We start from the raw sequence: 54703 nt of genomic DNA on the forward strand, positions 1-54703 counted from the left end.
CCGACGCCGCTGAACGTCACACCGCAGGGCGCGACCTATCAGGCCGGCGCGCCGTTGCTGCTCTACGAAACGCCGCGTGCGCAGCATATCGGCGACGTGCTGACGATCCGCTTGTCGGAGTCGTACAGCGGCAACAATAGCGCGACCGCCGCCGCGAACCGATCGAGCAGCATTACTGCGACCGCCGCCGATCAGTCGACCAACGCCGCCGCGCGGCTCGCGAGGCTGTTCAACATTGGCTCGGCCAGTACTGACTACAAAGGGCAGGGCAGTCTCACCGATATCAGCGGCATGACCGGCACACTGGCCGTGACCGTGATCGGCACAATGTCGACCGGCAATCTGGTGGTGTCGGGCGAGAAGGTGATCGCGATGAGCGGCAACCGCGACCGCTTGCGCCTGTCGGGCATCGTCAATCCGAAGGATATCGAAGCAGGCAACTATGTGGCGTCGAGCAAGGTCGCGAATGCGCGCATCGAGCAGGCGGGCGTGGGCATGGTGTCCGACTCCACCACGATGGGCTGGCTGCAGAGAATGTTTCTGAGCGTGCTGACGTTCTAACGTCGCTGCGGGATAGTCGCGGGGTGCACGCGAGGTGCGCATGAAGGTGCGCGACCTGCCGCGTACGTTCGCTGAAGCGCTACGCGAGCGCCGGCGCGTTGCGTTCCGCTGCGCCGATTTCGCCGTCTGGCACGAACACATAGCCGCGTCCCCAGACGGTTTGCACATAGCGAGGCTCGGACGGATCCACTTCGATCAGCCGCCGCAAGCGCCAGATCGATACGTCGAGGCTGCGATTGCGATGCGCCTCGCTATTGCCGTGCAGTTTCTCCAGCAACTGCGCGCGCGTGAGTACGGTCATCGCGTGCGTGACGAACACCTTGAGCATCGCGAATTCGCTCGAACGCAGCGGGATGCGCTCGCCATCGCGGCACAATTCGCGCGCAGGAAAACTCACCTCGAAACGGCCGAAGCGATAGGGCGCGCGTTGCTCGGGTGCGCTCGGCGCAATCGTGCCGCGACGGCGCAGGACCGTGCGAATCCGCGCGACCAGCTCGCTTGGTTCGAATGGCTTGCCGAGATAGTCGTCGGCGCCGAGTTCGAGGCCGATCACTCGGTCGATCGGATCGGCGCGCGCGGTCAGCAGGATCACGGGAATATCGTCGCCGGCGACGCGCAATGCGCGCAGCGCGCTGATGCCGTCGAGCTCCGGCATCATGATGTCGAGCACGATCAGCGCGGGACGCTCGTCCTGCATTGCGCGCTGTAGCGCCATGCCGTGTTCGAGTGTGGACACCTTGAAGCCTCGTCCCAGCAGATATTCGCTGACGAGCTCGCGTACGACGGGGTCGTCGTCGACGACCAGAATGGATGGGTTCATTCGGGCCATCTTAGTGATCCGCGCGAGCGGCGCAAAGCGCGTAACGCTTTCGAATCCTTTCTCGTGTAAGAGACAGCAAGCAGGCTATGCGCCTAGTTTGCCAGCGACGTCTGGATGGTCTGCATCGGCTGCCGGGCCAGGTCGGTCTGATCGATCACCATCTTGTCGATCAGACCGTTCAGCTTGGTCGATGCGGTAGAGAAGCGGTCGGTGTTGAGGCCGCCGGTCTGATAACGCGCGGTGACGAGAATGCGCCCGTGCTGGATCAGCGTCAGATCGATGATCGACAGATACTGGATCGTTTCGTCGCTGAACGAGCGGCGGCCGTAATCGATCGCGGCGTTGTAGACGAGGCTTGCCTCGCAGCCGCCGGGCGAGGTGCCGGGATTGTAGACATCCGAACGAATGCCGCGCCGGTCGAGCGCCATTTGCAGCGCCGGCACGAAGTCGCCGGCCGACACCGCCTGATTCACTTCGATGCAGACGTTATGCACGTTCGCCGGCCGGCCATTGACGAAGGTCGGCGATGAGTAGTTCGCCGCGATCGCGTAGCCCGCCTGAATCACGGAGCCGGTGGCGTCGGCCGCCGAGATCAGCGTCCACGCGCAGCCGTTCAGACCGAATGCGAGAGTGGCCGAGGCGGCGAGCCGAGCAACAGGCCGCCGCAACATGACCCACGCGGCCCAAGGGGCCCGCGTGAAAGCGTAAGCGCGCAAGCTTGGCGTAGAGGTCATGATGCGGTGCCTGGTGGCGGTGAAGGGTCTTGGCGAATAAAAGGCAGGGCGCTAGCGAATAGCGGCTGATAGCGGCGGCGGAGGGTGGCAAAAAAGACCCACGCTCAGCGCGTGACGCGCAGGCGTAATTCGTTTTGCCCTTGCACGCTTGCCGTGACGTTCACGCGCCGGTCATCGGTGGTGACGATGAAATGCTGACGCGTCGGCGTGTTGACGTCATGCACGACGTTCGGAAAGCAGGCAGCGATATCGGCGCCGAGTTCTTCAAGCGGATCGTTGACGACGCCGTCGGCTTGCCAGTGCGCGCGCCAGTGGCAGTCATAGGCGTGCGTGTTGGCGCGGCAGTCGTCCGCGGGAGACATACCCGGCACTTGTGCGGCGGGTTGCGCGCGCAGCTGCTTGAAGTCGGGTGCGTCGACGATGTGTTTGAGCGCGGGGCAAACGTCCGCCGGCTCATTGGGCTGGGTGGGTTGCGCGGCGTACGCGGCGCTCGTGAGCAGCAGGGCTGCGCCAAGAGCAAGCGCGATGCGCTGGGTCAAAGGATGGGAGCGGTGATCGAATGACATGTGCGGAGAGTCCCGTAGCAGTGAGTGGCGTGGCGGGCCGCGCGTGGTACGGCCAGCACGACTATCGTCGCTGCTACGAGGGTTTTTCAAAGCGTGGAACAGCTTGCCCGCTTCGTAAATGCTTTCGAACTCTTCTCGCGTGTTTCTGGATGTTGCGGTGAGTTGCCTGGCGGCACGGTGGGTTGTCAGAATGTGCGGCGTGTCGGCTGGCGGCGAGTTGCGCTGACGAGTGGCGCGTTGCCTAGCCGAGCGTGAGGCCGCCATCGATATGGATCACCTGCCCGGTGATGTGACGCGCTTCATCGGAGAGCAGGAACGCGATCAGCGCGGCGATATCCGCGGGCTCGGCGACATGACCGAGCGGCGTCGCTTCGGCGGCGCGAGTCCACACCGATGCATTATCGGCACTTGGGCCGCGATCTTTACGGGTGTAGCCGGGCGCCACGCAATTGACCGTCACGCCATGCGGAGCAAGTTCGGCGGCTGCGGTTTTAGCCAGCGATTCGAGTGCCGCTTTTGCCGCTGCCGTAGCGGCGAACGGTGCATCCGCGCGATAGCGATGCGCGACGAACGAACTGAGCGCGACCACGCGGCCCCGCTTGGAGGTTTCCAATGCGGGCGTCGCACGCTTGACGAGCGCGGCGAACGCGGCCGGCATGGCGGCGAAGGCAGCGCTGAATGTATCCGCGTCCAGCGCGTTGAGCGTTTGCCGTTGCGCGTGGCCGGCGTTTGCGACCAGTTGATCGAGCGCACCGAGGCTCGCGAGCGTTTGATGAATCACGTGTTCGGCGGCGCCGCGTTCGGCCAGATCGCCGAACACCGTCGCACAGCGCGCGCCGTTCGCGGTGCAATCGGCGGCGACTTGCGCAAGACGCTGGCGCGCTTCGTCGTCGGCGCCGCGTGCGTGCAGCATCAACGCGGTGCGTGGCGCGGCAATACGCCGGGCCAGTGCCGCGCCGATGCCGGAGCCCGCGCCGGTGATCAGGACGACGCGATCGAGTTCGGCGCCGCTCATACCCGTCGTACTGCTCGCGTCACGTGTACTGCTCATAGCGCTCACGCCACTCATGCGGCGACCGGCTCGGCCGAGCGCTCGACATCAAGCGTGTCGCCATGGAACGCCGCCAGCGATTCGCGATGCGCGACACTGACAATCGCCGCCTTCGGCAGACGCTCGGTGAACACGTGATAGAGACGTGCTTCGTTTTCCGCATCGAGCGCGCTGGTCGCTTCGTCGAGGAACAGATAGTCCGGCTTGTGCAGCAGCACGCGTGCGCCGGCGAGACGCTGTTGTTCGCCCGGCGAGAGAATGCGCGTCCAGTGCCCCGATTCCTTCAGGCGGTCGGCGTATTCCGACAGGTGGCAGGTGACGAGCGCTTCGCGGCATTCGTCGTCGGTGTAGGTGTCCGCGGAAGACGGATAGGTGAGCGCGGCTTTCAGCGTGCCGATCGGCATGTAGCTGACCTGCGGAATGAACATCATGCGCGCGTTGACCGGTGCGTCGATCGAGCCGTCGCCGAACGGCCACAAGCCGGCGAGTGCGCGCATCAGCGTGCTCTTGCCCGAGCCGGACGGGCCACGTACCAGCCAGCGTGAGCCCGGCGTGATCGCGATATCGCGGATGCGCGACAGCGGATTGCCGTTCGGCAGCGAAAGCTGAAGGCCGTCGGTGGTGAGCTTGTCTTCGTCGACAAGATGCAGATTGATGCCGCCATGCGCGGTAGCGGGCGAGACCGATTCCTTCAGCCGTGGCGCGTGCACGACGCGTTTGAATTCACGCAACCGGTTCACCGTCGCGCGCCATTCAACGAGGCTGCCGTAACTATTGATGAACCACGAAAACGAATCGCTGACGGTGCCGAAGGCGCTTGAGATCTGCATCAGAACGCCGAACGTGAAAGCGCCCGCAAAGTATCGGGGCGCGGCGACCACGATCGGAAAGATGATCGCGATCTGACCATAGAAGCTCAGCACGAAGGTGAGCCGCTTGGTGTACTTCATCACTTGCCACCAGTTGTCGCGAATGCGGCCGAACAGCGAATGCGCGTTCGTCTTCTCCGTTTCCATGCCGTTGTAGAAGGCAATCTGCTCGGCGTTTTCACGCAGACGGATCAGGCCAAAACGGAAATCCGCCTCGACTTTCTGCGCCTGGTAGTTGATCGGCACGAGCGGATGGCCGACCTTCTGGATGATCAGCGAGCCGACCACCGCGTAGAGCGCCGCGGCCCACACCATGTAGCCCGGAATCTGCACCGGCATGCCGCCGAGCGTGATGCTCAATGCGCCGGCCAGCGACCACAGGATCGTGATGAACGACACCAGCGTGACGACGGTGGACAACAGGTCGAGCGTGAGCGAGAGCGTGGTGGTGGCGAATGATTGCAGGTCGTCGCTGATCCGCTGGTCGGGGTTGTCGGCGAGCCGGTCGCGTTCGATCCGGTAGAAGGCGCTGTCGTCCAGCCATTCGTTGAGGTAGCGCGTGGTCAGCCATTGGCGCCAGCGGAAGCCGAGCATCTGGCGCAGATAGCGGCCGTACACCGCGAGGATGATGAAGCCGAACGCGAGCCCCGAGAACACCATCAGCAGGTGCGGGAAATCATGGACGTTCTTGGATTGCAGCGCGTTGTAGAAGTCGGCGCTCCAGCGATTCAGGCGCACGTTGATCCACACGACGAGCAGATTCATCACGATGATCGCGATGAGCAGTCCCCACGCCGTTTTTCGTTCTTCGGAAACCCAGTAAGGTTTGATCAGACTCCAGGCGGAGACTTTGTCGTCCGGCGGCAGCGCGGGGCGGGAAGCGGTATTCGTTGTCATGAGCATCCTGATGAAGTGCTGGCCCATCCGGGCTGACCCATGTCGGGCTGGCCCCAGGCGGGCCGGCCCCACGGTAGGTTTACGGTGCGTGCCCCGGGCGTCGTGCCCGACGAACGCCCGCCCGGGTGAGCGACCGATTCTGGCGCGAAGCCCTTAAGTGAAAATTAATTTCCGCTCAGAGGCCTCGTCTCGATGCCGCGGTCGTGCGGGCGGCTAAGCATACCGCCCGCACGACCGCGGCATCCGGTCTTGGCATTGTGCCAGAGCGCCGCATTCGGCCATATTGATGAATTGAATGATGGTGCCGGATCAACTGCGCGCGATTGCATGGGCCGCTGGTTTGCGGGCGTCGCGCCTTTTATGGTCTAATGACCTTCGACGAAACAGGGGTGCTTTGCCCACAGGTTGCGTGATTTTCATGCAGCGGCGGCGAGGCTGAGAGAGACCCTTTGCACCCGATCCGGGTAATACCGGCGCGGGAAGTTTCCGGAAGCAGCCAGTCTTCCATTCCCCGCCGGGCGGCGTCCGTCATTGGACGCGCATGTTGCCCGGCCGGCCTCACCCGCCGGTTTCGTCCTGGGTACGTGCATTTTTTGGCCGTACGGAAAGGACTCGATGACCGCCTATTCTTCAGACATGTGTTTTGCTCTTCGCCACGCTTTCGCCGGTTATGCCGGCGCGCCGTGCTGCTTTAGCCTTGCTTGCCGTTGTGACACGGAGTGGGCGCGATGAATCGTTCTGGTCAACCCGATTTCGCAGTACTTGGCGGCGGGCTGTGCGGGCGCCTCGTCGCGTGGCGCCTCGCCGGTGAAGGGCATCGCGTGGCGCTCTACGAGCGTGGCGATGCCGCGGGCACGCAAGCCGCGGCCTGGGTCGCCGCCGCCATGCTGGCGCCGCTGGCCGAAGCCGCCAGTGCTGAACTGCTGATCGCACGTCTCGGCGCGAGTTCGCTCGACACCTGGCCACAAGTGCTGGCCGAATTGCCCGAACCGGTGTTCTTCCAGCGTAATGGCACGCTGGTCGTATGGCATCACGCCGACCGTACCGAAGCACCGCTGTTCGAACGCCGTGTGCGCTCGAACGCGCCTGCTGAATTGCTCGACGGCGGCTTCGTCAAGCTGGCCGGTGCCCAGCTCGGCGCCGCCGAGCCCGCGTTGGCAGGCCGCTTCAACCAGGGCTGGCTGCTGCCGCGCGAGGGCCAACTGGATAACCGCCAGGTGCTGGCCGCGCTTGCTGCGGGCCTCGCCCAGCGCGGTGTCGAAACACACTGGAACACGCCGGTCGACGATCATGCGCTGCCGCCCGCGCACATCACGATCGACTGCCGGGGTCTGGGCGCGAAGCCGGTGCTGCCCACGCTGCGCGGCATCCGCGGCGAAGTCGCCCGCGTGCATGCGCCGGGTATCAAGCTGACGCGGCCGGTACGCCTGCTGCATCCGCGCTACCCGCTTTATATCGCGCCGAAGCCGAACGATCTCTACGTGATCGGCGCGACAGAGGTGGAAGGCGAGGACATGTCGCCGGTCAGTGTGCGCTCGGCGCTCGAGCTGCTGAGCGCGGCGTTTTCCGTGCATCCCGGCTTCGGCGAGGCACGCATCCTCGAACTGAATTCGCAGTGCCGCCCGACTTTGCCGGACCACCGTCCGGCCTTGCTGTGGGATGGCGCGCAAACGCTGCGCGTGAACGGCCTGTACCGGCACGGCTACATGATCGTGCCCGAAGTCGCCGACGAAGCCGTGCGCTTCGCCGCGGCGCTGCTCGACGGCCGCATCGGCGACGCCGATGCCTTCGCTGACTGGCAAAGTGCCGCGCGTTGGAGCGAGCTGTTTCAACTGGATTCCACGCGGGAGCCGGCATGAGCGTTGCGCGCGTGCTGGTGAGTTAACCGCAGGCAAACAAGCGCGCGTCGAGCCGCTCCCGCCATCGATTGAACCGTATTCGAACACCATGGACATTCATATCAATCAGAAGCCGTTGTCGCTGCCCGAAGGCGCGACTGTTGCCGATGCGCTCGCCGCGTTCGGCGCGCGTCCGCCGTTCGCGGTCGCGTTGAACGGCGATTTCGTCGCACGTACCCAGCATGCGGCGCGCGCGCTGCAGCCGGGCGACAAGCTCGATGTCGTGCAACCCGTGGCCGGCGGCTAAGCCCCGCACCACGCATTGCCGGAGACCAGGACTATGCAAATGACTGCCCCCCAAACCGCCGACGCGCTCACGCTCTACGGCGAAACCTTCGCGAGCCGCGTGCTGCTCGGCACCTCGCGCTATCCGTCGCTGCAATCGCTGTCCGATTCGATCGACGCGGCGCGGCCCGGCATGGTGACCGTCGCGCTGCGCCGGCAGATGAACGAAGGCGGCGCCGAAGCCGGTTTCTTCGATCTGCTCAAGCGCCACGGCGTGCCGCTGTTACCCAATACAGCCGGCTGCCTGACCGTCGGCGAGGCGGTGACGACCGCGCATATGGCGCGTGAAATCTTCGAAACCGATTGGATCAAGCTCGAACTGATCGGCGACGACTACACGTTGCAGCCCGATCCGGTCGGTCTGATCGAAGCAGCTGCACAGCTGATCAAAGACGGCTTCAAAGTGTTGCCGTATTGCACCGAAGATCTGGTGATCGGCCGCCGTCTGCTCGACGCGGGCTGCGAGGCGCTGATGCCGTGGGGCGCGCCGATTGGCACCGGCAAGGGCGTGATCAATCCGTACGGCCTGCGGGTCTTGCGCGAGCGCTTGCCGGATGTGCCGCTGATCGTCGATGCCGGCCTCGGCGTGCCGTCGCACGCGGCGCAAGTGATGGAGTGGGGCTTCGACGGCGTACTGCTGAACACCGCTGTTTCGCAGGCGACGCACCCCGATGCGATGGCGCGCGCCTTCGCGCTGGGCGTCGAAGCGGGCCGCCAGGCTTTTCTGGCGGGGCCGATGGCCGAGCGCGAAAGCGCGCACGCGAGCACGCCGGTGGTCGGCATGCCGTTCTGGCATCAAGACGGGAGCGCCGCATGACGCAAACTTTGCCTTTGACGGGCCGCGACCTCTTCTGGCCGCCCGCCGATGAACTCACCGAAGCCGCCGAGCGGATCCGCGCCCGCCTGGGCGAGTGGCCACCGACTCATGCGCCGTGGCGCATCTGCCTGACCGCGCCGGACGAACCAAATGGCGGGGATCTGATCATCGTCGCCGACGCGCAGCAGCATGGCGAGCAGGTGGCGCGCTGGCAGGTGCAGGGCGCCGGTGTGATCGTCGCCGCCGAGAACATGGCGACGCTCCATCTGGGCGGCGAGAAATACGGTCTGGAAGGTCACCTGGCGGACGACTGGATCCCCGCGCTGGCGGCGTTTCTGGACTGCGGCTTCGATCCGCATGACGCGCTGGTGCTGGCTCTGGCCTGGCGCGACGGCGACGAAACCCGTGCGGACGACGCATTTCCGACCGATATCGCGCACTTCCCGCGCCTCGCCGGCCTGCCGGCCGCGCCGGCGCAAGCATTCGCGCGTTGTCCCGACCGGCTAGGCCTCTATCCGGTGCTGCCGACCGCGGAGTGGGTCGAGCGGGTGGTGGGCTTTGGCGTAAAAACGGTCCAGTTGCGCCGCAAATCGGCCGAACCCGCCGACGAACTGAAGCGCGAAATCGCCCGCTGCGTCGCAGCGGGCCGTGCGCACGATGCCCAGGTTTTCATCAACGATCACTGGCAAGCCGCGCTGGAAGCGGGCGCTTACGGCGTCCACCTTGGCCAGGAGGACGTGCATACCGCCGATCTGTCGGCGCTTGCCACCGCCGGCATCCGGCTCGGTTTGTCGACGCACGGTTTCTACGAGATTCTGAAGGCACTGCACTTCCGGCCAAGCTACATTGCGTTGGGCGCGGTGTTCCCGACGACCACCAAGGTCATGCCGACCGCGCCGCAGGGCCTCAAGCGTCTGGCGCGGTATGTGCGCCTGCTCGACGGCGTGGTGCCGCTGGTGGCGATCGGCGGAATCGATCTGCAGGTGCTGCCGGACGTGCTGGCGACCGGCGTGGGCTGCGCGGCCGTGGTGCGCGCCGTGACCGAGGCCGCCGATCCGGCTGCCGCGGTTTCTGCGTTGCAACATGCGTTTACGCAATAATCGTCAAGTTCAGTAAAGGGACAGGGCACCTCACGGCATCATTTCCATGATGGCCCTATAATTCGGCCTTCCGTGTAAAAGGACTGTCAGTTTCGTGTCTTCCTCCCCCGAGACCTTACTCGAGCTGCGTGACGTCGACTTCGGCTATGGCGACCGGCTCGTCCTGTCGGACCTGAATCTGCGCTTCAAGCGCGGCCAGGTCGTCGCGGTCATGGGCGGCTCGGGTTGCGGCAAAACCACAGTGCTGCGTCTGATCGGCGGCCTGGTGCGCGCGCAGCGCGGCCAGATCCTGTTTCATGGCCAGGATGTCGGCGCGCAAACGCGCGACGGCCTGTACGCGCTGCGCCGCAAGATGGGCATGCTGTTCCAGTTCGGCGCGCTGTTCACCGATATGTCGGTGTTCGAAAACGTCGCCTTCGCGCTGCGCGAGCACACCGACCTCCCCGAAGAACTGATTCGCGACCTCGTGTTGATGAAGCTCAACGCGGTCGGGTTGCGCGGCGCGCGAGATCTCGCGCCGTCGGAGATTTCGGGCGGTATGGCGCGGCGTGTGGCGCTGGCCCGGGCGATTGCGCTCGACCCCGAGCTGATGATGTACGACGAGCCGTTCGCCGGCCTCGATCCGATCTCGCTCGGCATCACCGCGAACCTGATTCGCGCGCTGAATCAGGCACTTGGCGCGACGTCGATCCTCGTCACGCACGACGTGCCGGAATCGTTCGCGATTGCCGATTACGTCTATTTCCTCGCCAACGGTGGGGTGCATGCCGAAGGTACGCCGGCTGAGCTGCGCGCGTCGACCGATCCTACCGTGCGGCAGTTCATCGACGGTGCGCCGGACGGTCCGTTCAAATTCCACTATCCCAGCCAGACGCCGCTCGCGGCGGACTTCGGCATTGGCGGAGGTCAGTCATGATCAGTGCGCTTGGTCGCTCGGTGATCGACGGGCTGGGCACGGCCGGCTACGCCACACGTTTCTTTTTCCGGCTGCTGCTCGAATTTTTCCCGCTCCTGCGCCGACCGCGCCTTGTCACGAAGCAGATCCACTTCGTAGGTAATTATTCGCTGGTCATCATCGCCGTGTCGGGGCTGTTCGTTGGCTTCGTGCTCGGCTTGCAGGGCTATTACACGCTCAACCGTTACGGTTCCGAACAGGCGTTGGGGTTGCTGGTCGCGCTTTCGCTGGTGCGTGAACTCGGGCCGGTAGTCACGGCGCTCCTGTTCGCGGGCCGCGCCGGCACGTCGCTCACGGCCGAAATCGGCTTGATGAAGGCGGGCGAGCAATTGACCGCGATGGAAATGATGGCGGTGGACCCGGTCAAGGTTGTTGTCGCGCCGCGCTTGTGGGCGGGCATTATTTCCATGCCGATTCTGGCCGCGATTTTCAGCGCGGTCGGCGTGTTCGGTGGTTATGTGGTGGGTGTGCTGCTGATCGGCGTCGACGCCGGCGCATTCTGGTCGCAGATGCAAGGCGGCGTCGATGTCTGGCGCGATGTCGGCGCCGGGGTCATCAAGAGCGTGGTGTTCGGCCTCGCGGTGACTTTTGTTGCGCTGTTTCAGGGCTACGAAGCCAAGCCGACGCCGGAAGGCGTGTCGCGCGCCACGACCAAGACGGTCGTGTACGCGTCGCTTGCGGTGCTCGGCCTCGATTTTCTGTTGACCGCACTGATGTTCAGCTAAAACTGCGCTGCACGTTTCCACTCGGCTGGCGCGCCTCGGTTTGCGCGTGACGGGAGCGGGAGCAGCGTGGCGGATTCACTTTGGGATGACGATGAAAAAGACTGTTCTCGACTTCTGGGTCGGCCTGTTCGTGGTGTTGGGTTTCGTGGCGTTGCTGTTTCTCGCGCTGAAGGCCGGCAACATGAGCTCGTTGTCGTTTCAGGCAACGTACCCGATCAAGCTCAAGTTCGACAATATCGGCGGACTGAAGGCCCGCGCACCGGTGAAGAGCGCGGGCGTGACGGTCGGCCGGGTTGCCTCGATCGGCTTTGACAGCAATGCGTATCAGGCTGTCGTCACCATCGATATCGACAAGCAATACCCGTTTCCGAAAGACACGTCGGCCAAGATCCTGACCTCGGGTCTGTTGGGCGAGCAATACATCGGGCTCGAACCCGGTGGCGATAGCGAGATGCTTAAAGCGGGTGACACGATCTCAATGACACAATCGGCGATCGTGCTGGAAAACCTGATCGGACAATTCCTGTATAGCAAGGCCGCGGACTCGGGCGCATCCAAGTCGGGCGCGGGTTCGGCCACACCTGGGACCGCCCCTGCCACGGCGCCCGCGTCGGCGGCGCCGACTCCGCCCGTCTCTGGCGCGGCCGGTCAATAAGGAGAATAAAAATGCAGACCCTACGCAAACGAGGCGTGCGCACCGTCCAGATGGCGACGTTCGCGCTCGCGACCGCTACGCTCGTCGGCTGCACGACCGTGCAGACGCCGACCAAGGGCGATCCGCTCGAGGGCTTGAACCGCACGATCTTCACCGTCAACGACAAGCTCGACCAGTACGCGCTGAAGCCGGTCGCGAAAGGCTATGTCTGGGCGACGCCGCAACCGGTCCGCGACAGCGTCACTAACTTCTTCTCGAACATCGGCGACGTCTACATCGCGGCGAACAACTTGCTGCAGTTGAAGATCACCGATGGCGTCGAAGACATCATGCGGATCGTGATCAACACGACGTTCGGTGTCGGCGGTCTGTTCGACGTGGCCACGCTCGCCAAGCTGCCCAAGCACGACAATGACCTCGGCCTTACGCTCGGTCACTACGGCGTGCCGGCGGGTCCGTACCTCGTACTGCCGCTGTTCGGGCCGAGCACGGTGCGCGACGCGGTTGGCTCGATCGGCAATTACTATGTGAATCCGCTCAGCTACATTCATCCGGATGGTCTGAGCTGGGCGCTGTACGGCCTGAACGTGATCAATACGCGCGCGAATCTGTTGGGCGCGAGCGACGTGCTGGAAGGCGCCGCGCTGGATAAGTACTCGTTCGTGCGGAACGCGTATCTGCAACGCCGCCAGTATTTGCTGTCGGATGGCAAGCAGGCGCAGTCATTGCCGAACTACGGCGAAGAAGCACCGCTGCCGAAGTACGAAGACGTCGAAGGCGGCGCGGCTGCTGTGCCGGCAGGCGCGGCAGGCACGCAGGGTGCTACCGGCAAGGCAGCGTCCGGTACGGCCGCCGCAACGCCGCCGCAAGCTGCTTCGGCCGCGGGCGCCACCGCGGGTGCAACCGCGGGTGCAACCGGCACGGCGGAGGCCCCTGAGGCCGCCTCCGGCAGCTCCGTTTCGCCGCCGCTCGACCTGAACGGTGGCCCGGAAACCACGCAGATTCCGGCCGGCCAACTGGTCCCGCCGACGCGTTTCAACTTCCCGTCATTCAAATTGCGTTGATCGTGCAGCCGTAACAGATCGATACGACTCTCGCAGTTTGCGCATGGATTGCCGCTGAACTCGCGTGTTAATGTCGGCTCAAACGGTTGCACTATTTTTAAGGCAAGGCTCGATATGAAAAAATTCTTCCTGATTCCGTTGTTTGCTGCGTTGTTCTCTTTCGCCAGTGCCGGTGTATCGGCACAAACGGTCGACTCCAGTTCACCGGACGGCCTGGTCAAGACCGTCACCCAGCAGGTGATCGATGCGATCCGCGCCGACAAGTCGATCCAGCAAGGCGACATCACCCACATCACCCAGCTCGTCAACGAAAAGATCCTGCCGTACACCGATTTCCGCCGCACCACGCAACTGGCGATGGGCCGCAACTGGCGTACCGCTACGCCTGAGCAACAAAACGCCGTGGTCGAGCAGTTCAAGATGCTGCTGATCCGCACGTACTCGGGTGCGCTCGCGCAAGTGCGCGATCAGCAGATCCAGTACAAGCCGTTCCGCATGAGCCCGGACGACACCGACACGGTGGTGCGCTCCGTGGTGATGAACAACGGCTCGCCGATCGAACTCGACTACCGTCTGTACAAGACGCCGAACGGCTGGCGCGTATATGACATCAACGTGCTCGGCGCGTGGCTGATCCAGGCGTATCAGCAACAGTTCAACGAGCAGATCCAGCAGAAGGGCGTGGACGGACTGATCCAGTTCCTCACGCAGCGCAATCAGCAACTGGCTGCGGGCAAGCAGTCGTGAGCGAAGTGCTGAACGCCGTCGCAAGCCGCTTCGAAAGCGGCGCGACGCTGACCCACGAAAGCGCGAAAGCCGCGTTCGAGGCGGGTTTGCAGCGCATCGCCGCGGGCGCGACCGGCGTGGATTGCGCGCCGCTCGTGCATTTCGATTCGACCGCGCTTGCCGTCCTGCTCGCATGGGAGCGTGCCGCCCAGGCACGCGGCGTCGTGTTCGAGATCGTGAACCTGCCGGCTGGTCTTGCCAGCCTCGCACAAGCCTACGGCGTCGACACCCTCTTATCGACGCGACATTGACGCTCCCATAGCGTCACTTCCAATCGCCCCGGCTGAGCCGGGGCTGCCGATTTTTGCCCTATAATCAAACGTTTTTCGGGGCTCATAACCGGCCCCAATTTCGTCCCTTCCAGCATTTTTGCGCCCCCTCAGGGCTCCTTTAGGCGCCGCGACGCACGCGGCCCATAGTCATGTCAGCCATAGAAATTCGTAACGTCAAGAAGCGCTACAAGGACTTGCAGGCGCTCAAGGGCGTCAGCCTCACGGTGGAAGAAGGCGAGTTCTTCGGACTGCTCGGTCCGAACGGCGCGGGCAAGACGACGCTCATCAGCATCCTTGCCGGTCTCGCGCGCGCCGATGAAGGCAGCATCGCGGTGCGCGGGCATGACGTAGTCAGCGATTTCCGCGACGCGCGCCGCGCGCTCGGCGTCGTGCCGCAGGAACTCGTGTTCGATCCGTTCTTCACTGTGCGCGAAACGTTGCGGATCCAGTCCGGCTACTACGGTCTGCGCAACAACGACGCGTGGATCGACGAGATCATGGCCAATCTCGACCTTACCGATAAAGCCGATGCCAACATGCGCGCGCTGTCGGGCGGCATGAAGCGCCGCGTGCTGGTGGCGCAGGCGCTGGTGCACCGGCCGCCGGTGATCGTGCTGGACGAGCCGACCGCGGGCGTCGACGTCGAGCTGCGTCAAACCTTGTGGAAATTCATCTCGCGCCTGAATCGCGAGGGTCACACGATCGTGTTGACCACGCACTATCTGGAAGAAGCCGAATCGCTGTGCGACCGCATCGCGATGTTGCGGCGCGGTGAGGTTGTCGCGCTCGAGCGCACCAGCACGCTGCTGCAGCGCTTTGCCGGCATGCAGTTGTTCCTCCGCTTTACAGAAGGCGTGTTGCCGGCCGAGTTGCGTCCCCTCGAAGTGGAAAGCGGCACGGGTAGCGGCAATGGCCGTCAGCATCTGCTGCGTCTGGCGAGCTATGACGATGTCGAGCGGATTCTCGCGCAGTGCCGCGCAGCGGGCTGTACATTCGAAGAAATCGAGGTCCGCAAAGCTGACCTCGAAGATGTGTTCGTTCAGGTGATGAACGGTCCGGAAGTGATCGAGGGGCTTGCATGAGCGGCTTTCGCACGCTGTTTTACAAGGAAATCCTGCGTTTCTGGAAGGTCGCGTTCCAGACCGTGCTGGCGCCGGTTATCACTGCGCTGCTGTATCTGACGATTTTCGGCCACGCGTTGCGCGGTCACGTTCAGGTCTATCCGGGCGTCGAGTACACGAGCTTCCTGATCCCAGGCCTCGTGATGATGAGCGTGTTGCAGAACGCATTTGCGAATAGCTCGTCCTCGCTGATCCAGTCAAAGATCACCGGCAACCTGGTGTTCGTGCTGCTGCCGCCGCTCTCGCACTACGAGATGTTCGGCGCGTATGTGCTCGCCGCCGTGGCCCGGGGGCTGGCCGTCGGCTTCGGCGTGTTTATCGTGACGATCTGGTTCGTGCCGGTCAGCTTCAGCGCGCCGTTTTACATCATCGCGTTCGCGATTTTCGGCGCGGCGATCCTCGGTACGCTCGGTTTGATCGCCGGCATCTGGGCCGAAAAGTTCGACCAACTTGCCGCATTTCAAAACTTTCTGATTATGCCGCTCACGTTCCTCTCGGGCGTGTTCTACTCGACGCATACGCTGCCACCGGTGTGGCGCGAAGTGTCGCGGCTCAATCCCTTTTTCTACATGATCGACGGCTTTCGCTACGGTTTCTTCGGGATGTCGGATATCAATCCGCTCGTGAGCCTGGCGATCGTTGCCGGTTTCTTTGTGGTGCTGGCCGTGGTGGCGATGCGCATGCTCGCCTCCGGCTACAAACTGCGCCACTGATCAGGAGCTTCTCTCATGTTGCCGACTCCCGAACAGGTCAAGCAATACATCGCGGCTGGACTCGCTTGCCAGCATCTCGAAGTCGAGGGCGACGGTCAGCATTTCTTCGCGACCATCGTTTCGCCGAGCTTCGAAGGCAAGCGTCTGATTCAGCGCCATCAACTCGTGTACGCGGCGCTCGGCGACCGCATGCGCGAAGAAATCCACGCGCTCAGCATGAAGACGCTGACGCCCGCCGAATGGCAGAACGCGTAATCTGGAACTTTAGTGCGAATTACTCAAGAAGGGCGCGACGCGGGTAGCGGCGCGTCGAACACAGTCAAAGCGGGCCCGGCTGAAGTCCGGGTCAATCAGGAAGTGACAGGCATGGATAAACTCGTCATTGAAGGTGGCTACCCGCTGTCGGGTGAAGTCGTCGTCTCAGGTGCGAAGAACGCGGCGCTGCCGATCCTGTGCGCGGGTCTGCTCAGCGCGGAGTCGGTGCATCTGGACAACGTGCCCGACTTGCAGGACGTGCGCACGATGCTGAAGCTGCTCGGCCAGATGGGCGTGCGCATCGAGAGCGGTGAGGGGCGCGTGTCGCTGGATGCGTCGAAGGTCGATAACCTCGTCGCACCGTACGAAATGGTGAAAACCATGCGTGCGTCGATCCTCGTGCTCGGCCCGCTGGTCGCGCGCTTCGGTCACGCCAAGGTGTCGCTGCCGGGTGGCTGCGCCATCGGCGCGCGTCCGGTGGATCAGCACATCAAAGGTCTGCAGGCCATGGGCGCCGAGATCACGATCGAGCACGGCTTCATCGAAGCGCGTGCGAAGCGTCTGAAGGGCGCGCGGATCGTGACCGACATGATCACCGTGACTGGCACTGAAAACCTGCTGATGGCGGCGGTGCTGGCTGAGGGCGAGACGGTCATCGAGAATGCCGCGCGTGAGCCGGAAGTCGGCGACCTCGCGCATCTGCTGGTCTCGATGGGCGCAAAGATCGAAGGCATCGGCACGGATCGCCTGGTGATCCAGGGCGTCGACTCGCTGCATGGCGCAAAGCACACGGTGATTCCGGATCGTATCGAAGCCGGTACGTTTCTGTGCGCGGTCGCTGCTGCCGGCGGCGATGTCACATTGCGCCGCGTGCGTCCGCTGATCCTTGAAGCCGTCACCGAAAAGCTGCGTGAAGCCGGCGTCACGATCGAAGAAGGCGACGACTGGATGCGCGTGCGCATGGACAAGCGTCCGAGCGCGGTGAGCTTCCGCACGTCCGAATACCCGGCGTTCCCGACCGACATGCAGGCGCAGTTCATGGCGCTCAACACGATCGCGGACGGCACCTCGCAAGCTGTCGAGACGATCTTCGAGAACCGCTTCATGCACGTGCAGGAATTGAACCGCCTCGGCGCGAGCATCACGATCGACGGCAACACCGCGCTCGTGACCGGCGTCGAGAAGCTGTCCGGCGCGAAGGTGATGGCAACCGACCTGCGTGCTTCGGCGAGCCTCGTGATCGCCGCGCTGCGTGCCGAAGGCGAAACGCTGATCGACCGTATCTATCACCTGGATCGGGGTTACGACCGGATGGAAACCAAGCTCAACGCCATCGGCGCCAAGGTGCGCCGTATCTCGGGGAGCCAGGCATGAGTTCGATGCCGCAAACGTCGTCTTCGCCGGCCGCGGGCGCGCCGCTTACGCTGGCTTTGTCGAAAGGGCGTATCTTCGAAGAGACGCTGCCGCTGCTCGCCGCAGCCGGCATTGAAGTCGCCGAAGATCCGGAAACCTCGCGCAAGCTGATCCTGCCCACTACGGATGCGAACTTGCGCGTGATCATCGTGCGCGCCACCGACGTGCCGACCTACGTCGAATACGGCGCAGCCGACTTCGGCGTGGCCGGCAAAGACGTCTTGCTCGAACACGGTGGCAGCGGGCTGTATCAGCCGGTCGATCTGGACATTGCGCGCTGCCGCATGTCGGTCGCGGTGGCCGCCGGCTTCGACTACGCGAATGCGGTGCGTCAAGGGGCACGTCTGCGCGTGGCGACCAAGTATGTGGAAACGGCACGTGAGCATTTTGCCGCCAAGGGTGTGCACGTCGACCTGATCAAGCTGTACGGTTCGATGGAACTGGCGCCGCTGGTCGGCCTTGCTGACGCGATCGTCGACCTGGTCAGCTCGGGCAATACCTTGCGCGCCAACAATCTTGTCGAGGTGGAAGAGATCATGCAGATTTCGTCGCGCCTCGTTGTGAACCAGGCGGCGCTGAAACTCAAGCGCGCTGCGCTGCGGCCGATCCTCGACGCGTTTGAACGCGCGTCGAAGGCCGGTGCTGCGGCCTGAAAAGTTTGACCACGCTCGTTTGACCACGCTTTAGCGCGCCTTACCGAAACGGATACCCGTATGTCTATCAAGATTCGCAAACTCGATTCCAGTGCTCCCGACTTCCAGAAGTCGCTGCACGCGGTGCTCGCGTTCGAGGCGAGCGAAGACGAAGCAATCGAGCGCTCGGTCGCGCAGATTCTGAACGACGTGAAGGCACGCGGCGACGCTGCGGTGCTCGAGTACACGAACCGCTTCGACCGTGTCGAGGCGAAAAGCGTTGAGGCGCTCGAGTTGCCGATGTCCGAACTCGAAGCGGCGCTCGAAGGCCTCGAGCCTAAGCGCCGCGCGGCGCTCGAAGCGGCGGCGGCGCGCGTGCGCGGCTACCACGAGAAGCAGAAGATCGAGTGCGGCAGCCATAGCTGGCAGTACACGGAAGCGGACGGCACCGTCCTCGGCCAGAAGGTCACGCCGCTGGATCGCGCGGGTATCTATGTGCCGGGTGGCAAGGCGGCGTATCCGTCGTCGGTACTGATGAACGCGATTCCGGCCCGCGTGGCCGGCGTGCGCGAAATCGTCATGGTTGTGCCGACGCCGGATGGCGTGAAGAATCCGCTGGTGCTGGCGGCTGCCTTGCTGGGCGGCGTGGATCGGGTGTTCACGATCGGCGGTGCGCAAGCGGTGGGCGCCTTGGCGTACGGCACGGAAACGGTGCCCGCAGTCGACAAGATCTGCGGTCCGGGCAATGCGTATGTCGCGTCGGCCAAGCGCCGCGTGTTCGGCACGGTCGGGATCGACATGATCGCCGGGCCGTCGGAAATTCTCGTGTTGTGCGACGGCACGACGGACCCGCGCTGGATCGCGATGGACCTATTCTCGCAAGCCGAGCACGACGAGCTCGCACAATCCATCCTGCTGTGCCCGGACGATGCATTCATCGCCCGCGTGCGCGACGCGATCAACGAACTGCTGCCTACCATGCCGCGTCAGGACGTGATCCGCGCGTCGCTCGAAGGCCGTGGTGCGTTGATCAAGGTGCGCGATATGGCTGAAGCCTGCGCGATCGCCAACGACATCGCCCCGGAACACCTCGAAATCTCCGCGCTGGAGCCGCATCAGTGGGGCCAACTGATCCGCCATGCCGGTGCGATCTTCCTCGGCCGCTACACCAGCGAAAGCCTCGGCGACTACTGCGCGGGGCCGAATCACGTGCTGCCTACGTCGCGTACCGCACGGTTCTCGTCGCCGTTGGGTGTCTACGATTTCTTCAAGCGTTCGAGCGTGATCGAGGTCAGTGCGGAAGGCGCGCAAACGCTCGGCGAGATCGCCGCTGAACTCGCCTATGGCGAAGGTTTGCAGGCGCACGCTCGCAGCGCCGAATACCGGATGCGGCAGAACGGCTAAGCGCGGCTGAACGCGGGGAGCCTGAGCACGGAAGCGGGCATCGAGCCGATGCCCGCGAACGCTGCCGACGGATTTCGCGCGGTTTCCCGTTTAAATAACGACAATACAGACCAACCTGGGGCAGTCCGCAAGCCGCCGATATCCGGCCGGCGTCTCCCGTGCGGCCCGGTTCACTGACTTATGACGACACCTCAAGACATCATCCGCCGCGACGTGCTCGCGATGACGAGCTATCCGGTTCCGGACGCCACGGGCTATATCAAGCTCGATGCGATGGAAAATCCGTTTCCGCTGCCACCTGTACTCGCCGCCCATCTGGGCGAGCATCTGGCCGGCGTCGCGCTGAACCGTTACCCGGCGCCGCGCCCGGAGGCGCTGATCGAAAAGATCAAGCGCGTGATGAGCGTGCCCGCCGGTTGCGACGTGCTGCTCGGCAATGGCTCGGATGAAATCATCAGCATGGTGTCGGTGGCGTGCGCAAAGCCGGGCGCCAAGGTGCTCGCGCCGGTGCCGGGTTTCGTGATGTATCAGATGTCGGCGAAGCTGGCGAATCTGGAATTCATCGGCGTGCCGCTGAAGGCGGATTTCACGCTCGACACCGAAGCGATGCTGGCGGCGATCGCCGAGCATGAACCGGCGGTCGTCTATCTGGCCTATCCGAACAACCCGACCGGCACGCTGTACGACGACGCGGACATGGAGCGCATCATCGCCGCCGCGAACAAAAGCCTGGTGGTGATCGACGAGGCGTACCAGCCGTTTGCGCAGCAAAGCTGGCTGCCGCGTGCCGATGCGTTCGACAACGTCGTCGTGATGCGTACCGTGTCCAAGCTCGGTCTGGCAGGCATTCGCCTGGGTTATCTGGTCGGCAAGCCCGCCTGGCTAACCGAATTCGACAAGGTGCGCCCGCCGTACAACACCAATGTGCTGACGCAAGCCGCCGCCGATTTCCTGCTCGACCACGTCGACGTGCTCGACACACAGGCCGCGCAATTGCGGGAAGAACGCACAAAACTCGCGCACGCCGTGGCCCAATTGCCGGGTGCCGAAGTGTTCCCGAGCGCCGGCAACTTCCTGCTGGTGCGGGTGCCTGACGCATCCGTTATGTTCGAAACGCTGCTGGCCGCACGGGTTCTGATCAAAAACGTGAGTAAAATGCATCCATTGCTGGTCAATTGCGTGCGTTTGACCGTCGGTTCGCCCGAAGAAAACGCCCAGTTGATCGCCGGACTGAAACTCGTGCTGCACTGAACGGCATGCCGAATGGCCGCGTGAGCGCTTTTCCCTACTGAGGGAAGCGCGCGCGGCTCGCCGTTTTCCCAACCCACACACCTATCGCTTTCTAGCTAGATTCGAGGAATTACCATGCGCCTTGCGGAAGTCGTTCGCAACACCAGCGAAACGCAGATCCGTGTGAAGATCAATCTGGACGGCACGGGTCAGCAGAAGCTGGCCACCGGTGTGCCGTTTCTTGATCACATGCTCGACCAGATCGCACGGCATGGATTGTTCGATCTCGACATCGAAGCGCATGGTGACCTGCATATCGACGACCACCATACGGTCGAAGACGTCGGCATCACGCTCGGCCAGGCCGTCGCGAAGGCAATCGGCGATCGGAAGGGCATTTGCCGCTACGGTCATTCTTACGTGCCGCTGGACGAAGCGCTGTCGCGCGTCGTGATCGACTTTTCCGGCCGTCCGGGCCTCGAATTCCATGTGCCGTTCACGCGTGCGCGCATCGGCACGTTCGACGTCGATCTCTCCATCGAATTTTTCCGCGGATTCGTGAACCACGCCGGCGTCACGCTGCATATCGATAACCTGCGCGGTCTGAACGCCCATCATCAGATGGAAACGGTCTTCAAGGCCTTCGGGCGTGCGTTGCGTATGGCCGTCGAGATGGACGAACGCGCGGCGGGGCAGATTCCGTCGACCAAGGGCAGCCTTTAAGCGCCCATTTACGAGCCTCGAGACCAGGACCGGCTGCGCTTGCCCGCACCCGGTGTGCGATGGACATTCTGAAGTCGTTTATTTCGCTGCTGGCGCTGATCAACCCGGTCGGCGCCATTCCGTTCTTCATGAGCCTGACGGCGCATCAGAGCGACGTCGAGCGGCGCAGGACCATCCGTATCGCGGCGATTTCGGTGTTCTGCGTGATCGCGGTGACCACGCTGCTCGGCCAGCAGATCATCAGCTTCTTTGGCATTTCGGTCGGGTCGCTTGAAGTGGGCGGCGGGATCATCATGCTGCTGATGGCGATCAACATGCTGAACGCGCAGATCGGTAACAGCCGTTCCACGGCGGAAGAGCGCGATGAGGCCGAGCAGAAGGACAACATCGCGGTCGTGCCGCTGGCGATCCCGCTGCTAACCGGCCCGGGCGCGATCAGTACCACGATTATTTATGCGGCCGGCTCGGCGCATTGGTACGACCGGCTCAGCCTGATCGCGATCGGCGCCGTGTTGGCGGCGATCTGCTTTTTTTCGCTGCGCCTCGCTGAACCGATTGCCCGCTGGGTCGGTCGCACGGGTATCAACATCGGCACGCGGCTCATGGGGTTGATGTTATCGGCGCTGGCGGTGGAATTCATCGTCGATGGATTGAAGGCATTGCTGCCTAACTTGAAATGAAAACTTCGATAGCGATTGTGGATTACGGAATGGGCAACCTGCGCTCGGTTGCCCAGGCATTGCGCCACGCCGCGCCGGAAGCGGACGTGGCGATCGTCGATCAACCCGACGCGATCCGCTCGGCTGATCGCGTGGTGCTGCCCGGCCAGGGCGCCATGCCCGACTGCATGCGCAGTCTGGCCGAATCCGGCCTGCAGGAAGCGGTCATTGAAGCCTCGCGCAACAAGCCGTTGATGGGCGTGTGCGTCGGCGAGCAGATGCTGTTCGACTGGAGCGCCGAAGGCGATACGCCTGGCCTCGGCCTGTTGCCCGGTAAGGTGCTGCGCTTCGACCTTGAAGGTCAGGTGCAGGACGACGGCTCGCGCTTCAAGGTGCCGCAAATGGGCTGGAACCGCGTGCGCCAGGCGCAGCCGCATCCGTTGTGGGACGGCGTCGCCGATAACGCGTTCTTCTACTTCGTGCATAGCTATTACGTCGTGCCGGACAATGCCGCCCATACGTCGGGCGAAACGGTGTACGGTGTGCCCTTTACCTCGGCGGTGGCGCGGGATAACATCTTCGCGACCCAATTCCATCCGGAAAAGAGCGCCGAAGCGGGGCTGCGCGTGTATCGCAACTTCGTGCACTGGAACCCGTGAGCGCCTTTCTTCATCCTGTTGCCCTGCGCCGTTCCGCCACAAGCGGAGCGTTGGCCGTGCGCCACAACCGCAGCAAGACGATTTCGCTCCAAACCGACGCTCCGCAAGGGCGTCGAAAGAGTTGTACTAAACTAGCGAAACGGCGTTGTGGCGGGCTGGCTTCTCAGCCGCTGCCGCCGACCTTCAACCACCTCCCAGACAACACCCGATTGCTATGCTGCTGATTCCCGCCATCGACCTGAAAGATGGTCACTGTGTACGCCTCAAACAGGGCGATATGGACCAGGCGACGATATTTTCCGAGGAACCGGCGGCGATGGCCCGGCATTGGGTCGATCGCGGCGCCCGCCGTCTGCACCTCGTCGACCTGAATGGCGCGTTCGCCGGCAAGCCGAGAAACGAAGACGCGATTCGCGCGATCATCGAGGAAGTAGGGGGCGAGATCCCCGTCCAGCTGGGCGGCGGCATTCGCGACCTGAACACGATCGAGCGCTATCTGGACGACGGTTTGTCGTACGTCATCATCGGCACGGCCGCGGTGAAGAATCCGGGCTTCCTGCAAGATGCGTGTACGGCTTTCGGCGGTCATATCATCGTCGGTCTGGATGCGAAAGACGGCAAGGTTGCTACCGACGGCTGGAGCAAGCTGACCGGGCATGAAGTGGCGGATCTGGCGCGCAAGTTCGAGGACTACGGCTGCGAGTCGATCATCTACACGGACATCGGCCGCGACGGCATGCTGCAGGGCATCAACATCGAAGCGACGGTGCGTCTCGCGCGCGCGGTGAAGATTCCGGTGATCGCGAGCGGCGGTTTGTCGAACCTTACGGACATCGAATCGCTGTGCGAAGTCGAGGACGAAGGCATCGAAGGCGTGATCTGCGGCCGGGCAATCTACTCGGGCGATCTGGACTTCACGGCGGCCCAGACCCTCGCGGACCGGCTGCGCGAATCGGACGACGCGTAAGTTTCACCGCTTGAAGCGTCGCGGTCGACCCGGAATCGACGCAGCAGTGGACTTAAAAGCGGACGCAACGGCGCGTCCCTGAAGCGCGTCAAGCCGCAGGTGTTTCTGTTCGACATCCTCGCGGCCTGACGCGGCGAGCCGCGCCGGCACAGTGCCGCTCGTGAAGATTCAGGCGAGCGGCCTCATCAGCGGTATTGGCAGAATTGCAAGATCATGGCTCTAGCTAAACGCATCATCCCCTGTCTCGACGTCACGGCTGGACGCGTGGTCAAGGGCGTCAACTTCGTCGAACTGCGCGATGCGGGCGACCCGGTCGAAATTGCCCGTCGCTACGACGAGCAGGGCGCCGACGAACTGACCTTCCTCGACATCACCGCCACGTCCGACCAGCGCGACCTGATCCTGCCGATCATCGAAGCGGTCGCCTCCCAGGTGTTTATTCCGCTGACGGTCGGCGGCGGCGTGCGCGCGGTCGAAGACGTGCGGCGCCTGCTGAACGCGGGCGCGGACAAGATCAGCATGAACTCGTCGGCGGTCGCGAATCCCCAACTCGTGCGCGACGCAACGGACAAGTACGGTTCGCAATGCATCGTCGTCGCCATCGACGCCAAGCGCGTCTCCGCGGACGGTGAACCGCCGCGCTGGGAAGTCTTCACGCATGGGGGCCGCAAGGCCACCGGCCTCGAAGCCGTCGAATGGGCGCGCAAGATGGCCGAACTGGGCGCGGGTGAAATCCTGCTGACCAGCATGGACCGTGACGGCACCAAGAGTGGCTTCGATATCGCGCTCACGCGGGCGGTGTCCGATGCGGTGTCGATTCCGGTCATTGCCTCGGGCGGCGTCGGCTCGCTGCAGCATCTGGCCGACGGCATCAAGAACGGCCACGCGGACGCGGTATTGGCCGCCAGCATCTTCCACTACGGCGAACATACCGTGGGCGAGGCCAAGCGCTTCATGGCCGATCAAGGTATTTCGGTGAGGTTGTGACGTGGTGAATCCCTCGGCAGCAGAGTGGCTCGACAAGGTCAGGTGGGACGCGAACGGCCTCGTGCCGGTGATCGCGCAGGAAGCGTCGACCAACGACGTGCTGATGTTCGCGTGGATGAACCGCGACGCATTGGCGAAAACCATTGAAACCGGCCGCGCGGTGTATTTCTCGCGCTCGCGCCAGCGCTTGTGGTTCAAGGGCGAAGAGTCCGGCCACGTGCAGCATGTACATGAAGTGCGGCTCGATTGCGACGAAGACGTCGTGCTGCTGAAGGTCGAGCAGGTGTCGGGCATCGCGTGCCACACCGGCCGCCACTCGTGCTTTTTCCAGAAATTCGAAGGCACGGTTGACGATGGCGGCTGGGTCGCCGTCGATCCCGTGTTGAAAGACCCCGAACACATCTACAAATGACGCAATCCACGCACTCCACGGAACCCGCTTCGTCCACTAAGGACACGCTGCTGCGCCTCGCGGCCATCATCGACGGCCGCAAGGGCGGCGATCCGGACGTCTCGTATGTGTCGCGCCTGTTCCACAAAGGCGATGACGCGATTCTCAAGAAGATCGGCGAAGAAGCCACCGAAGTCGTGCTGGCCGCCAAAGACGCGCGTCACGGCGGCGCGCCGAAGGCACTGGTCGGCGAAGTGGCGGACCTGTGGTTTCACTGCCTCGTGATGCTGTCGCATTTCGACCTGAGCCCGGCCGACGTGCTCGCCGAACTTGAGCGCCGTGAAGGCTTGTCGGGCATCGAGGAAAAGGCGCTGCGCAAGAGCCGCGAGCGCGAGGAAAACGGCGACTGATTGTCGCCGCTTTGTCGCCCGTGTCTTGAAGTGGCGAACGTCGGCACCGACATTGCACTGAACGCGTAGGATCGCATCCTCGGGAGGACGCAAGCATGGAACAGTCGCAAGGAAATTATCCGCCGCCGGTCTACCGCAACGCGATCGAGCCCGAGCGCGAACGCAGTCTGCGCACGCTCACGCATGTGCTGTACGCACTGTATGCGGTTCATTGGCTGACGGGCGGCCTGACGATTCTGATCGCGATCATCATCAACTACGTGAAACGGCCCGATGTGGTGGGCACGCCTTACGAAGCGCATTTCGAGTGGCAGATCCGCTCGTTCTGGATGGCCTTGGCAGGTTATGCGATTGGTGCCGTCCTGCTGTTCGTGGTGATCGGTATTCCGGTTCTGTGGGCCGTCAGTATCTGGATGTTGTACCGTATTATCAAAGGCTGGCTGTATCTGTACGATAACAAGCCGCTTGCGAATCCGCGTGCCTGGTTTTGAGTTGAGTCCGGTTGCGGCCGGGCGGAACATGAACGGTGCTGCATCACGCCGCGCGCGCTAGCCATACTGTGTCAGGAATACGATGAGTCACAACCCAAACTGTCTTTTCTGCAAGATCGCCGCCGGCGAGATTCCGTCGACCAAGATCCATGAAGACGAAGAGTTTGTTGCCTTCCGCGACATCCGTCCGGCAGCTGAAACGCATGTGCTGGTGATTCCCCGCAAACACGTTGCCACGCTGTCGAATTGCACCGAAAGCGATGCACCTCTGCTTGGTAGAATGCTTGTTCTGGTGGCGCGTCTGGCCGACCAGCTGGGCGTGGCGTACAGCGGTGGCGAAACCGGTTTTCGCACGGTAATCAATACCGGACCGGGCGGCGGGCAAGAGGTGTATCACCTGCACGCGCACATCCTTGCAGGGCCGCGTCCGTGGCACCGAATGGGCTGACAAATAACGGCGGGCCGCGAGGTGCGCGGCGAGTTTGGGCCGTCGACCCTAGCGCGGCCATTGTTTTTGCTGCACTGTAACGACGCCGACGTGATCGTCAGGTCACAATGACACACCGGTCGCGGGTTGAATCGGAACAGTCTGCAGTAATGTATAGATGAAGCGTACGCGCTTCGAGTCACGCCGCAAGGCGGACGAATTTTGCCGCATCGCGGTGCGGTGTCGGGGTTAAGGAGAGTAGTCATGGGTTCGTTGAGCATTTGGCATTGGCTGATCGTGTTGCTGATCGTAGCGCTCGTATTCGGCACGAAGAAGCTGCGCAATATCGGCACCGATCTGGGTGGCGCGGTGAAGGGTTTCAAGGAAGGCATGAAGGAAGCCGAAACGCCCGCAGGTGACGCGCAGCAGCAGCGCGAACTGCCGCGTAACGGCACCGTGGATGTGGATGCGAAGGAAAAGACGCCGCGTTCCGGCGATTACCGCTAAGCCGCGGCCCAACCGCGTTACTGACGGACACTTCACTTCATGCTGGACCTCGGTCTAACCAAGATGGCGCTGATCGGCGTCGTCGCGCTAGTCGTACTCGGGCCTGAGCGCCTGCCTCGCGTCGCCCGCACGGCCGGCGCGCTGTTCGGCCGCGCGCAGCGGTATATCAACGACGTGAAGGCCGAAGTCACCCGCGAAATCGAACTCGACGAATTGCGCCGCATGAAAACCGAGTTCGAAGCGGCGGCGAGCAACGTCGAAACCAGCGTTCAGGACAATCTGCGCAAGCATGAATCCGAACTGAACGATGCGTGGAATAGCGGCACGTCGGTGTCGCCGAGCATTGCCGGCGGCGGCGCGCTTGAAGATGTCAGCAATTCGCCATGGCAGACCAGCACGCCACCGTCAGGCCCCAAACGCAAGAACTGGCGCGTCAAGCAGACGGCCATGCCCACCTGGTACAAGCGGGCCACCACGCGCCGCACGCGCGTGCAATCAGGTGCGGCACGCGTGGCGCGGCATACGCCGGCCAGCATGCGTCGTCAGACGCGGTTCTTCTGATGATCAGAACGACAATCTCTAACCGAGGGCCGGTGTGAGCGACCCCCAGCAAACCCAAGACGAAGGCACTGAAGAGACCTTCATTTCCCACCTCGTTGAATTGCGCGACCGTATCATCCGCGCCGGCCTTGCCGTCATCGTGGTGTTTGTCGGGCTCGTGTATTGGGCGCCGGACATCTTCCGGCTGCTGGCGCGGCCCTTGATGCAGAATCTGCCGAAGGACGGCAAGATGATCGTCACCGACGTCACCGGCTCGTTCTTCGTGCCGATGAAGGTGACCATGATGGTCGCCTTCGTGATCGCGCTGCCGGTCGTGCTGTACCAGATCTGGGCGTTCGTCGCGCCGGGTCTGTACCAGCATGAGAAGAAGCTGGTCGGGCCGCTGGTGGGTAGCAGCTACACGCTGTTCCTGTGCGGTATGGCGTTCGCGTACTTCGTGGTGTTTCCGACCATCTTCCGCGTGATGGCGCACTACAACGCGCCGCTTGGCGCGGAGATGAACACCGATATCGACAACTACCTGAGCTTCGTGCTGACCATGTTCCTCGCGTTCGGGGTGACGTTCGAAGTGCCGATTGTCGTGGTGCTGCTGGTCCGCATGAACGTGCTGACCATCAAGAAGCTCAAGGAAATCCGTCCGTATGTGGTCGTGGGCGCGTTCGTGATTTCAGCGGTGGTGACGCCGCCGGACGTGTTCTCGCAGCTGATTCTGGCGATTCCGCTGATCGTGCTGTATGAGGCGGGGATCATTGCGGCGCGGTTGATTGTCGGCAAGCAGAGACCCGTGGTTGCCGACGACAGTCCGCCGAATTGAACGTAACGCACTTCAAGCGCTAGATCAGTGCTGGCTTGGTGAGCCACAAAGGCCAGCAAAACAAAAAGGGCAGTCCATGACGGACTGCCCTTTTTGTTTTGCTGTGGCGCTGCTGTTTGGCTCTCAGTGTCAGCCGGCAGCGCTGGTCAACGGCACCGCCGCGTGCTCGGCTGAGGTCGGTGCCCCCGTTGTGCTGCTTGCGGCTGTGCCCTGTTCTTCAACTGCCGACGCGATGCCGGCTGTCGCTGCGCATTAGCCGCCGTGCAATCAACCGCCGTCATCGTCCTGGTCGCCGCCGCCATTCTCTTCGGCCGGCTGCTTCGGCGGAGGCGGGCGCTTACCGATGGTCACGTCCAGATCCATCTCGCGGCTCTTGCGCACCAGGTGGACCTTCGCATCCGTGCCCGGCTTGATCTGTGCGATGACATTCAACAGGCGCGTGGTGTCGGTGATCTCCTGGCCATTCACGCTCACCAGGATGTCACCCGGCTTGATGCCCGCCCGGTCGGCCGGACCGTTCTTCAGCACACCCGCGACGATCGCGCCCGACTTCTGTTCGAGCCCGAACGATTCGGCGATTTCCGGCGTCACGTCCTGCGGCTCCACGCCGATCCAGCCCCGCGTGACCGAGCCGGTCGTAATGATGCTCTCCAGCACGCTGCGCGCGGTCGACACAGGAATGGCAAAGCCGATGCCGAGCGAGCCGCCCGAGCGCGAATAGATTGCGGTATTAATGCCGAGCAGGTTGCCGTTCACGTCGACCAGTGCGCCACCCGAGTTACCCGGGTTGATGGCCGCGTCGGTCTGAATGAAGTTTTCGAAGGTGTTGATGCCGAGGTGATTGCGCCCGAGCGCGCTGACAATGCCCATGGTCACCGTCTGGCCGACGCCGAACGGATTGCCGATCGCCAGCACCACGTCGCCCACGCGCGTCTGGTCCATGCGGCCGAGCGTGATGGTCGGCAGGTTGGTCATGTTGACCTTCAGCACGGCCAGATCGGTCTCAGGATCGACGCCGATCACCTTCGCATTGGTGGTGCGGCCGTCGGCCAGCGCGATTTCGATCTGATCGGCGCCGTCCACGACGTGCTGGTTCGTTAGAATGTAACCTTCCGAACTCACTATCACCCCTGAGCCGAGATTCGACGCGGGTTGCTGCTCCTGCTGCTTGCCTTTGTTCTTGTCGCCGAAGAAGTAGCGGAACAAAGGATCTTTCGCGCGCGGATCGGGCGGCAGTGAGCCATCCTTGCTGGAGAACACATTGACGACCGCGGGCATGGCTTTTTGCGCGGCGTCTGCATAGGACGCCTGTGCCGGGCCGGTGCCGATGCCTGGCGCCACTTCCCGAAGGGCGACGATCGGTTCGGCGAGTTGCTTGCCGAATTGCCCTTGACGCTGGAGCCACTGCGGTTTGAGGGTCGCAATGATGAACATCAGCGCCAACAGCACGGTCACCGCTTGGGCAAAGAACAGCCAAAAGCGTCTAAGCATCTGAAGACTAGAGGTTTATATGGATCGGATCGAACTTGAATTGTACTTGAACAATCTTCTTGAAACCGCGCGCTTCAAGGACTATTGCCCCAATGGATTGCAGGTGGAAGGGCGCCGCCGCGTCAATAAACTCGCGACCGGCGTGACCGCTTCGGTGGCCTTCCTCGAGGCCGCGCTCGACTGGGGCGCGGACGCGGTGCTGGTCCATCACGGCTACTTCTGGCGCAACGAAGCGCCGCAGATCACCGGGCGCAAACACGCGCGGCTGAAGCTGCTGATCGCCAACGACCTGAATCTGTTCGCCTATCACCTGCCACTCGACGACCATCCCGAGTTCGGCAACAACGCGCAGATCGGCGCGAAGATGGGCTGGATCAGCGACGCGCGGTTCGGCGAGAACGATCTCGGCTGGCTCGCCACGTTTCCGATGCCGATCACGCTCGCGCACTTCACGGCGCAAGTCGAGCAGACGCTCGGCCGCACGCCGCTCGTGTTCGGCGACCCGGATCGCGAACTGCGCCGCGTGGGCTGGTGCACGGGCGCCGCGCAGGGCATGTTCGAGGCCGCGATCAATGCCGGCGCTGACGTCTACCTGACCGGCGAAGTGTCGGAGTCGGTGATGCACACATCGGCGGAAAGCGGCGTCGCATTCCTTGCCGCCGGCCATCACGCCACCGAGCGCTTCGGCGTGCAGGCGGTGGGCAAGCATCTGTCCGAGCACTTCGATATCGAACACCTGTTTATCGATATCCCCAATCCCGTTTGAATTGAAAATGGGCATTAGATAAGAAAAAGGTGCGAATAACGCAGAGGGCGCTTAAAAGGAGGTACAAAAAAGTTTGCGATCCGTACGGAGAAACCCTGATTTATCAAAGGCTTCGCACGGTTTTTGGCAATGGGGCCTTGTAAATGCCGACTCCATTCGCGCAAACTAGCGGCGGTAGAAGAGACGTGAAGGAAAAATCCAACTCAGAAGTGGGGCGTGTGATGCGAGACAAGGAAGATGAACGCGTCGACGGCAGCCGCCGTACCTGGCTGATAGCGACGACCGTAGCAGGTGGCATAGGAGGCGTTGCCACTGTCGTACCCTTTGTTAGTTCGTTTGCACCATCTGAAAAGGCCAAGGCAGCAGGTGCCCCGGTCGAAGTCGATATTAGTGATCTCAAGCCCGGCGACATGAAGACCGTCGCTTGGCGCGGTAAGCCGGTGTGGATCATCAACCGCACCGACAGAATGCTCGCCGATGTCCAGAAAGCCGATAACGAAGTAGCGGACCCCCACACCACGAATCCTTTTTCGATGCCGTTGCCGGAGTATTGCAACAACGAATACCGTTCACGCACCGACCACAAGAACCTTTTCGTCGCCGTCGCCGTGTGCACCCATCTGGGCTGTACGCCGACGCCGCGCTTCCAGGAGGGGCCGCAGCCCAATCTTCCAGACGACTGGCCAGGCGGCTTCCTGTGCCCTTGCCACGGGTCGACCTATGACATGGCCGGCCGCGTCTTCAAGAACAAACCTGCGCCGCAGAATCTCGACATCCCGCCTTATATGTTCACGTCGGCCACCAGCCTCGTGATCGGCAAGGACGAGAAAGGAGAAGCGTAATGGCGATCGACCACGAAGTAGAGACGACCGGGCTGGTTGGCTGGATCGACCGGCGCTTCCCCATGACGTCCACTTGGAAGAAGCACGTTTCCGAGTACTACGCGCCGAAGAACTTCAACTTCTGGTACTTCTTCGGTTCGCTCGCGCTGCTGGTGCTGGTCAATCAGATCGTCACCGGCATTTTCCTCACGATGAACTACAAGCCCGACTCGACGCTCGCGTTCGCGTCGGTCGAGTACATCATGCGCGAGGTGCCGTGGGGCTGGCTGATCCGGTATATGCACTCCACCGGCGCGTCGATGTTCTTCGTCGTCGTGTATCTGCATATGTTCCGCGGGCTGATGTACGGCTCGTACCGCAAGCCGCGCGAACTGGTGTGGGTGTTCGGCTGCGCGATCTTTCTGTGCCTGATGGCCGAGGCGTTCTTCGGCTACCTGCTGCCGTGGGGCCAGATGTCGTTCTGGGGCGCGCAGGTGATCGTGAACCTGTTCTCGGCGATTCCGTTCATCGGGCCGGATCTGTCGCTGTGGATCCGCGGCGACTACGTCGTGTCGGACGTGACACTGAACCGCTTCTTCGCATTTCACGTGATCGCGATTCCGTTGGTGCTAATCGGCCTCGTAGTCGCTCACCTGGTGGCGCTGCATGAAGTGGGGTCGAACAACCCCGACGGCATTGAGATCAAGGCGAAGAAGGGCCCGGACGGTATCCCGCTCGACGGTATTCCGTTTCACCCGTACTACTCGGTGCACGACTTCATGGGCGTGTCGGTGTTCCTGATCATTTTCGCGGCGATCATTTTCTTCGCGCCGGAGATGGGCGGGTATTTCCTCGAAGCGAATAACTTCATTCCCGCCAATCCGCTGCAAACGCCGCAGGAAATTGCGCCGGTGTGGTATTTCACCGCCTTCTATGCGATGTTGCGGGCCACCACCGATCCGTTCAAGATCGTCCTGATGATTATCGTCGCGCTGCTTGGTCTCTATTCACTGGTGCGCGCGCGCGGCAAGTGGAAGCTTGGCTTGCCTGTGCTCGCAGTGCTGGTGGTGCTGGCCATGGCGTTCACCGAATCGAAGTTCTGGGGTGTGGTGGTGATGGGCGGCGCGGTGATCTCGCTGTTCTTCCTGCCGTGGCTCGACCGCTCGCCGGTGAAGTCGATCCGTTACCGGCCGTTTTTTCACAAGGTGTTCTACGGGATCTTCGTACTCGCATTCCTGACGTTGGGCTTCCTCGGCACCAAACCGCCGTCGCCCGCCTCGACGTTGATTGCCCAGATTTGTGCGCTGATCTACTTCGCGTTTTTCCTCGGCATGCCCGTCTGGACGCGGCTTGGCACGTTCAAGCAGCCGCCCGAGCGGGTGCGGTTCAAGCCCCACTAATCGCGAGCCAGGAGAACACGACAATGAAAAAACTGCTTTCGACGTGCGCGCTGATCGGCGCGACACTGCTCGCGGTGCTGGCCGGCCCGGCGCACGCGGACGAGAATTTCCCTCTCGACCGCGCGCCCGATAACGCGGAGAATTTCGCTTCGTTGCAGCACGGCGCGCAATTGTTTGTAAACTATTGCCTGAATTGCCACAGCGCGAATCTGATGCGCTACAGCCGGCTGACCGACCTCGGCATTGCGCCGAGCGAAATTCAGTCGAACCTGCTTTTCGCCACAGATAAAATCGGCAACACCATGACCGTGGCGATGCGCCCGGACGACGCGAAAGCGTGGTTCGGCGCGAGTCCGCCGGACTTGTCGGTGGAAGCGCGGGCGCGTGGCAAGGACTGGCTGTACACGTATCTGCGCAGTTTCTATCGCGACAATACGCGGCCGACCGGCTGGAACAATCTGGTGTATGAAAACGTGAGCATGCCTCACGTGCTGTGGCAGCTTCAGGGGCAACGTACCGCGAAGTTCGGTGACGAAGTCGATGAAAAAACAGGCGAAACGGTACACAAATTTGTCGGCTTCCAACAGGTCACGCCGGGGACGATGTCGCCGGTAGATTATGATTCTGCTGTGGCCGACCTCGTGTCGTACCTGTCATGGATGTCCGAACCAACGCAGAAAACCCGCAAACAGCTTGGCGTGTGGGTGCTGTTGTTCCTCGGGGTCCTGAGCTTTTTCGCCTGGCGACTGAACGCCGCGTACTGGAAAGATATCAAATAATCACGCCGTCATCCGGCGTGGGGCCGGCGCCAGGAAAAACCTGTTGAACGGTTTTTCCGCGCGCTGGCCTTTCAGCTTTTTGAGGAAACGTAAATATGATGGTTCTGTATTCCGGCACAACTTGCCCGTTCTCCCAGCGCTGCCGGCTGGTGTTGTTCGAAAAGGGCATGGACTTCGAGATCCGCGACGTCGACCTGTTTAACAAGCCGGAAGACATCGCTGTGATGAATCCGTATGGTCAGGTGCCGATTCTCGTCGAACGGGACCTGATTCTGTACGAATCGAACATCATCAACGAGTACATCGACGAGCGCTTCCCGCACCCGCAACTGATGCCGGCCGATCCGGTTCAGCGCGCCCGCGCCCGCCTGTTCCTGCTCAACTTCGAAAAGGAACTGTTCGTCCACGTCGGCACGCTCGAGAACGAAAAGGGCAAAGCCGCTGAGAAGAATCACGAGAAGGCACGTCTCGCGATCCGCGATCGCCTGACGCAGCTTGCACCGATCTTCCTGAAGAACAAGTACATGCTCGGCGAAGAGTTCTCGATGCTCGACGTCGCGATCGCGCCGTTGCTGTGGCGTCTGGACCACTACGGCATCGAGCTGTCGAAGAACGCTGCACCGCTGATGAAGTACGCCGAGCGCATTTTCAGCCGCCCGGCTTATATCGAAGCGCTGACGCCTTCGGAAAAGGTGATGCGTCGTTGAGTTTGGCTTTGGGGTGAGGGCGCCGCGTCTCGATTGCTTTCCGTGTGCGCCCAAACCCGGTAAGAGGACTGTTGATGCAAGAGATTTCAACCAAGCCGTATCTGCTGCGCGCGCTGTACGAATGGTGCACGGATAACGGCTACACGCCGCATATTGCGGTCCGGGTCGACAATCAGACGCGCGTGCCGCGGCAGTTCGTGCGCGATAACGAGATCGTGTTGAACATCAGCTTCGAGGCGACTAGCCAGTTGCAGATGGGCAATGAATGGATCGAGTTCAGCGCGCGCTTCTCCGGCAAGTCGCACAAGATCGAAGTGCCGATCGCCAATATTCTCGCGATCTACGCCCGCGAAAACGGGCAGGGCATGGCGTTCCCGGTCGAGTCGGCAGGCGGCGAAGCGCAGGATTCGGGCGCCGATGCGGAAGTGGCAGACGAAACCGTGCCGCCGGCCGCGCCGCGCGCGGTCGAAGCGTCGCCAGCGGCCGATGCCGCTGCCGCCAAAGCGGACAGCGCGACGGATGGCCCGCAGCCTGACGATGATGGATCGAAAGGTGGCGGAAGGGCTCGCCTCAAGATCGTAAAATGAAGTAGAATCACGGCCTCATGCCGGCTTAGCTCATCAGGTAGAGCGCTTGACTTGTAATCATGAGGTGGCGGGTTCGAGTCCTGCAGCCGGCACCAGTTGTACGGAAACGGGTTTCTGAAGAATTTCAGAAGCCCGTTTTTTTTATGCCTGGAGGGGATCAGGCTGTGCGGATATCTCCCGTCGCCAGTGCGTCGCCGCGGGCAGTTGGAATCCCGCCTGAACCTTGCTGGGCGTGCGTTTGGCGGCCGCTGCCTCAATCTCAGGAGACGCGAAATCTCGTCGATTCCGCGTGTTGAGTGAGGCGAAGAACGGCGCATTTTTGCCAGATCTCATTCACCTTGTCGATTGTGGACATTTAAGTCTACGCGATCTCACTAATTGCCGGCAGACCACGGCAAAAGGCAGTGGCATCGGCCAGGTCCCGGTGGCCGTCCACAGATACCGTCCCGCGAACCGGACCGGGAGAGGTACTATTCGGGCGTCAGTCGGCATCGCAAGAAAATCACTCCGGCGGGCAACGCCCCCCGAGACGCGACGTTTCACCGCGTCACTCCCGCAACACAGACCCCACCTTCATCATGACCAGCCCCGCAACCATCACCTGGCGCGAAGCCGACGGCCCCCGCTCCGCGCGTTGGCGCTCCGAAGCCGCGGTGCCGCCGCCCAAGCGCGTCGTCGTCGCGGACGACCGCACTACCGCCGACTCGGCCTATCGCCTCGCCTGCGAAGGGACGGCGCTACTGTGGAACGGCGATTTTCAGAACGCCCGCCAACTGCTGCAGGCGGTCACGCGCCGGTTGGAGCGCAAGCCGCGCAAGCAGGGCGAAACGCCGATCGACGCGTTCAACCTGCACCGTCAGGCACAGTCGCAACGCGGCCGCACGCTCGGCATGATTCTGATTCCGCTCGACGCCGCTTACGGCATCCCGCTTCGCCGCGCGCCTGAAGTGCAGCAGGCCTGCATCGAAACCTACGGGCCGTCTACCGACGAACCCTCGGTCGTGTCGCTGCGCGAATTGCTCGGTCTGATCGGCGCGCACGAATGGCGCAAGAAGGGTGTGGAAATTCCCGCGCTGGCTGAGCGCATCCACCCGCACTACGGCGTGTTCTCGCCGGTGCGCGGTGAATATGTGGATCTGGTCGCGCGCACGCCTTTGCCGTCTTTGAACAAGGCGTTCGATATCGGCACCGGCACGGGCGTGCTGGCCGCGCTGCTCGCCAAACGCGGCGTGAAGAAAATCGTCGCGACCGACCAGGACCCGCGAGCGCTTGCCTGTGCGCGGGAAAACCTCACGCGTCTTGGCTACGATCAGCAAGTCGAGATCGCGCAGGCCGATCTGTTTCCGGAAGGCCGCGCGCCGCTGGTGGTCTGCAATCCGCCGTGGGTGCCGGCACGACCCGCATCGCCGATTGAATACGCAATCTATGATCCGGAAAGCCGCATGCTGCTCGGTTTTCTGAACGGCCTGGCGGAACATGTGTCGCCGGGCGGGGAAGGCTGGCTGATCATGTCGGATTTCGCCGAGCATCTCGGTTTGCGTACGCGCGAGTGGCTGCTTGCCGCCATTGAAAAGGCGGGGCTGACGGTGGTTGGTCGCGAGGATATTCGTCCGCGGCACCCCAAGTCGACCGACGAAACCGATGCGCTGCACACGGCGCGCATGGCTGAAGTGACGTCGCTCTGGCGCCTGAAGCCGCGCTGAATGTGTGCATTGAGGCGCCGCTGGCGAGCGGCGTGTCAGACCGGCACGCCGCGTGCCGCGAGATACGCTAATGCGCCGCGTCCTGCTGCCAGCCCGCTGGCGAAGCAGGCGGTGAGCAGATAACCGCCCGTCGGCGCTTCCCAGTCCAGCATTTCGCCCGCGCAGAACGCGCCGGGCAGACGTTCGATCATCAAATGCTGATCGAGCGCTTCGAAGGGGATGCCGCCCGCGGTGCTGATCGCTTCCGCGATAGGCCGGGCGCGCGTGAGCCGTACCGGCAGCGCCTTGATTGCGTGCGCAAGACCATTCGTATCGGCGAAGGCTTCCTTCGACAGAACCTCATGCAGCAAGGCCAGTTTTACGCCACTTATACCGATTCTGCCGTGCAGGTGAGTCGACATCGAGCGCGAGCCGCGCGGTCGCGTGACCTCGGCCACGACACGCTCCAACGTCAAACCTGGCGCCAGGTCCAAGGCGATCGTGACGTCGCCGTCGGCCAGAATTCGCTCCCGGATCGCTGCTGACAGCGCGTAAATCAGGCTCCCTTCGAGGCCCGTTTCGGTCAGAAGTATTTCACCTTGTCGATTGTGGACTTTATTGTCTACATCGGTGAGCGTGATGGCCACCGATTTCACCGGCTGGCCGGCGAAACGCTCGCTCAGATAGGGACTCCAGTCCGCATCGAAGCCGCAGTTCGCAGGTCGCAACGGCGTCACCGGCACTTCGCGTGCGTTCAGCAGCGGCACCCAGGCAGCGTCGGATCCGAGCCGCGGCCAGCTGGCGCCGCCGAGTGCGAACACCACGGCGTCGCAGGCCACGCGTTGCTCGCCGTCGGGTGTGTCGAAGCGCAACGTGTGCGCGGCGGTGTTGCTGTCATCATTGTCCCAACCCGTCCACTTGTGGCGCATGTGAAAGCGCACGCCGGTGTCTCTCAACCGATGCAACCACGCACGCAGCATCGGCGCCGCTTTCATATCGGCCGGGAAAACCCGCCCAGAACTGCCGACGAAGGTTTCGACGCCGAGCGCATGCAACCAGGCGCGCAAGGCGTCGGGACCGAACATATCGAGGAGCGGCGCGATCTGATCGCGGCGCGCGCCGTATCGGCCAAGAAACGGCTCGAGCGGTTCCGAATGCGTGATGTTCATGCCGCCTTTGCCCGCCATCAGGAATTTGCGGCCAACGGACGGCATCGCGTCGTAGACGTCGATCTGTACGCCGTGCTGGGCGAGCGCCTCGGCGGCCATCAAGCCGGCGGGGCCGCCGCCGATTACGGCGACGCGGGCGGAATCGAAGGAGGATGACATGCGGTCCTGCGGATGAGCGGAGGGACGGCGCGTTGGCTCGATCTGACAATCGGGTGGCGCGAAGGGCGCTATTTTCACACCGCGGGCAGCGCAGGGCAAACCGGCGGTTGCATGCCGGATCAGCAGGCCGAAAAACGCTGGGTTCGGGCGCTTTCGACTCCGCTGAGTTTGCGCTCCCGACTTTGCAATCCCCACGCGCGAACTATACTTTTCAAACGCCTTCCATCGGAAGCAGTGCGCGTCTTCCCCGTGTCAGACTAACCCACCGCTCTCATTCCGCCCGACGTGGCTCATGCTGCCGCGTCGCGGCTGGCGACGTGGTCTGCGCACCTGCTGTTTGTCTGGATGTGTCGACGTTTGATCAAGGAGATTGCCATGACTCGCAAATACATCGACTGTCGCGAGTTCCCGAGCGAAATGAATTGCACCGTTGCCCTATCCGCCGACAGCGAGAGTGAATTGCTCGACGCGGCCGTGCAGCATGCCGTCACGGTACACAAACATGCGGACTCGCCGGAACTGCGCTCGCAACTCAAGACGCTGTTTCATGAGGGCACGCCGCCAGTCGAGGCACCGCGCGCGTGATTCGTCGTCCTTTCCCCTGAGGACGGAAGCCGGTTGATCGGTTCGAGCGGCGGCGAGCCGCTCGAACGGGTCGCGGCGTTGCCTGGGTGTCCTAGCCAGGGTAAGCCTCATCCACCTTCAGGCCGGCCAGCTTGAAAATGACGCGCAGCGTTTGCGGTTTGATGTCGCGACGCGAAGCGAGCGTCGTCATGACGAAGTCGAGCACTTTCGCGTACTTGAGCATCGTCAGGCACGTCTCCATGTCGACGCTGCCATCGCGCATCACCTCGGCTAGCCGCAGCATTTCGGTGGAAATGTCGCGTGCCATCTCCAGTTCGAGCTGCTGCTTTTCCGACCACGCAGGGGCGGCGGTGAGCTTTGCCAGCATTTCCTGAAATTTCTGTTCGACGTTTCCGTTGGGTACCGTGTCCATTGCCGCCTCTTCTATTATCCCGGCGCGCGCCCGTTTGAAATCGTGGCGCGCTGCTGGTTACGTAACATTCGGTCCGTGTTCCGGGACCGTCCTCCCCACATGCATTCGGTTCGCGTGATCCACGTCACGGCCGACAGCCTGTTGTTATGCGCAACGCGGCTTCCCCATCGGGTGAACCGGCCCACAAGATGCTTTCAAGCCACATCGGAAACGACCCGCGCACTGCCTTTTGAGCAGGAAGTGTTCCAGGTTTGTGGCGTTTCTCGCAGGGTCGATGCGGCTCCTTAGGTGAGCGGGCTGCGCTTTGGGTAAACTGGCAGCAACTTTTTCTTTTTTCCGTCATCTGTCGCACGTTCGCGTTGCAATCGATGGCGGTCCCCACGATGTCCAGCAAAACTCACGAAATCCGTCCGAACCAGTCCGTCGAGCTGTTGAAGGAGCTTCATATCCTGACGCGCGATGGCAAGATGAACCAGGACAGCCGCCGCAAGCTGAAGCAGGTCTACCACCTGTTCCAGTTCATCGAGCCGCTGCTGAAAGACCTCAAGGAGCAGCAGGGCGCGGTGACGCTCGTCGACCACGGCGCGGGCAAGTCATATCTAGGTTTTATCCTCTATGACCTTTTCTTCAAGGAGTTTCAGGACGCTGCGGGTGGTGCATCGCACATTTACGGCATCGAGACTCGCGAGGATCTCGTGACGAAATCCGAGGAGCTGGCCGACCGGCTGGGCTTCAAGGGGATGTCGTTTTTGAATTTGTCGGTGGCGGAGTCGATTACTTCAGCGCGTCTGCCGGCGCAGATCGATATCGTGACGGCGCTGCATGCGTGCAATACCGCGACTGACGACGCGCTTCGGTTTGCGCTGGAAAAGCGTGCGAAGTACATCGTGGTCGTGCCGTGTTGCCAGGCTGAGGTGGCAGGGGTTTTACGGCAGAACAAGGGCAAATCGCTCGGCAATGCGTTGACCGAGATCTGGCGGCATCCGCTGCATACCCGGGAATTCGGCAGCCAGATTACTAACGTGCTGCGCTGCTTGCAGCTGGAAGCACACGGCTATCAGGTGAGTGTGACCGAGCTGGTCGGGTGGGAGCATTCGATGAAGAATGAACTGATTATTGCGCAGTTCAAGGATCTACCGAGGCGGCGGCCGGCCGAGAGGCTTAATGAAGTGATGGAGACGCTCGGCATCGAGGAGCTGAAGGAAAGGTTTTTTGTCTCCGCCTGATCTGTCCTGCGGCGGTGGCTTTTTTGTAGCCACCGCGCGATCTACATTTTCATCAGATCGTTCCAACCTTTAAGACCGATTCGCCGAAGGGTCTCCTGATTCCGCTCATAAATATCTTCCGCATTGGGAAAAGCCTGAACCGCCCGTTCAATACTGTCTTCGCGAAGCAGATGAAAAATAGGATAGGGCGCCCGATTTGTATAATTCTCGATATCGTCGGGTTCACTGCCTTCAAACTGATATTGAGGGTGAAAGCTGGCAATCTGAATCACACCCTCAAGCCGAAGTTGCTTGATCATTCTCTCGGCAAAAAACAGGCAATCGTTATAGTCGAGAAAATCGCCGAGTGCGTGGGGTAAAACTAGCAGCGTGGTATCCACCACTTCGGGATTCGCTTCGACCAATGCCTGAATCTCCGTTTCGAGATCGGTTAAAACCCCTTCCGTATCTATAGCGTCGCTAACGGCATAGCGAATCTGCCCCTTCACATGCACGGCCTTGGCAAAAGGGCACAAATTGAGCCCGATCACGGCCTCTGTCAGCCAATGACGAGTGGCGGCGATAACAGCATCATGAGATTCGGCAGGCAACGACATGGCAGGCAGCGAAAGGGGAAAGTGCCATTCTAACGGCGCGGAACGGCACCTATCCGCGCCCTGCCGTAACAGGACGGCAAAAATCTCAGCCCGCTTGCGCCCCGCTGCACGCCGCGGCGATCAACTGCGCCGCCACCTTAGGTGCCGCAAGAATCGGCCCGCAGCCCGGGCCGTAGGTCTGGCTGGCCGCGTACACGCCCTCGATCATCAAACCCAGCCCATTGGCCAACGCCAAGGGATCATCTGCGCCTGCCGCGGTCGTCACATCCAGAAGCCGCGCCATCAGCCGTTCCTTGTTGCGAAACACGAACTGCCGCGCCGGATGCGTCGCGTCGGGAAACTCCACCGACACATTCACGAAAGGACAGCCGCGGTAGTCGTCGATGGACGCACGCACCGCCAGGTCGTCGAAATATTGCTGAAGCTGCTTTGCCGGTTCGCCTGGATGCTTCGCAAAGCTCCCCTCCACGTAGCTGAAAAACTGCTCGTCCTTTTGCTCCAGGTACGCCATCACCAATTCGTCCTTCGACGAAAACTGGCGGTACAAGCTCATCTTGTTGACGCCCGCGCGCTCCACCACGGCGTCGACGCCGACCGCCCGCACGCCCTCGCGGTAGAACAGTTCGTCCGCGGCCCGCAACAGATGCTGCTGCGCCTCTGGGCCGGTCGTCTGCGCGCCGCGTGCTCGCCGTACACCGGCTGGCTTGAGGGTTTCACTGTCGGACATGGAATGCCACCTGAATTGAATTGACGCCTTGACATGTTACCGAGCAGTAACTAGTATCGCAACACCAATTGTGACAGATCTGTCACAAGTCCTTTACCGAAGTCGTAACAATGCGAGCGACGCGGCCTGCGGGGCAGGCGTCGATTGGAGAACCGATGAACTGGGCAGCGAGACTGATTGGCGGACGTTTCCACTACGGCTGGTTGACCGTTGGGGTGGTGTTTCTGGTGTTGCTGGCGGCGGCCGGCACGCGTGCCACGCCGAGCGTGATGATGGTGCCGCTGGAGCATCAATTCGGCTGGAGCCGCGCGACGATTTCGCTCGCGATCTCCGTGAACATCGCGCTCTACGGTTTGATGGGGCCGTTCGCGGCCGCGGCGATGCAACGCTTCGGCGTGCGCCCTACCTTGCTGATCGCGCTCGGCACGATGGCGGCAGGCGTGGCGCTGTCGTCGCTGATGACGCATCCGTGGCAGATGGTTCTGATCTGGGGCGTGATGGTCGGCGGCTCGACTGGGGTGGCGGCGCTGTCGTTATCCGCGACGGTCGTGACGCGCTGGTTCACCACGCATCGTGGCCTCGTGATGGGGATTCTCACGGCTAGTTCAGCGACTGGCCAACTGGTGTTCCTGCCAATGCTAGCGGCCATCGCCGAGCATTACGGCTGGCGCCAGGTGGTGTGGGTCGTCGCGGGCGCGGCGGCGATCGTATTGCCGCTGGTCGCATTTCTGCTGCCGGAGCGGCCCGCGGATATGAAGTTGCGCCCGGTCGGCGAACCGGCCGATGCGTCGGTCTCCACCTCCGCGACCAAACAGAATCCACTGACCATCGCCTTCGGCACGCTCGCCATGGCGAGCAAGACGCGCGATTTCTGGCTGCTGTTCTTCAGTTTCTTTATTTGCGGCGCTAGCACCAACGGTTACGTCGGTACGCACCTGATCGCGATGTGCGGCGACTACGGCATGACCGAAGTGCAGGGCGCCTCCTTGCTGGCCGCCATGGGCATCTTCGATCTGTTCGGCACGACGCTGTCGGGCTGGCTGTCGGACCGCTTCAATAGCCGCGTGCTGCTGTTCTGGTACTACGGTCTGCGCGGTTTGTCGTTGATGTATCTGCCGCACGCTTTCGGCATCGATTTCTTCGGCCTGCCGTTGTTCGCGGTGTTCTACGGTCTCGACTGGATCGCCACCGTGCCGCCCACCGTGCGTCTGGCGACCGATGTCTACGGCAAGGAAGCGGCGCCGGTCGTGTTTGGCTGGGTGGTCGCCGGCCACCAGCTCGGCGCGGCGTTCGCGGCACTCGGCGCGGGCATGTTGCGCGCGAGCCTCGGCACGTACACGGTGGCGTCGATGATTTCTGGCGGGCTGTGCCTGGTTGCCGCCGTGATCGTGCTGCGGATCAACCGGCCGGCCAAGGTGCCGGAGCCGCAAGCGGTGTGAAGCTGCACCTCTGCGCACGGTGATCAAAGCAAACCCACGCAAACGGCCTCGTTCGGGGCCGTTTGCCATTGCAGCCGACGTGAAAACTAAAGCGCACTTGTTGGCGCGCGGGTGCCTCAGCCCGGTTATGCTATGAGACCCCGGGCAACCGCCCGCCGATCATGAATTTCGACCGAGAGAAGCGCATGACCAACAAACCCGCCCCTACCGCAGTTGCCATTCACGAGCTGATTGCAGGTCGCTGGAGCCCGCGCGCGTATTCGAGCGAGCCGGTGAGCCGCGAGCATCTGCATTCGGTGCTCGAAGCGGCACGCTGGGCGCCGTCTTCGTATAACGCACAACCGTGGCGTTTCCTCGTATTCGATCGCAGCGTCGATGAAGTCTCGTTCAAGCAGGCATTTGCCACGCTGGTGCCGTTCAATCAGGGCTGGAATGCGCCGGCGCCGGTGCTGATCGCGGTGACCACGCACACGCTCACCAACAAGGGCGAAGTGAACCGTTGCGCGCCGTACGACGCGGGTGCCGCGGCGATGGCGCTGGTGCTGCAGGCGCATGCACTCGGTCTCGCCGCGCATCAGATGAGCGGCTTCGATCCGAACGCGTTCCGCACGGCGTTCAAACTGCCGCACGACGTCGACGTGATTGCCATCATTTCGCTCGGCCATTATGGCGAGGTCGACAAACTCGATCCGGTGCTGCGCGAGCGCGAGAAGTCGGTGCGTCAGCGTCTGCCGCTTGCCGATATCGCTTATGGCGGCGGCTGGAAGAAGGCGTTCTGAACGCCTTGCAGTTGTGGTGGCGACAAAGACGCGCGGCGCTGACCGCGCGTTTTTTTATTTCGCGTTGGCGGCAATGCGCTGAGGGGTGTGGTCCACTCTGCACGCTGTGCGACGCGTTAAGGCGCGTGGTTCATTCCGCGCCGTCCGCGACGCTCGAAAGCGGCATGGCAACATGCTCGAGCGACTTGCGCTCCGCATCCACGCCCCAGATCGCGGCGATCACCGCCGCGGCGAGCATCAAACCCGAGCCGACCAGATAGCCAAAAAACACTTCGCTGCGCTGATGCGTATCGATCAGCCGGCCGAAGAACGCCGGGCCGATGATGCCGCCCAGCGCCGTGCCGAACGCGTAGAAGACCGCGATCGCCAGGGCGCGGATTTCCAGCGGAAACGATTCGCTAACCGTCAGATAAGCCGAACTTGCCGCCGCCGAGGCGAAGAAGAAGACCACCATCCACGCGATCGTCTGCGTCACCACGGTAAGCATCTGCTGCTCGAACAGATAGCCGCTCAGCGTCAGCAGGAGGCCGGATAGGGCGTAAGTCGCAGCGATCATCTTGCGTCGCCCGATGACGTCGAAGAGCCGGCCGAGCACCAGCGGTCCGAGGAAGTTGCCGAGCGCGAATGGCAACAGATACCAGCCGATGTGGTCGCCCGGCACGTGATAGAAATCAGTCAGCACCAGCGCGTAGGTGAAAAAGATCGCGTTATAGAAGAACGCCTGAGCGGTCATCAACGACAGGCCGACCAGCGCGCGCCGTCGGTGCACATTGAACAGCGTGTGAAACACCTCGCGCAACGGCGTATGTCCGCGTGCCCGCAGCTTTAGCCGCGTGAGGTCATCGTCGGAGAGTGCATGGCCTTCGTTGCGAAAGCGCATTTCGATATCGGCGACGATCGAGCGCGCATCGCGTTCACCGCCGTGCGTAAGCAGCCAGCGTGGACTTTCGGGTACCCAGATGCGCATCGGCAGAATCGCCAGCGCCAGCACCGCGCCGATGAAGAAACAGGCGCGCCAGCCCCAGTCGCCCGGCAGCAGATTCGGATCGAGCAAGATGAGTGAGCCCGCCGCGCCGAGTCCCGCGCCGACCCAGAAGGTGCCGTTGATGCCGAGATCGGTCCAGCCGCGCACCCGCGGGGGCGTGAACTCCTGAATGGTCGAATTGATCGCCGTATATTCACCGCCGATGCCCGCACCGGTGAGAAAGCGAAACAGCAGAAAACTGGCGAGATTCCACGACAACGCGGTCGCCGCAGTGGCGGCCAGATACAACGCGAGCGTGATAAAGAACAGCTTGCGACGGCCGAACCGGTCGGTCAGCCAGCCGAAGCCGAGCGCGCCGAGCACGGCGCCGGTAATGTAAGCGCTGCCGGCGAGGCCCACATCGGCGTTGGTAAAGTGCAACGATGGGCTAGACTTCAGCGCACTTGCCACCGCGCCCGCCAGCGTCACTTCAAGACCGTCCAGCAGCCACGTCACGCCCAGCGCGACAACGATCTGCGAGTGAAAGCGTCCCCACGGCAAACGGTCGAGCCGCGAGGGCAGGTCGGTTTCAATGATGGCGGCGTTTTTCTTGTGGACAACGGCGGTAGGCGGCGCGCTCATTGCTATAAGTCTCCTGATTGCCGAAAATTGGCGGCGTATCCTGTCGAATCCAGCAATTTTTGTTCCGTCGAGCGGATTTGGGATCGTGTTGCGGGCGTCCCGGAAAGCGTCAGTTGATGCTGGTTGCGCTTTCGTGATACAAAGCCGCTCCCCTTTCTGTCCGCGCCAGCCGTGAGCGGCGATTCCTGCCATGAACTATTGCGCGATTGACTTCGGTACTTCCAATTCGGCCGTGGCCGTCCCTGACGGCGCTGCGCTTAGGCTTGCGCCGGTCGAGGGCGCCTATACGACACTGCCGACCGCCGTCTTTTTCAACACCGACGAGAACACCCGCGAGTTCGGGCGTGCCGCGTTGGCGGCGTATATCGACGGTTTCGACGGCCGTCTGATGCGCTCGATGAAAAGTATTCTCGGCTCGCCACTCGCCGAAAACTCGACCGATCTCGGTGACGGATCGGCGATCAAGTACACGGACATCATCGCGATTTTCGTCGACCACCTGAAGCGCTCGGCCGAGAAGAGCATCGGCGGCCCGATCAGCCGCGCCGTGTTGGGCCGCCCGGTGTTCTTCGTCGACGACGATCCGCGCGCGGACCAGATGGCGCAGCAGCAGCTCGAAGCGGCGGCGCGTTCAGCCGGTTTGCGGGAGATTCACTTTCAGTATGAGCCGATTGCGGCCGCGTTCGACTACGAATCGCATCTGACGGAAGAGGGACTCGTGCTGGTGGCCGACATCGGCGGCGGTACGTCGGACTTTTCCTTGGTGCGGGTGGGGCCGGAGCGGATGATGCGCGTGGAGCGCAAAGACGACGTGCTGGCCCACCACGGTGTGCACGTTGCGGGCACGGATTTCGACCGCCGTGTCGAACTGGTGACGATCCTGCGTGAACTCGGCTATCAGACGCTCGACCCCGAAGGTCGCGAGATTCCGAACCGCATCTATTTCGATCTGGCCACCTGGCACCTGATCAACACCGTCTACGCACCGAAGCGCGTCAGCGAACTCGCGCTCATGCGGCATCTGTTCATCCAGACCAAACATCACGACCGCCTGATGCGCGTCGTGGAACGCCGCCTGGGCCATGCATTGGCTGCTCACGCGGAAGAAGCGAAGATCGGCGTGGCGGCGGGTGGCGAGACCGTGATCGACCTCGACGAGGTGGAAGACGACCTGCGCCTGGCATTCGACGAAGCGCAACTCATCAAGGCCGGTCAGGACGAGACGCAGCGCATCGTGCAGGCGGCGCGCGATACGGTGCAGGCGGCCGGTGTGGCTCCGCGCGACGTCAACGCGATTTACTTCACGGGTGGCTCAACCGGATTGGCGTTTCTGTCGGGCGCATTGGCCGCGGCATTTCCGGATGCCAAAGCGGTATTCGGCGACCGTCTCGCCAGCGTCGCGACAGGCCTCGGTATTCACGCGCGGCGTTTGTTCGGATAACCAAATTGATCAAACGCATACTGCGGAGATAATCGCCGCATACAGTTACGACGAATATAAAAAAACCCCGCCGAGGCGGGGTTTTTTGCGTCCAGAAGGAAGCGTGCTTGCTTACACCGGCTTGATGTTAGCAGCTTGCTTGCCCTTCGGGCCCGTCTTCACTTCAAACGTAACCTTTTGGTTTTCTTGCAGCGTCTTGAAGCCTTCCGTGCGGATTTCCGAGAAATGCGCGAACAGATCTTCGCCGCCGCCGTCCGGCGTGATGAAGCCAAAGCCCTTTGCGTCATTGAACCACTTGACGGTACCGGTTTCCATATTACTTGTTCCTAAAGATGGTAAATAAGGCCGAAGCCCAATGGGTGCGCATGAAAATCAAGGAAGGGGGTAATGGGACCAACCGGAGTACCGTTGATGGGCGAACTACGAAAGACCAATTCACTCGCCGCTTGAAATCCTGCCCGAACGTTATACGGCGATTTCGGGCGAAGGTCAACACTCTCATCCCATTTTTACAATGTTTTGATGGATTGGCGTAAAAATTGCTTACAAAGCTTGCTGTTCGTCTGAGAATTTTGCCAGGGAGAACCCTTAGTTTGGCTGCAACGTGAGGGTGCAACCGTTAAACTACGCGCCGCGCGTCGGTTGCACCTGCTTTTGGACCGCCGCGCACGCATGCGCGTCACCCCGTCCCCAACGCCACAAGCGATGTCACGCGGTGCCGACATGGTTCTGATGCAATCTGCATGGGACCGGAGTAAGTGCTACAGCACTCACTCCGGCCGACATACGGTGTATGGGACCAGAGTAAGTGCTTTGCATGGGACCAGAGTAGGCGCTAAAGCGCCAACTCTGGCCGACAGCTAAAGCGCTAACTCTGGTCGACACAGGAGAGGATGTGAAAAGTTCTATACAACGGAACATCGGACCGGTCGCGCTTCTGCTGACCGGCTTGGGGTCGATCATCGGATCGGGCTGGCTGTTCGGCGCGTGGAAGGCTGCAAAAATTGCCGGGCCGGCTGCCATTTGTGCATGGGTTATCGGCGCGATCGTAATTCTCGCGATTGCATTGACCTACGCGGAACTCGGCGCGATGTTCCCGGAGTCTGGCGGCATGGTGCGTTACGCACGCTACTCGCACGGCGCCCTAGTGGGTTTCATCAGTGCGTGGGCCAATTGGATCGCCATTGTCTCGGTGATTCCAATCGAGGCTGAAGCCTCCATTCAATATATGAGTACCTGGCCGTATCCATGGGCGCATGCGCTATTCGTGGATGGGTCATTAACGACCAATGGACTACTGCTGTCCGCGGCCCTGGTGATCGTTTACTTCCTGCTGAACTACTGGGGCGTGAAGCTGTTCGCACGCGCCAATTCGGCGATCACGGTCTTCAAGTTCCTGATTCCGGGTGCGACGATCGCCGGTCTGATGGCGACGGGCTTCCACAAGGAAAACTTCGGTGAAGTGAGCACCTTTGCGCCGTACGGCTGGTCCGCTGTGCTGACGGCCGTGTCGACGAGCGGTATCGTGTTCGCCTTCAACGGTTTCCAGAGCCCGATCAACCTCGCGGGTGAAGCGCGCAATCCGGCCAAAAGCGTGCCGTTCGCGGTGATCGGCTCGATCCTGCTGGCATTGGTGATCTACGTGCTGCTGCAAATCGCGTATATCGGCGCGGTGAGCCCGGGCGACGTGATGAAGGGCTGGAGCCACTTCAACTTCGCTTCGCCGTTTGCCGAACTGGCCATCGCGCTGAACCTGAACTGGCTGGCGATTCTGCTGTACGTCGACGCGTTCGTCAGCCCGAGCGGCACCGGCACGACCTACATGGCGACCACCACCCGCATGATCTACGCCATGGAGCGCAACAACACGATGCCGAAGATGTTCGGCAACGTGCACCCGTTCTACGGCGTGCCGCGTCAGGCGATGTGGTTCAACCTGCTGGTGTCGTTCATTTTCCTGTTCTTCTTCCGTGGCTGGAGCTCGTTGGCGGCGGTGATCTCGGTCGCGACCGTGATCTCGTACCTGACTGGCCCGATCAGCCTGATGGCGCTGCGCCGCGCGGCGACGGATCTGGAGCGCCCGCTGCACATTGCGGGCATGAAGATCATTGCGCCGTTCGCTTTCGTGTGCGCGTCGCTGATCCTGTACTGGGCGAAGTGGCCGCTGACCGGCGAAATCATTCTGTTGATGGTCGTCGCGCTGCCGGTGTACTTCTACTTCCAGGCGAAGTCGGGTTTTGGCGGCTGGGGGCGTGACCTGAAGGCTGCATGGTGGCTCGTGGCCTACCTGCCGGTGATGGCGATCCTGTCGCTGATCGGTAGCAAGGAGTTCGGCGGCCTCGGCGTTCTGCCGTACGGCTGGGACATGCTGGTGGTGATCGCGTTTTCGCTGGTGTTCTACTACTGGGGCGTGAATAGCGGCTATCGCTCGGAGTACCTCGACGAGCGTCAGACGCACGACGAAGTGCTCGAAGGCATCGGCGCACACTAAGTTTGCACAGAGTCTTTCGCCGGATCGCCGGACCGCCGGATCGTCATGATCCGGCCTGGTACGAAAAAAGCCCGCCTGAGTTGCTCAGGCGGGCTTTTTTGTTGGCGGCACCTCGTCCGTGTTCTGGTGCTTCGATGACGCTGTTTTGGCGTTGCGTCGACGTTGACGTTGAGTCAGGCGGTGCCGAACACGTAATTTGTCATGGCGAGCGACCGCTGATAGGTCCCGAGTGACTGAATCGCGAGCGAATAATCGTCGTCCGCCGCACCCAGCGCCGCGAATACGGGCAGCAGGTGCTCGTCGGTCGGATGCATCAGCACCGCGTGCGGCGCCTGACGGCGGTAGTCGAGCAACGCGTCGATGTCGTGCGCAGCGAGCTTCGCCTCGAACCAGTCGGTGAATTCGGTTACGCGCGGATCGGCGTCTTCCGGGCGCGCGGAAAAGTCCGCGGCGCGTAGGTTGTGCGTGATCTGCCCCGAGCCGATCACCATCACGCCGTCGTCCTTCAGCGAGCGTAGCGCGCGACCCACGCGGAAGTGATGGGCCGCGTCCATGTGCGGCTGGATCGACAGCTGCGCGACCGGTAGGTCGGCCTCCGGGAACATCAACAGCATCGGCACCCACGCGCCGTGGTCGAGCCCATGCGGCTGGGCGTCGGCAAGGATGCCGTGTTCGCCGAGCAGCACGGCGGCGCGGCGCGCCACATCGGGCGCGCCCGGAGCCGGATATTGAATTTCATACAACTGACGCGGGAAGCCGTAGAAATCGTGGATGGTTTCCGGTGCCGTGGACGTGCTCGCCACCGGCTGCGCCGTGCCCCAGTGCGCCGACAGCATCAGCACGGCTTCAGGACGCGGCAATTGCGCCGCCAGCGTGCCGAATTCGGCGGAGGGCAGCGAAGGGTCGATCGGCAGCGTAGGCGCGCCGTGGGAGAGGAAAAGCGACGGTAAGCGATTCATGGCAGCAACGCCGCCGCAAAGACGCGGCGCGGAAGTAGGGTTGCTATCAATATAGATCTGTATCCGCGTTTGATAAACGGGTGAAAACGGAATTGATTGTGTTACGGGTGTTGTTAATGGCGATGGAGCGATTGTCGGGCGCCGCTCGTCTCGGTCGCCAGGTCGTGGCAACGTAGCACCTGCCTTTGCGCCACGCGCTGCCGTGGCATGTCGTACCGCGAATTATTCCTGCGCGCCGCGCAATCCTTGCCACGCCGGCGACAATGCCGGCCCAAGGGCGAACAGATCCAGCACGCGCGCGACCGTGTGATCGACCATCTCATCGATCGAGGCCGGCTGGTTGTAGAACGCGGGTAAAGGCGGAAAGATCACGCCGCCCATTTCGGTGACGGCTGTCATATTGCGCAGATGCGCGAGATTGAATGGCGTTTCGCGCACGAGTAGCACGAGCCGGCGGCGCTCTTTGAGCGTGACATCGGCAGCGCGGGTGATCAGATTGTCGGAAAGACCATGCGCGACGCTTGCCAGCGTCTTCATTGAGCAGGGGGCGACCACCATGCCGTCGGTGGCAAACGAACCGGACGCGATACTCGCGCCGACGTCGCGCACCGAGTGGACGACATCCGCGAGCGGATGCACGTCTTCTTTGCTTAACTGGAGTTCGTGCTGGATATTGAGCCATCCAGCGCTCGAAATCAGCAGATGGCTCTCGACGCCGCCCAGCCTGCGCAACGTCTCAAGCAACCGGATGCCGTAGATGGCGCCGGTCGCGCCGGTGATCGCGACGATCAGCCGGCGTGGCGCCGCAGCGCGTGTTTCCATGGCTCGCGGCGCCTTATCGGAGGACGGCAAACGTTCGGACGGCGGCCGCTTAAGCCGCGGCGAACAGTTGCTGCAGTTCGCCCGATTCGTACATTTCCATCATGATGTCCGAGCCGCCGACGAATTCGCCGTTCACGTAGAGCTGCGGAATGGTCGGCCAGTTCGAGAACTGCTTGATACCCTGGCGGACTTCGTCGTCTTCGAGCACGTTGACGGTTTTGATTTCATTGACGCCGCACGCCTTCAGGATCTGGATGGCGCGGCCGGAAAAGCCGCACATCGGGAACTGAGCGGTGCCCTTCATGAAGAGCACGACGTTGTTGTCGTCGACGATTTGCTTGATGCGTTGTTGCGTATCCATGACTGACCTTGCGGTTCCGTTATGTGTAGGGAATAGGCTGAAATGATAGCGGATTTCGGTGCGACCGGCCGAGGGCCGCTTTGCCACCCCGGCAATTAAGGTTATCGATCGAGGTCAGCCGGGCAACCGCCCGCCGCTGATTCGCTCGATGCCGGCGAGATCCGGCTCCGAGCGGACTTCCGCGAAACCTTCTGCTGCAAGCAGCGTGCGGACGGCGGCGGCCTGATCGTAGCCGTGTTCGATCCACAATACGCCGTTGGCGGCCAACCGTGTGGGCGCACCTGCGACGATCTTACGGATCGCGCTGAGGCCGTCGGCTTCGTCGGTAAGCGCGCCGCGCGGCTCGAAGCGCAGATCGCCTTCGGACAGGTGCGGATCGCTGCTCGCGATATACGGCGGATTGCTGACGATTACATTGAAACTTAACGCTGCGCCGAGCGAGCCATACCAGTCGCTTTGCTGCAATACCACGGCGCCGCCGGGGCGTTTGGCGTCCAGCAAGCGTGCGGCGTTGCGCGTGGCCACCGCCAGCGCTTCGGCGGAACGGTCCAGCGCCCAAACCTGCGCGTCGGGCCGCATCGACGCAATGGCTAGGGCAATCGCGCCGGTGCCGGTGCCCAGATCGAGCACGCGTGGCCGCGAGATGTTTTCCATCGCCACCAACGCCGTTTCGACCAGCAATTCCGTTTCGGGACGGGGAATCAGCACGTCCGGCGTCACTTCGAGATCAAGCCCGAAAAATTCGCGCGCACCGACCAGTTGCGCCACCGGCTCACCGGCGACACGCCGTGTTTCCAGGGCCCGGTATTGCTCAACGACCATGCTGTCGAGTGCTTCATCGCCGCGCGTAATCAATTGCGTATGCCGCCAGCCGAGCACGTGCGTGAGCAGAATTCGCGCTTCGAGGGGAGGCAGTGGCGAGGCGCGCAACAGCGCGACGGGTGTGACCAGATCCATTCGCGTTTAGTCCGCGTCGCCCAGCGATGCCAGCAACTCGGCCTGATGCTCGCTGACGAGCGCCGCGATCAATTCGTCGAGATCGCCGTCCATGATTGCGTCGAGGCGATACAGCGTCAGATTGATCCGGTGATCCGTCAGACGCCCTTGCGGGAAGTTGTAGGTGCGAATGCGCTCTGAGCGATCGCCCGAGCCGATCAGGCTCTTACGCGTCGCGGCTTCCTTCTGCTGCTGCTCATGCGACTGCTTGTCCTTGATGCGCGCGGCCAACACCTTCAGCGCCCGATCCTTATTCTTGTGCTGCGACCGGTCATCCTGACATTCGACGACGATGCCGGTCGGCAAGTGCGTCACCCGCACGGCCGAATCGGTCTTGTTGATGTGCTGACCGCCCGCGCCGGACGCGCGGAACGTGTCGATGCGCAGATCGGCCGGATTGATTTCGACTTCGCCGATTTCGTCCGCTTCCGGCATGACCGCGACCGTGCACGCCGACGTGTGAATGCGGCCCTGCGTTTCGGTGGCCGGCACGCGTTGCACGCGATGGCCGCCCGATTCGAATTTGAGCTTGGAATACGCCGCTTCGCCGGCGATCCGCACAATCACTTCCTTGTAGCCGCCGAGGTCCGATTCGCTCGCCGACATCATTTCCACCTGCCAGCGATTGCGCTCGGCAAAGCGCAGGTACATGCGCAGCAAATCGCCCGCGAACAGTGCCGATTCGTCGCCCCCTGTACCGGCCCGGATTTCGAGGAAGATGTTGCGGTCGTCGTTCGGATCTTTCGGCAGCAGCATTTTCTGCAATTCGGCGCCGAGTTTTTCCATCCGCTCGCGCGCCGCGCGAATTTCTTCTTCCGCGAAGTCGCGCATCGACGCGTCCGCCAGCAGTTCCTGCGCGGTCGCCGCGTCGTTCATCGCCAGGCGCCACAGCGCGTAATGCTCGACGACCGGCCCGAGCTCGGCGTGCTCACGCGTGAGCTTGCGATATTGGTCGAGATTCGAGGTGATGTCCTCGCGGCTCAACAGGTCGTTCAGTTCGGCCAGCCGGGTAGTGAGCTGGTCGAGCTTGCGTTGCATGCTCGTTTTCATCGGACGGGTTTCGGAGCGAACTCCGGCAAGGACGGCGACTAGGGGAGTGGGCAGATGCCCTGGTCAGAAGCATGTCGCGGGCCACTCAGGATGGCGCGGACGGTGCGGCAGTGGCTGTGCCGCTAACGCTCCGTAGAACCGGAGTGTTTGTAGAAACCGCCCATCAACTCGATGAGCGTGTCACGGTTCTCGCTGCTCGCGCGATTGAGCGCGTGCGTCGGGCCGTGGATCAATTTGTTGGTGAGCGATTGCGACAGCGCTTCGAGTACCGCTACCGGGTCGTCGCCGCGTGCGAGCATTTTCTGCGCGCGTTCGACTTCGGCGCGACGCAGCACGTCGGCCTGCGTATGCATGTGGCGGATCACCGGCACGATGCTGCGCGCATCGAGCCATTGCATGAAATTCTGTACCCGCGTTTCGATGATCGCCTCAGCTTGGGCGACCGCGGCTTGCCGCGACGCATTGCCTTCGCGCACGATCGCGCCGAGGTCGTCGACGGTGTACAGGAACACGTCTTCGAGCTGGCCGACTTCGGGTTCGATGTCACGCGGCACGGCCAGATCGACCATGAAAATCGGCCGGTGACGGCGCGCTTTCACGGCCCGCTCGACTGCGCCCAAGCCGATGATCGGCAGGGTGGACGCGGTGCACGACACGATGATGTCGAACTCATGCATGCGCGTGGGCAGTTCCGAGAGCGGAATGGCCTGGCCATTGAAGCGCTCGGCAAGGCGGGAGCCGCGTTCGGCGGTGCGATTGGCGACGACGAGTTCGCGCGGCTGCTGCGCGGCGAAGTGCGTGGCGCACAATTCGATCATTTCGCCCGCGCCGATGAACAGCACGCGCTGGTTCGAGACCTTGTCGAAAATCCGCTGCGCGAGCCGCACGGCGGCTGCCGCCATCGACACCGACTGCGCGCCGATTTCGGTCGTGCTGCGCACTTCCTTCGCCACGGCGAAGGTGCGCTGGAACAACTGGTTCAGATAGGTGCCGAGCGCGCCAGCTTCAGACGCGGTGCGTACCGCGTCCTTCATTTGTCCGACGATTTGCGTCTCGCCCAGCACCATCGAATCGAGCCCTGATGCGACGCGGAACGCGTGGCGCACGGCTTCCGACTGCGGCAGCGCGTAGACATGCGGCGCGAGTTCGTCGATGGGCAGGTTGTGGTATTTCGAGAACCACTGGATCGCGGCTTCACGCACGGCCTGGTCGTCGGTCGCGCAGTAGAGTTCA

61 protein-coding genes, 1 tRNA gene and 1 riboswitch (1 of these 63 cut by a window edge) are annotated in these 54703 nt (G+C 62.4%); of the genes, 44 read left to right on the forward strand and 18 right to left on the reverse strand.

The genetic code is table 11. From position 1 onward, the window contains the following. Positions 1–561 (forward strand): flagellar basal body L-ring protein FlgH (locus GNZ12_RS18000; protein WP_172312120.1); only part of this gene is annotated, 561 nt, incomplete at its 5' end. A 79-nt stretch (positions 562–640) separates the two neighbouring features. On the opposite strand, the gene GNZ12_RS18005 is transcribed toward GNZ12_RS18000, so the two are convergent. The 5 genes from GNZ12_RS18005 to GNZ12_RS18025 form a co-directional block, all read right to left on the reverse strand. After that, a complete protein-coding gene (locus tag GNZ12_RS18005; RefSeq protein WP_172312122.1) occupies positions 641–1381 on the reverse strand; it encodes a response regulator in 741 nt (246 codons plus the stop codon). A 92-nt stretch (positions 1382–1473) separates the two neighbouring features. After that, the gene (locus GNZ12_RS18010) at positions 1474–2115 is read right to left on the reverse strand and encodes a hypothetical protein (protein ID WP_172312124.1); all 642 of its coding nucleotides are present in this window, start codon (positions 2113–2115) and stop codon (positions 1474–1476) included. 104 nt (positions 2116–2219) lie between these two features. Then, positions 2220–2681, reverse strand: coding sequence for a hypothetical protein (locus GNZ12_RS18015; RefSeq protein ID WP_172312126.1), 462 nt, complete (start codon positions 2679–2681; stop codon positions 2220–2222). Between the two features lie 241 nt (positions 2682–2922). Then, positions 2923–3696 (reverse strand): SDR family NAD(P)-dependent oxidoreductase, encoded by a 774-nt coding sequence (locus GNZ12_RS18020; RefSeq protein WP_172312262.1) that lies wholly within the window; start codon positions 3694–3696, stop codon positions 2923–2925. A gap of 50 nt (positions 3697–3746) precedes the next feature. Further along, positions 3747–5498: an ABC transporter ATP-binding protein/permease gene (locus GNZ12_RS18025; protein ID WP_172312128.1), complete on the reverse strand. Its 1752-nt coding sequence runs from the start codon at positions 5496–5498 to the stop codon at positions 3747–3749. A gap of 375 nt (positions 5499–5873) precedes the next feature. Then, a riboswitch (TPP riboswitch) is annotated at positions 5874–5997 on the forward strand. Between the two features lie 229 nt (positions 5998–6226). Between GNZ12_RS18025 and GNZ12_RS18030 the strand changes: the two genes are divergently transcribed. The 29 genes from GNZ12_RS18030 to tatC all read left to right on the forward strand — a co-directional run bounded on the left by GNZ12_RS18030 (position 6227) and on the right by tatC (position 28419). Then, entirely contained in the window at positions 6227–7357 is a 1131-nt protein-coding gene (locus GNZ12_RS18030; RefSeq protein WP_172312130.1) for an FAD-dependent oxidoreductase, read from the forward strand. Between the two features lie 88 nt (positions 7358–7445). Next, positions 7446–7643: a sulfur carrier protein ThiS gene (gene thiS / locus GNZ12_RS18035; RefSeq protein WP_028199627.1), complete on the forward strand. Its 198-nt coding sequence runs from the start codon at positions 7446–7448 to the stop codon at positions 7641–7643. Between the two features lie 39 nt (positions 7644–7682). Then, entirely contained in the window at positions 7683–8498 is an 816-nt protein-coding gene (locus tag GNZ12_RS18040) for a thiazole synthase (RefSeq protein ID WP_172312132.1), read from the forward strand. Continuing rightward, the gene (thiE, locus tag GNZ12_RS18045) at positions 8495–9598 is read left to right on the forward strand and encodes a thiamine phosphate synthase (protein WP_172312134.1); all 1104 of its coding nucleotides are present in this window, start codon (positions 8495–8497) and stop codon (positions 9596–9598) included. The genes GNZ12_RS18040 and thiE overlap by 4 nt, the downstream gene beginning before the upstream one ends. A 94-nt stretch (positions 9599–9692) precedes the next feature. Next, positions 9693–10514: an ABC transporter ATP-binding protein gene (locus GNZ12_RS18050; RefSeq protein ID WP_172312136.1), complete on the forward strand. Its 822-nt coding sequence runs from the start codon at positions 9693–9695 to the stop codon at positions 10512–10514. After that, positions 10511–11278 carry a lipid asymmetry maintenance ABC transporter permease subunit MlaE gene (gene mlaE, locus GNZ12_RS18055; RefSeq protein WP_172312138.1) on the forward strand — a complete coding sequence of 256 codons (768 nt, stop codon included), beginning with the start codon at positions 10511–10513 and terminating at the stop codon, positions 11276–11278. Before GNZ12_RS18050 ends, mlaE begins: the two co-directional genes overlap by 4 nt. A gap of 91 nt (positions 11279–11369) precedes the next feature. Further along, a complete protein-coding gene (mlaD, locus tag GNZ12_RS18060; RefSeq protein WP_172312140.1) occupies positions 11370–11933 on the forward strand; it encodes an outer membrane lipid asymmetry maintenance protein MlaD in 564 nt (187 codons plus the stop codon). Between the two features lie 11 nt (positions 11934–11944). Continuing rightward, positions 11945–12997, forward strand: a complete 1053-nt coding sequence (locus GNZ12_RS18065) for an MlaA family lipoprotein (protein ID WP_172312142.1) — start codon at positions 11945–11947, stop codon at positions 12995–12997. A gap of 114 nt (positions 12998–13111) precedes the next feature. Next, positions 13112–13744, forward strand: coding sequence for an MlaC/ttg2D family ABC transporter substrate-binding protein (locus tag GNZ12_RS18070; protein WP_172312144.1), 633 nt, complete (start codon positions 13112–13114; stop codon positions 13742–13744). Then, complete coding sequence (locus GNZ12_RS18075) at positions 13741–14034, forward strand: STAS domain-containing protein (protein WP_074282032.1); 294 nt, start codon at positions 13741–13743, stop codon at positions 14032–14034. Before GNZ12_RS18070 ends, GNZ12_RS18075 begins: the two co-directional genes overlap by 4 nt. 170 nt (positions 14035–14204) lie before the next feature. Further along, positions 14205–15137 (forward strand): ABC transporter ATP-binding protein, encoded by a 933-nt coding sequence (locus GNZ12_RS18080; protein ID WP_172312146.1) that lies wholly within the window; start codon positions 14205–14207, stop codon positions 15135–15137. Next, positions 15134–15889: an ABC transporter permease gene (locus GNZ12_RS18085; RefSeq protein ID WP_172312148.1), complete on the forward strand. Its 756-nt coding sequence runs from the start codon at positions 15134–15136 to the stop codon at positions 15887–15889. Before GNZ12_RS18080 ends, GNZ12_RS18085 begins: the two co-directional genes overlap by 4 nt. 15 nt (positions 15890–15904) lie before the next feature. Beyond that, a complete protein-coding gene (locus tag GNZ12_RS18090; protein WP_006052280.1) occupies positions 15905–16144 on the forward strand; it encodes a BolA family protein in 240 nt (79 codons plus the stop codon). An 18-nt stretch (positions 16145–16162) separates the two neighbouring features. Next, a complete protein-coding gene (murA, locus tag GNZ12_RS18095) occupies positions 16163–17518 on the forward strand; it encodes a UDP-N-acetylglucosamine 1-carboxyvinyltransferase (protein WP_407947708.1) in 1356 nt (451 codons plus the stop codon). After that, complete coding sequence (gene hisG / locus GNZ12_RS18100; RefSeq protein WP_172312150.1) at positions 17515–18210, forward strand: ATP phosphoribosyltransferase; 696 nt, start codon at positions 17515–17517, stop codon at positions 18208–18210. Before murA ends, hisG begins: the two co-directional genes overlap by 4 nt. Before the next feature lie 60 nt (positions 18211–18270). Then, positions 18271–19593, forward strand: a complete 1323-nt coding sequence (gene hisD, locus GNZ12_RS18105) for a histidinol dehydrogenase (RefSeq protein ID WP_172312152.1) — start codon at positions 18271–18273, stop codon at positions 19591–19593. A gap of 180 nt (positions 19594–19773) precedes the next feature. Next, positions 19774–20844 carry a histidinol-phosphate transaminase gene (hisC, locus tag GNZ12_RS18110; RefSeq protein ID WP_172312154.1) on the forward strand — a complete coding sequence of 357 codons (1071 nt, stop codon included), beginning with the start codon at positions 19774–19776 and terminating at the stop codon, positions 20842–20844. Between the two features lie 114 nt (positions 20845–20958). Then, positions 20959–21546, forward strand: coding sequence for an imidazoleglycerol-phosphate dehydratase HisB (hisB, locus tag GNZ12_RS18115; protein ID WP_159001953.1), 588 nt, complete (start codon positions 20959–20961; stop codon positions 21544–21546). Between the two features lie 59 nt (positions 21547–21605). Beyond that, positions 21606–22226, forward strand: coding sequence for a YchE family NAAT transporter (locus GNZ12_RS18120; RefSeq protein ID WP_172312156.1), 621 nt, complete (start codon positions 21606–21608; stop codon positions 22224–22226). After that, the gene (hisH, locus tag GNZ12_RS18125) at positions 22223–22864 is read left to right on the forward strand and encodes an imidazole glycerol phosphate synthase subunit HisH (protein ID WP_172312158.1); all 642 of its coding nucleotides are present in this window, start codon (positions 22223–22225) and stop codon (positions 22862–22864) included. Before GNZ12_RS18120 ends, hisH begins: the two co-directional genes overlap by 4 nt. Positions 22865–23078: 214 nt before the next feature. After that, complete coding sequence (gene hisA, locus GNZ12_RS18130) at positions 23079–23831, forward strand: 1-(5-phosphoribosyl)-5-[(5-phosphoribosylamino)methylideneamino]imidazole-4-carboxamide isomerase (protein WP_172312160.1); 753 nt, start codon at positions 23079–23081, stop codon at positions 23829–23831. 213 nt (positions 23832–24044) lie between these two features. Then, entirely contained in the window at positions 24045–24818 is a 774-nt protein-coding gene (gene hisF / locus GNZ12_RS18135) for an imidazole glycerol phosphate synthase subunit HisF (RefSeq protein WP_172312162.1), read from the forward strand. 1 nt (position 24819) lies between these two features. Continuing rightward, the gene (gene hisI, locus GNZ12_RS18140) at positions 24820–25230 is read left to right on the forward strand and encodes a phosphoribosyl-AMP cyclohydrolase (protein ID WP_171983686.1); all 411 of its coding nucleotides are present in this window, start codon (positions 24820–24822) and stop codon (positions 25228–25230) included. Beyond that, a complete protein-coding gene (locus GNZ12_RS18145) occupies positions 25227–25619 on the forward strand; it encodes a phosphoribosyl-ATP diphosphatase (RefSeq protein WP_172312164.1) in 393 nt (130 codons plus the stop codon). The genes hisI and GNZ12_RS18145 overlap by 4 nt, the downstream gene beginning before the upstream one ends. A gap of 95 nt (positions 25620–25714) precedes the next feature. Further along, complete coding sequence (locus GNZ12_RS18150; RefSeq protein WP_172312166.1) at positions 25715–26110, forward strand: DUF4870 family protein; 396 nt, start codon at positions 25715–25717, stop codon at positions 26108–26110. Positions 26111–26192: 82 nt separating this feature from the next. After that, positions 26193–26558 (forward strand): histidine triad nucleotide-binding protein, encoded by a 366-nt coding sequence (locus tag GNZ12_RS18155; protein WP_172312168.1) that lies wholly within the window; start codon positions 26193–26195, stop codon positions 26556–26558. 243 nt (positions 26559–26801) lie between these two features. Next, positions 26802–27044, forward strand: a complete 243-nt coding sequence (gene tatA / locus GNZ12_RS18160; RefSeq protein WP_074282046.1) for a Sec-independent protein translocase subunit TatA — start codon at positions 26802–26804, stop codon at positions 27042–27044. A 39-nt stretch (positions 27045–27083) separates the two neighbouring features. After that, positions 27084–27605, forward strand: a complete 522-nt coding sequence (tatB, locus tag GNZ12_RS18165; RefSeq protein WP_172312170.1) for a Sec-independent protein translocase protein TatB — start codon at positions 27084–27086, stop codon at positions 27603–27605. 34 nt (positions 27606–27639) lie between these two features. Further along, positions 27640–28419 carry a twin-arginine translocase subunit TatC gene (gene tatC, locus GNZ12_RS18170; RefSeq protein ID WP_172312172.1) on the forward strand — a complete coding sequence of 260 codons (780 nt, stop codon included), beginning with the start codon at positions 27640–27642 and terminating at the stop codon, positions 28417–28419. Between the two features lie 267 nt (positions 28420–28686). Here tatC and GNZ12_RS18175 read toward each other — a convergent pair whose 3' ends face one another. Further along, positions 28687–29910: a Do family serine endopeptidase gene (locus GNZ12_RS18175; RefSeq protein WP_172312174.1), complete on the reverse strand. Its 1224-nt coding sequence runs from the start codon at positions 29908–29910 to the stop codon at positions 28687–28689. A gap of 19 nt (positions 29911–29929) precedes the next feature. Between GNZ12_RS18175 and GNZ12_RS18180 the strand changes: the two genes are divergently transcribed. From GNZ12_RS18180 to GNZ12_RS18215, 8 genes are all read left to right on the forward strand, one after another. Continuing rightward, the gene (locus GNZ12_RS18180) at positions 29930–30676 is read left to right on the forward strand and encodes a Nif3-like dinuclear metal center hexameric protein (RefSeq protein ID WP_172312176.1); all 747 of its coding nucleotides are present in this window, start codon (positions 29930–29932) and stop codon (positions 30674–30676) included. Positions 30677–30897: 221 nt separating this feature from the next. Next, positions 30898–31518, forward strand: a complete 621-nt coding sequence (petA, locus tag GNZ12_RS18185) for a ubiquinol-cytochrome c reductase iron-sulfur subunit (protein WP_172312266.1) — start codon at positions 30898–30900, stop codon at positions 31516–31518. After that, positions 31518–32897 carry a cytochrome b gene (locus GNZ12_RS18190; RefSeq protein WP_172312179.1) on the forward strand — a complete coding sequence of 460 codons (1380 nt, stop codon included), beginning with the start codon at positions 31518–31520 and terminating at the stop codon, positions 32895–32897. The genes petA and GNZ12_RS18190 overlap by 1 nt, the downstream gene beginning before the upstream one ends. 23 nt (positions 32898–32920) lie before the next feature. Next, a complete protein-coding gene (locus GNZ12_RS18195; protein ID WP_172312181.1) occupies positions 32921–33676 on the forward strand; it encodes a cytochrome c1 in 756 nt (251 codons plus the stop codon). Between the two features lie 95 nt (positions 33677–33771). After that, positions 33772–34383 (forward strand): glutathione S-transferase N-terminal domain-containing protein, encoded by a 612-nt coding sequence (locus GNZ12_RS18200; RefSeq protein WP_006052302.1) that lies wholly within the window; start codon positions 33772–33774, stop codon positions 34381–34383. Between the two features lie 74 nt (positions 34384–34457). Then, entirely contained in the window at positions 34458–34970 is a 513-nt protein-coding gene (locus GNZ12_RS18205; RefSeq protein ID WP_172312183.1) for a ClpXP protease specificity-enhancing factor, read from the forward strand. A 19-nt stretch (positions 34971–34989) separates the two neighbouring features. Next, positions 34990–35065: transfer RNA gene (locus tag GNZ12_RS18210), tRNA-Thr, on the forward strand. 483 nt (positions 35066–35548) lie between these two features. Next, entirely contained in the window at positions 35549–36673 is a 1125-nt protein-coding gene (locus tag GNZ12_RS18215) for a methyltransferase (RefSeq protein WP_172312185.1), read from the forward strand. Positions 36674–36708: 35 nt separating this feature from the next. Here the strand turns inward: GNZ12_RS18215 and GNZ12_RS18220 are convergent, their stop codons facing one another. Next, entirely contained in the window at positions 36709–37980 is a 1272-nt protein-coding gene (locus GNZ12_RS18220) for a TIGR03862 family flavoprotein (RefSeq protein WP_172312187.1), read from the reverse strand. 375 nt (positions 37981–38355) lie between these two features. Between GNZ12_RS18220 and GNZ12_RS18225 the strand changes: the two genes are divergently transcribed. Continuing rightward, on the forward strand, positions 38356–38565 hold the full coding sequence (locus GNZ12_RS18225; RefSeq protein ID WP_028199661.1) for a DUF1059 domain-containing protein: 210 nt from the start codon (positions 38356–38358) through the stop codon (positions 38563–38565). 91 nt (positions 38566–38656) lie between these two features. Here the strand turns inward: GNZ12_RS18225 and GNZ12_RS18230 are convergent, their stop codons facing one another. Continuing rightward, entirely contained in the window at positions 38657–38977 is a 321-nt protein-coding gene (locus tag GNZ12_RS18230) for a type II toxin-antitoxin system HicA family toxin (protein ID WP_074282059.1), read from the reverse strand. A gap of 383 nt (positions 38978–39360) precedes the next feature. Between GNZ12_RS18230 and GNZ12_RS18235 the strand changes: the two genes are divergently transcribed. Further along, the gene (locus tag GNZ12_RS18235) at positions 39361–40203 is read left to right on the forward strand and encodes a class I SAM-dependent methyltransferase (protein ID WP_172312269.1); all 843 of its coding nucleotides are present in this window, start codon (positions 39361–39363) and stop codon (positions 40201–40203) included. 41 nt (positions 40204–40244) lie between these two features. On the opposite strand, the gene GNZ12_RS18240 is transcribed toward GNZ12_RS18235, so the two are convergent. Then, a complete protein-coding gene (locus GNZ12_RS18240; protein WP_172312189.1) occupies positions 40245–40799 on the reverse strand; it encodes a DUF1415 domain-containing protein in 555 nt (184 codons plus the stop codon). An 85-nt stretch (positions 40800–40884) separates the two neighbouring features. Beyond that, on the reverse strand, positions 40885–41526 hold the full coding sequence (locus GNZ12_RS18245; protein WP_172312191.1) for a TetR/AcrR family transcriptional regulator: 642 nt from the start codon (positions 41524–41526) through the stop codon (positions 40885–40887). A gap of 155 nt (positions 41527–41681) precedes the next feature. On the opposite strand from GNZ12_RS18245, the gene GNZ12_RS18250 reads away from it, so the two are divergent. Both GNZ12_RS18250 and GNZ12_RS18255 read left to right on the forward strand, forming a co-directional pair. Continuing rightward, on the forward strand, positions 41682–42965 hold the full coding sequence (locus GNZ12_RS18250; RefSeq protein ID WP_172312193.1) for an MFS transporter: 1284 nt from the start codon (positions 41682–41684) through the stop codon (positions 42963–42965). Between the two features lie 185 nt (positions 42966–43150). Continuing rightward, complete coding sequence (locus GNZ12_RS18255; RefSeq protein ID WP_172312195.1) at positions 43151–43744, forward strand: nitroreductase family protein; 594 nt, start codon at positions 43151–43153, stop codon at positions 43742–43744. A 130-nt stretch (positions 43745–43874) separates the two neighbouring features. Here the strand turns inward: GNZ12_RS18255 and GNZ12_RS18260 are convergent, their stop codons facing one another. Further along, on the reverse strand, positions 43875–45350 hold the full coding sequence (locus GNZ12_RS18260) for an MFS transporter (RefSeq protein ID WP_172312197.1): 1476 nt from the start codon (positions 45348–45350) through the stop codon (positions 43875–43877). A gap of 190 nt (positions 45351–45540) precedes the next feature. On the opposite strand from GNZ12_RS18260, the gene GNZ12_RS18265 reads away from it, so the two are divergent. Further along, the gene (locus GNZ12_RS18265; protein WP_172312199.1) at positions 45541–46791 is read left to right on the forward strand and encodes an Hsp70 family protein; all 1251 of its coding nucleotides are present in this window, start codon (positions 45541–45543) and stop codon (positions 46789–46791) included. Positions 46792–46902: 111 nt separating this feature from the next. On the opposite strand, the gene GNZ12_RS18270 is transcribed toward GNZ12_RS18265, so the two are convergent. Further along, the gene (locus GNZ12_RS18270) at positions 46903–47106 is read right to left on the reverse strand and encodes a cold-shock protein (RefSeq protein ID WP_007180251.1); all 204 of its coding nucleotides are present in this window, start codon (positions 47104–47106) and stop codon (positions 46903–46905) included. Between the two features lie 580 nt (positions 47107–47686). Here GNZ12_RS18270 and GNZ12_RS18275 point away from each other — a divergent pair. Further along, positions 47687–49282, forward strand: a complete 1596-nt coding sequence (locus tag GNZ12_RS18275) for an APC family permease (RefSeq protein WP_172312201.1) — start codon at positions 47687–47689, stop codon at positions 49280–49282. 173 nt (positions 49283–49455) lie between these two features. On the opposite strand, the gene GNZ12_RS18280 is transcribed toward GNZ12_RS18275, so the two are convergent. The 6 genes from GNZ12_RS18280 to hemA all read right to left on the reverse strand — a co-directional run. Then, positions 49456–50241, reverse strand: a complete 786-nt coding sequence (locus GNZ12_RS18280; RefSeq protein WP_172312203.1) for a DODA-type extradiol aromatic ring-opening family dioxygenase — start codon at positions 50239–50241, stop codon at positions 49456–49458. A gap of 222 nt (positions 50242–50463) precedes the next feature. Beyond that, the gene (locus GNZ12_RS18285) at positions 50464–51063 is read right to left on the reverse strand and encodes a UbiX family flavin prenyltransferase (RefSeq protein WP_121108740.1); all 600 of its coding nucleotides are present in this window, start codon (positions 51061–51063) and stop codon (positions 50464–50466) included. A 49-nt stretch (positions 51064–51112) separates the two neighbouring features. Next, a complete protein-coding gene (grxD, locus tag GNZ12_RS18290) occupies positions 51113–51424 on the reverse strand; it encodes a Grx4 family monothiol glutaredoxin (protein WP_074282070.1) in 312 nt (103 codons plus the stop codon). A gap of 114 nt (positions 51425–51538) precedes the next feature. Beyond that, on the reverse strand, positions 51539–52381 hold the full coding sequence (prmC, locus tag GNZ12_RS18295; RefSeq protein ID WP_172312205.1) for a peptide chain release factor N(5)-glutamine methyltransferase: 843 nt from the start codon (positions 52379–52381) through the stop codon (positions 51539–51541). A gap of 6 nt (positions 52382–52387) precedes the next feature. Beyond that, positions 52388–53470: a peptide chain release factor 1 gene (gene prfA / locus GNZ12_RS18300; protein WP_093643504.1), complete on the reverse strand. Its 1083-nt coding sequence runs from the start codon at positions 53468–53470 to the stop codon at positions 52388–52390. 122 nt (positions 53471–53592) lie between these two features. Continuing rightward, positions 53593–54703: the 3' portion of a glutamyl-tRNA reductase gene (gene hemA / locus GNZ12_RS18305; protein WP_172312207.1), read on the reverse strand. Its footprint extends 176 nt past the window's final position; 1111 of the gene's 1287 nt are visible here — the last part of the coding sequence; the start codon falls outside the window, past its right edge; its stop codon occupies positions 53593–53595.

The sequence above is a fragment of the Paraburkholderia solitsugae genome, from assembly GCF_013177695.1.
Lineage (GTDB): Bacteria > Pseudomonadota > Gammaproteobacteria > Burkholderiales > Burkholderiaceae > Paraburkholderia > Paraburkholderia solitsugae.

Excerpts from the sequence above, each read along its gene's own strand:
- GNZ12_RS18280 (WP_172312203.1), bottom strand. The coding sequence starts at position 50,241 with ATGAATCGCTTACCGTCGCTTTTCCTCTCCCACGGCGCGCCTACGCTG.
- GNZ12_RS18205 (WP_172312183.1), top strand. The coding sequence starts at position 34,458 with ATGCAAGAGATTTCAACCAAGCCGTATCTGCTGCGCGCGCTGTACGAA.
- tatB (WP_172312170.1), top strand. The coding sequence starts at position 27,084 with ATGCTGGACCTCGGTCTAACCAAGATGGCGCTGATCGGCGTCGTCGCG.
- GNZ12_RS18120 (WP_172312156.1), top strand. The coding sequence starts at position 21,606 with ATGGACATTCTGAAGTCGTTTATTTCGCTGCTGGCGCTGATCAACCCG.
- GNZ12_RS18230 (WP_074282059.1), bottom strand. The coding sequence starts at position 38,977 with ATGGACACGGTACCCAACGGAAACGTCGAACAGAAATTTCAGGAAATG.
- prmC (WP_172312205.1), bottom strand. The coding sequence starts at position 52,381 with ATGGATCTGGTCACACCCGTCGCGCTGTTGCGCGCCTCGCCACTGCCT.
- thiE (WP_172312134.1), top strand. The coding sequence starts at position 8,495 with ATGACGCAAACTTTGCCTTTGACGGGCCGCGACCTCTTCTGGCCGCCC.
- GNZ12_RS18250 (WP_172312193.1), top strand. The coding sequence starts at position 41,682 with ATGAACTGGGCAGCGAGACTGATTGGCGGACGTTTCCACTACGGCTGG.
- grxD (WP_074282070.1), bottom strand. The coding sequence starts at position 51,424 with ATGGATACGCAACAACGCATCAAGCAAATCGTCGACGACAACAACGTC.
- GNZ12_RS18020 (WP_172312262.1), bottom strand. The coding sequence starts at position 3,696 with ATGAGCGGCGCCGAACTCGATCGCGTCGTCCTGATCACCGGCGCGGGC.
- GNZ12_RS18085 (WP_172312148.1), top strand. The coding sequence starts at position 15,134 with ATGAGCGGCTTTCGCACGCTGTTTTACAAGGAAATCCTGCGTTTCTGG.
- GNZ12_RS18040 (WP_172312132.1), top strand. The coding sequence starts at position 7,683 with ATGACTGCCCCCCAAACCGCCGACGCGCTCACGCTCTACGGCGAAACC.
- GNZ12_RS18145 (WP_172312164.1), top strand. The coding sequence starts at position 25,227 with ATGACGCAATCCACGCACTCCACGGAACCCGCTTCGTCCACTAAGGAC.
- GNZ12_RS18235 (WP_172312269.1), top strand. The coding sequence starts at position 39,361 with ATGTCCAGCAAAACTCACGAAATCCGTCCGAACCAGTCCGTCGAGCTG.
- GNZ12_RS18200 (WP_006052302.1), top strand. The coding sequence starts at position 33,772 with ATGATGGTTCTGTATTCCGGCACAACTTGCCCGTTCTCCCAGCGCTGC.
- mlaD (WP_172312140.1), top strand. The coding sequence starts at position 11,370 with ATGAAAAAGACTGTTCTCGACTTCTGGGTCGGCCTGTTCGTGGTGTTG.
- tatA (WP_074282046.1), top strand. The coding sequence starts at position 26,802 with ATGGGTTCGTTGAGCATTTGGCATTGGCTGATCGTGTTGCTGATCGTA.
- GNZ12_RS18225 (WP_028199661.1), top strand. The coding sequence starts at position 38,356 with ATGACTCGCAAATACATCGACTGTCGCGAGTTCCCGAGCGAAATGAAT.
- GNZ12_RS18150 (WP_172312166.1), top strand. The coding sequence starts at position 25,715 with ATGGAACAGTCGCAAGGAAATTATCCGCCGCCGGTCTACCGCAACGCG.
- GNZ12_RS18255 (WP_172312195.1), top strand. The coding sequence starts at position 43,151 with ATGACCAACAAACCCGCCCCTACCGCAGTTGCCATTCACGAGCTGATT.
- GNZ12_RS18215 (WP_172312185.1), top strand. The coding sequence starts at position 35,549 with ATGACCAGCCCCGCAACCATCACCTGGCGCGAAGCCGACGGCCCCCGC.
- GNZ12_RS18080 (WP_172312146.1), top strand. The coding sequence starts at position 14,205 with ATGTCAGCCATAGAAATTCGTAACGTCAAGAAGCGCTACAAGGACTTG.
- GNZ12_RS18265 (WP_172312199.1), top strand. The coding sequence starts at position 45,541 with ATGAACTATTGCGCGATTGACTTCGGTACTTCCAATTCGGCCGTGGCC.
- GNZ12_RS18010 (WP_172312124.1), bottom strand. The coding sequence starts at position 2,115 with ATGACCTCTACGCCAAGCTTGCGCGCTTACGCTTTCACGCGGGCCCCT.
- GNZ12_RS18240 (WP_172312189.1), bottom strand. The coding sequence starts at position 40,799 with ATGTCGTTGCCTGCCGAATCTCATGATGCTGTTATCGCCGCCACTCGT.
- GNZ12_RS18245 (WP_172312191.1), bottom strand. The coding sequence starts at position 41,526 with ATGTCCGACAGTGAAACCCTCAAGCCAGCCGGTGTACGGCGAGCACGC.
- GNZ12_RS18065 (WP_172312142.1), top strand. The coding sequence starts at position 11,945 with ATGCAGACCCTACGCAAACGAGGCGTGCGCACCGTCCAGATGGCGACG.
- GNZ12_RS18270 (WP_007180251.1), bottom strand. The coding sequence starts at position 47,106 with ATGGAAACCGGTACCGTCAAGTGGTTCAATGACGCAAAGGGCTTTGGC.
- GNZ12_RS18180 (WP_172312176.1), top strand. The coding sequence starts at position 29,930 with ATGGATCGGATCGAACTTGAATTGTACTTGAACAATCTTCTTGAAACC.
- GNZ12_RS18175 (WP_172312174.1), bottom strand. The coding sequence starts at position 29,910 with ATGCTTAGACGCTTTTGGCTGTTCTTTGCCCAAGCGGTGACCGTGCTG.
- GNZ12_RS18025 (WP_172312128.1), bottom strand. The coding sequence starts at position 5,498 with ATGACAACGAATACCGCTTCCCGCCCCGCGCTGCCGCCGGACGACAAA.
- GNZ12_RS18155 (WP_172312168.1), top strand. The coding sequence starts at position 26,193 with ATGAGTCACAACCCAAACTGTCTTTTCTGCAAGATCGCCGCCGGCGAG.
- GNZ12_RS18285 (WP_121108740.1), bottom strand. The coding sequence starts at position 51,063 with ATGGAAACACGCGCTGCGGCGCCACGCCGGCTGATCGTCGCGATCACC.
- hisF (WP_172312162.1), top strand. The coding sequence starts at position 24,045 with ATGGCTCTAGCTAAACGCATCATCCCCTGTCTCGACGTCACGGCTGGA.
- GNZ12_RS18030 (WP_172312130.1), top strand. The coding sequence starts at position 6,227 with ATGAATCGTTCTGGTCAACCCGATTTCGCAGTACTTGGCGGCGGGCTG.
- GNZ12_RS18005 (WP_172312122.1), bottom strand. The coding sequence starts at position 1,381 with ATGAACCCATCCATTCTGGTCGTCGACGACGACCCCGTCGTACGCGAG.
- GNZ12_RS18195 (WP_172312181.1), top strand. The coding sequence starts at position 32,921 with ATGAAAAAACTGCTTTCGACGTGCGCGCTGATCGGCGCGACACTGCTC.
- hisB (WP_159001953.1), top strand. The coding sequence starts at position 20,959 with ATGCGCCTTGCGGAAGTCGTTCGCAACACCAGCGAAACGCAGATCCGT.
- GNZ12_RS18220 (WP_172312187.1), bottom strand. The coding sequence starts at position 37,980 with ATGTCATCCTCCTTCGATTCCGCCCGCGTCGCCGTAATCGGCGGCGGC.
- mlaE (WP_172312138.1), top strand. The coding sequence starts at position 10,511 with ATGATCAGTGCGCTTGGTCGCTCGGTGATCGACGGGCTGGGCACGGCC.
- GNZ12_RS18260 (WP_172312197.1), bottom strand. The coding sequence starts at position 45,350 with ATGAGCGCGCCGCCTACCGCCGTTGTCCACAAGAAAAACGCCGCCATC.
- hisC (WP_172312154.1), top strand. The coding sequence starts at position 19,774 with ATGACGACACCTCAAGACATCATCCGCCGCGACGTGCTCGCGATGACG.
- GNZ12_RS18190 (WP_172312179.1), top strand. The coding sequence starts at position 31,518 with ATGGCGATCGACCACGAAGTAGAGACGACCGGGCTGGTTGGCTGGATC.
- thiS (WP_028199627.1), top strand. The coding sequence starts at position 7,446 with ATGGACATTCATATCAATCAGAAGCCGTTGTCGCTGCCCGAAGGCGCG.
- petA (WP_172312266.1), top strand. The coding sequence starts at position 30,898 with ATGCGAGACAAGGAAGATGAACGCGTCGACGGCAGCCGCCGTACCTGG.
- GNZ12_RS18090 (WP_006052280.1), top strand. The coding sequence starts at position 15,905 with ATGTTGCCGACTCCCGAACAGGTCAAGCAATACATCGCGGCTGGACTC.
- GNZ12_RS18015 (WP_172312126.1), bottom strand. The coding sequence starts at position 2,681 with ATGTCATTCGATCACCGCTCCCATCCTTTGACCCAGCGCATCGCGCTT.
- GNZ12_RS18070 (WP_172312144.1), top strand. The coding sequence starts at position 13,112 with ATGAAAAAATTCTTCCTGATTCCGTTGTTTGCTGCGTTGTTCTCTTTC.
- hisD (WP_172312152.1), top strand. The coding sequence starts at position 18,271 with ATGTCTATCAAGATTCGCAAACTCGATTCCAGTGCTCCCGACTTCCAG.
- prfA (WP_093643504.1), bottom strand. The coding sequence starts at position 53,470 with ATGAAAACGAGCATGCAACGCAAGCTCGACCAGCTCACTACCCGGCTG.
- hisH (WP_172312158.1), top strand. The coding sequence starts at position 22,223 with ATGAAAACTTCGATAGCGATTGTGGATTACGGAATGGGCAACCTGCGC.
- hisA (WP_172312160.1), top strand. The coding sequence starts at position 23,079 with ATGCTGCTGATTCCCGCCATCGACCTGAAAGATGGTCACTGTGTACGC.
- hisG (WP_172312150.1), top strand. The coding sequence starts at position 17,515 with ATGAGTTCGATGCCGCAAACGTCGTCTTCGCCGGCCGCGGGCGCGCCG.